Annotated in this window: 57 protein-coding genes and 1 pseudogene (2 of these 58 running past the window's edge); 36 read left to right on the top strand and 22 right to left on the bottom strand. The window is 69.8% G+C overall.

Translation table 11 applies throughout. The annotated features are described in order from the left end of the window. The 3 genes and pseudogenes from FHR38_RS15905 to FHR38_RS15915 all read right to left on the bottom strand — a co-directional run. Positions 1–327, bottom strand: a pseudogene (locus FHR38_RS15905) (ATP-binding protein); its annotated part reaches 2,611 nt to the left of the window's first position; the annotation flags it as partial. A 648-nt stretch (positions 328–975) separates the two neighbouring features. After that, the gene (locus FHR38_RS15910; protein ID WP_184535406.1) at positions 976–1,341 is read right to left on the bottom strand and encodes a hypothetical protein; all 366 of its coding nucleotides are present in this window, start codon (positions 1,339–1,341) and stop codon (positions 976–978) included. 14 nt (positions 1,342–1,355) lie between these two features. Beyond that, on the bottom strand, positions 1,356–1,670 hold the full coding sequence (locus tag FHR38_RS15915) for a hypothetical protein (RefSeq protein WP_184535407.1): 315 nt from the start codon (positions 1,668–1,670) through the stop codon (positions 1,356–1,358). Between the two features lie 367 nt (positions 1,671–2,037). Between FHR38_RS15915 and folP the strand changes: the two genes are divergently transcribed. The 7 genes from folP to FHR38_RS15950 all read left to right on the top strand — a co-directional run bounded on the left by folP (position 2,038) and on the right by FHR38_RS15950 (position 6,890). Further along, positions 2,038–2,910, top strand: coding sequence for a dihydropteroate synthase (folP, locus tag FHR38_RS15920; RefSeq protein WP_221449738.1), 873 nt, complete (start codon positions 2,038–2,040; stop codon positions 2,908–2,910). Continuing rightward, entirely contained in the window at positions 2,907–3,284 is a 378-nt protein-coding gene (folB, locus tag FHR38_RS15925; RefSeq protein ID WP_184535409.1) for a dihydroneopterin aldolase, read from the top strand. The genes folP and folB overlap by 4 nt, the downstream gene beginning before the upstream one ends. 4 nt (positions 3,285–3,288) lie before the next feature. Continuing rightward, the gene (gene folK, locus FHR38_RS15930; RefSeq protein ID WP_184535410.1) at positions 3,289–3,816 is read left to right on the top strand and encodes a 2-amino-4-hydroxy-6-hydroxymethyldihydropteridine diphosphokinase; all 528 of its coding nucleotides are present in this window, start codon (positions 3,289–3,291) and stop codon (positions 3,814–3,816) included. Between the two features lie 47 nt (positions 3,817–3,863). Next, entirely contained in the window at positions 3,864–4,331 is a 468-nt protein-coding gene (locus FHR38_RS15935) for a DUF3180 domain-containing protein (protein ID WP_184539737.1), read from the top strand. Between the two features lie 183 nt (positions 4,332–4,514). Next, complete coding sequence (locus tag FHR38_RS15940; protein WP_184535411.1) at positions 4,515–5,762, top strand: ABC transporter permease; 1,248 nt, start codon at positions 4,515–4,517, stop codon at positions 5,760–5,762. A 167-nt stretch (positions 5,763–5,929) separates the two neighbouring features. Further along, the gene (locus tag FHR38_RS15945) at positions 5,930–6,238 is read left to right on the top strand and encodes a hypothetical protein (protein ID WP_184535412.1); all 309 of its coding nucleotides are present in this window, start codon (positions 5,930–5,932) and stop codon (positions 6,236–6,238) included. 160 nt (positions 6,239–6,398) lie between these two features. After that, positions 6,399–6,890, top strand: coding sequence for a hypothetical protein (locus FHR38_RS15950; protein ID WP_184535413.1), 492 nt, complete (start codon positions 6,399–6,401; stop codon positions 6,888–6,890). A 188-nt stretch (positions 6,891–7,078) separates the two neighbouring features. Here the strand turns inward: FHR38_RS15950 and FHR38_RS15955 are convergent, their stop codons facing one another. Next, positions 7,079–8,107 (bottom strand): ABC transporter ATP-binding protein, encoded by a 1,029-nt coding sequence (locus FHR38_RS15955; RefSeq protein WP_184535414.1) that lies wholly within the window; start codon positions 8,105–8,107, stop codon positions 7,079–7,081. A gap of 2 nt (positions 8,108–8,109) precedes the next feature. On the opposite strand from FHR38_RS15955, the gene FHR38_RS15960 reads away from it, so the two are divergent. The 4 genes from FHR38_RS15960 to FHR38_RS15975 all read left to right on the top strand — a co-directional run bounded on the left by FHR38_RS15960 (position 8,110) and on the right by FHR38_RS15975 (position 12,243). Beyond that, the gene (locus FHR38_RS15960) at positions 8,110–8,802 is read left to right on the top strand and encodes an ABC transporter permease (protein ID WP_184535415.1); all 693 of its coding nucleotides are present in this window, start codon (positions 8,110–8,112) and stop codon (positions 8,800–8,802) included. Between the two features lie 182 nt (positions 8,803–8,984). Further along, positions 8,985–9,713 carry an ABC transporter permease gene (locus tag FHR38_RS15965; RefSeq protein WP_184535416.1) on the top strand — a complete coding sequence of 243 codons (729 nt, stop codon included), beginning with the start codon at positions 8,985–8,987 and terminating at the stop codon, positions 9,711–9,713. A 226-nt stretch (positions 9,714–9,939) separates the two neighbouring features. Beyond that, positions 9,940–10,944, top strand: coding sequence for a glycine betaine ABC transporter substrate-binding protein (locus FHR38_RS15970; protein WP_184535417.1), 1,005 nt, complete (start codon positions 9,940–9,942; stop codon positions 10,942–10,944). Positions 10,945–11,064: 120 nt separating this feature from the next. Then, positions 11,065–12,243 carry a hypothetical protein gene (locus tag FHR38_RS15975; RefSeq protein WP_184535418.1) on the top strand — a complete coding sequence of 393 codons (1,179 nt, stop codon included), beginning with the start codon at positions 11,065–11,067 and terminating at the stop codon, positions 12,241–12,243. A gap of 60 nt (positions 12,244–12,303) precedes the next feature. On the opposite strand, the gene FHR38_RS15980 is transcribed toward FHR38_RS15975, so the two are convergent. Together FHR38_RS15980 and FHR38_RS15985 are read right to left on the bottom strand one after the other, a co-directional pair. Next, positions 12,304–13,497, bottom strand: coding sequence for an NADH-quinone oxidoreductase subunit D (locus FHR38_RS15980; RefSeq protein ID WP_184535419.1), 1,194 nt, complete (start codon positions 13,495–13,497; stop codon positions 12,304–12,306). Further along, the gene (locus FHR38_RS15985) at positions 13,485–14,633 is read right to left on the bottom strand and encodes an SAM-dependent methyltransferase (protein WP_184535420.1); all 1,149 of its coding nucleotides are present in this window, start codon (positions 14,631–14,633) and stop codon (positions 13,485–13,487) included. The genes FHR38_RS15980 and FHR38_RS15985 overlap by 13 nt, the downstream gene beginning before the upstream one ends. Positions 14,634–14,793: 160 nt before the next feature. Between FHR38_RS15985 and FHR38_RS15990 the strand changes: the two genes are divergently transcribed. The 7 genes from FHR38_RS15990 (at position 14,794) to FHR38_RS16020 (ending at position 21,648) form a co-directional block, all read left to right on the top strand. Then, entirely contained in the window at positions 14,794–15,768 is a 975-nt protein-coding gene (locus FHR38_RS15990; RefSeq protein ID WP_376771409.1) for a Rossmann-like and DUF2520 domain-containing protein, read from the top strand. Positions 15,769–15,831: 63 nt separating this feature from the next. Next, positions 15,832–16,698 carry a pantoate--beta-alanine ligase gene (panC, locus tag FHR38_RS15995; protein ID WP_184539741.1) on the top strand — a complete coding sequence of 289 codons (867 nt, stop codon included), beginning with the start codon at positions 15,832–15,834 and terminating at the stop codon, positions 16,696–16,698. A gap of 19 nt (positions 16,699–16,717) precedes the next feature. Beyond that, positions 16,718–17,143, top strand: a complete 426-nt coding sequence (gene panD, locus FHR38_RS16000) for an aspartate 1-decarboxylase (RefSeq protein WP_184535421.1) — start codon at positions 16,718–16,720, stop codon at positions 17,141–17,143. A gap of 133 nt (positions 17,144–17,276) precedes the next feature. After that, the gene (locus tag FHR38_RS16005) at positions 17,277–18,167 is read left to right on the top strand and encodes a septum formation family protein (RefSeq protein ID WP_184535422.1); all 891 of its coding nucleotides are present in this window, start codon (positions 17,277–17,279) and stop codon (positions 18,165–18,167) included. A gap of 65 nt (positions 18,168–18,232) precedes the next feature. Beyond that, positions 18,233–19,963, top strand: coding sequence for an L-aspartate oxidase (locus FHR38_RS16010; RefSeq protein WP_184535423.1), 1,731 nt, complete (start codon positions 18,233–18,235; stop codon positions 19,961–19,963). Then, a complete protein-coding gene (nadC, locus tag FHR38_RS16015) occupies positions 19,960–20,883 on the top strand; it encodes a carboxylating nicotinate-nucleotide diphosphorylase (protein WP_184535424.1) in 924 nt (307 codons plus the stop codon). The genes FHR38_RS16010 and nadC overlap by 4 nt, the downstream gene beginning before the upstream one ends. A gap of 3 nt (positions 20,884–20,886) precedes the next feature. After that, positions 20,887–21,648: a type III pantothenate kinase gene (locus FHR38_RS16020; RefSeq protein ID WP_184535425.1), complete on the top strand. Its 762-nt coding sequence runs from the start codon at positions 20,887–20,889 to the stop codon at positions 21,646–21,648. A gap of 20 nt (positions 21,649–21,668) precedes the next feature. Here FHR38_RS16020 and FHR38_RS16025 read toward each other — a convergent pair whose 3' ends face one another. After that, complete coding sequence (locus FHR38_RS16025; RefSeq protein ID WP_184535426.1) at positions 21,669–22,307, bottom strand: methyltransferase domain-containing protein; 639 nt, start codon at positions 22,305–22,307, stop codon at positions 21,669–21,671. A gap of 91 nt (positions 22,308–22,398) precedes the next feature. Here FHR38_RS16025 and lysS point away from each other — a divergent pair, with 91 nt between their 5' ends. The 3 genes from lysS (at position 22,399) to FHR38_RS16040 (ending at position 27,436) form a co-directional block, all read left to right on the top strand. Then, positions 22,399–23,907 (top strand): lysine--tRNA ligase, encoded by a 1,509-nt coding sequence (gene lysS / locus FHR38_RS16030; RefSeq protein ID WP_184535427.1) that lies wholly within the window; start codon positions 22,399–22,401, stop codon positions 23,905–23,907. A 108-nt stretch (positions 23,908–24,015) separates the two neighbouring features. Beyond that, on the top strand, positions 24,016–24,366 hold the full coding sequence (locus FHR38_RS16035) for a histone-like nucleoid-structuring protein Lsr2 (RefSeq protein WP_184535428.1): 351 nt from the start codon (positions 24,016–24,018) through the stop codon (positions 24,364–24,366). A gap of 544 nt (positions 24,367–24,910) precedes the next feature. Continuing rightward, the gene (locus FHR38_RS16040; RefSeq protein ID WP_184535429.1) at positions 24,911–27,436 is read left to right on the top strand and encodes an ATP-dependent Clp protease ATP-binding subunit; all 2,526 of its coding nucleotides are present in this window, start codon (positions 24,911–24,913) and stop codon (positions 27,434–27,436) included. A gap of 165 nt (positions 27,437–27,601) precedes the next feature. Here the strand turns inward: FHR38_RS16040 and FHR38_RS16045 are convergent, their stop codons facing one another. Further along, positions 27,602–28,504 (bottom strand): HhH-GPD family protein, encoded by a 903-nt coding sequence (locus FHR38_RS16045; protein ID WP_246446569.1) that lies wholly within the window; start codon positions 28,502–28,504, stop codon positions 27,602–27,604. Positions 28,505–28,613: 109 nt separating this feature from the next. On the opposite strand from FHR38_RS16045, the gene FHR38_RS16050 reads away from it, so the two are divergent. The 3 genes from FHR38_RS16050 (at position 28,614) to FHR38_RS16060 (ending at position 30,464) form a co-directional block, all read left to right on the top strand. Then, positions 28,614–29,126, top strand: coding sequence for a glycine cleavage system transcriptional repressor (locus tag FHR38_RS16050; protein ID WP_184535431.1), 513 nt, complete (start codon positions 28,614–28,616; stop codon positions 29,124–29,126). Continuing rightward, entirely contained in the window at positions 29,123–29,686 is a 564-nt protein-coding gene (locus FHR38_RS16055; protein ID WP_184535432.1) for a peptide deformylase, read from the top strand. Before FHR38_RS16050 ends, FHR38_RS16055 begins: the two co-directional genes overlap by 4 nt. A 100-nt stretch (positions 29,687–29,786) precedes the next feature. Then, positions 29,787–30,464, top strand: coding sequence for a hypothetical protein (locus FHR38_RS16060; RefSeq protein ID WP_184535433.1), 678 nt, complete (start codon positions 29,787–29,789; stop codon positions 30,462–30,464). Between the two features lie 87 nt (positions 30,465–30,551). Here the strand turns inward: FHR38_RS16060 and disA are convergent, their stop codons facing one another. From disA to FHR38_RS16080, 4 genes are all read right to left on the bottom strand, one after another. Further along, positions 30,552–31,736, bottom strand: a complete 1,185-nt coding sequence (gene disA / locus FHR38_RS16065; RefSeq protein ID WP_184535434.1) for a DNA integrity scanning diadenylate cyclase DisA — start codon at positions 31,734–31,736, stop codon at positions 30,552–30,554. A gap of 216 nt (positions 31,737–31,952) precedes the next feature. Continuing rightward, a complete protein-coding gene (radA, locus tag FHR38_RS16070; RefSeq protein WP_184535435.1) occupies positions 31,953–33,395 on the bottom strand; it encodes a DNA repair protein RadA in 1,443 nt (480 codons plus the stop codon). A 95-nt stretch (positions 33,396–33,490) separates the two neighbouring features. Further along, the gene (locus tag FHR38_RS16075) at positions 33,491–34,186 is read right to left on the bottom strand and encodes a hypothetical protein (RefSeq protein WP_184535436.1); all 696 of its coding nucleotides are present in this window, start codon (positions 34,184–34,186) and stop codon (positions 33,491–33,493) included. Between the two features lie 134 nt (positions 34,187–34,320). Continuing rightward, positions 34,321–35,160, bottom strand: a complete 840-nt coding sequence (locus FHR38_RS16080; RefSeq protein WP_184535437.1) for a UbiA family prenyltransferase — start codon at positions 35,158–35,160, stop codon at positions 34,321–34,323. Between the two features lie 46 nt (positions 35,161–35,206). On the opposite strand from FHR38_RS16080, the gene FHR38_RS16085 reads away from it, so the two are divergent. The 4 genes from FHR38_RS16085 (at position 35,207) to FHR38_RS32265 (ending at position 39,137) form a co-directional block, all read left to right on the top strand. After that, the gene (locus FHR38_RS16085; RefSeq protein ID WP_184535438.1) at positions 35,207–35,980 is read left to right on the top strand and encodes a methyltransferase domain-containing protein; all 774 of its coding nucleotides are present in this window, start codon (positions 35,207–35,209) and stop codon (positions 35,978–35,980) included. A gap of 37 nt (positions 35,981–36,017) precedes the next feature. Continuing rightward, on the top strand, positions 36,018–37,187 hold the full coding sequence (locus FHR38_RS16090; RefSeq protein ID WP_184535439.1) for an acyl-CoA dehydrogenase family protein: 1,170 nt from the start codon (positions 36,018–36,020) through the stop codon (positions 37,185–37,187). A gap of 176 nt (positions 37,188–37,363) precedes the next feature. Beyond that, entirely contained in the window at positions 37,364–38,479 is a 1,116-nt protein-coding gene (locus FHR38_RS16095) for a type III polyketide synthase (protein ID WP_184535440.1), read from the top strand. A gap of 25 nt (positions 38,480–38,504) precedes the next feature. Then, positions 38,505–39,137 carry a DUF6023 family protein gene (locus tag FHR38_RS32265; protein ID WP_184535441.1) on the top strand — a complete coding sequence of 211 codons (633 nt, stop codon included), beginning with the start codon at positions 38,505–38,507 and terminating at the stop codon, positions 39,135–39,137. Here the strand turns inward: FHR38_RS32265 and FHR38_RS16105 are convergent. Next, positions 39,134–39,880 carry a hypothetical protein gene (locus FHR38_RS16105; protein ID WP_184535442.1) on the bottom strand — a complete coding sequence of 249 codons (747 nt, stop codon included), beginning with the start codon at positions 39,878–39,880 and terminating at the stop codon, positions 39,134–39,136. The two genes, FHR38_RS32265 and FHR38_RS16105, sit on opposite strands and share 4 nt — an antisense overlap. Before the next feature lie 326 nt (positions 39,881–40,206). Here FHR38_RS16105 and FHR38_RS16110 point away from each other — a divergent pair, with 326 nt between their 5' ends. The 4 genes from FHR38_RS16110 (at position 40,207) to FHR38_RS16125 (ending at position 43,010) form a co-directional block, all read left to right on the top strand. Continuing rightward, the gene (locus tag FHR38_RS16110; RefSeq protein WP_184535443.1) at positions 40,207–40,692 is read left to right on the top strand and encodes a CarD family transcriptional regulator; all 486 of its coding nucleotides are present in this window, start codon (positions 40,207–40,209) and stop codon (positions 40,690–40,692) included. A 68-nt stretch (positions 40,693–40,760) separates the two neighbouring features. Beyond that, entirely contained in the window at positions 40,761–41,471 is a 711-nt protein-coding gene (ispD, locus tag FHR38_RS16115; protein ID WP_184535444.1) for a 2-C-methyl-D-erythritol 4-phosphate cytidylyltransferase, read from the top strand. A 13-nt stretch (positions 41,472–41,484) separates the two neighbouring features. Beyond that, positions 41,485–41,970: a 2-C-methyl-D-erythritol 2,4-cyclodiphosphate synthase gene (gene ispF, locus FHR38_RS16120; protein ID WP_184535445.1), complete on the top strand. Its 486-nt coding sequence runs from the start codon at positions 41,485–41,487 to the stop codon at positions 41,968–41,970. Between the two features lie 8 nt (positions 41,971–41,978). Beyond that, on the top strand, positions 41,979–43,010 hold the full coding sequence (locus tag FHR38_RS16125; protein ID WP_184535446.1) for a tetratricopeptide repeat protein: 1,032 nt from the start codon (positions 41,979–41,981) through the stop codon (positions 43,008–43,010). 67 nt (positions 43,011–43,077) lie between these two features. Here FHR38_RS16125 and FHR38_RS16130 read toward each other — a convergent pair whose 3' ends face one another. Next, positions 43,078–44,250 (bottom strand): homogentisate 1,2-dioxygenase, encoded by a 1,173-nt coding sequence (locus tag FHR38_RS16130; protein ID WP_184535447.1) that lies wholly within the window; start codon positions 44,248–44,250, stop codon positions 43,078–43,080. A gap of 95 nt (positions 44,251–44,345) precedes the next feature. Between FHR38_RS16130 and FHR38_RS16135 the strand changes: the two genes are divergently transcribed. Together FHR38_RS16135 and fahA are read left to right on the top strand one after the other, a co-directional pair. Continuing rightward, complete coding sequence (locus tag FHR38_RS16135) at positions 44,346–45,203, top strand: hypothetical protein (protein ID WP_184535448.1); 858 nt, start codon at positions 44,346–44,348, stop codon at positions 45,201–45,203. Beyond that, complete coding sequence (fahA, locus tag FHR38_RS16140) at positions 45,200–46,423, top strand: fumarylacetoacetase (RefSeq protein ID WP_184535449.1); 1,224 nt, start codon at positions 45,200–45,202, stop codon at positions 46,421–46,423. Before FHR38_RS16135 ends, fahA begins: the two co-directional genes overlap by 4 nt. Positions 46,424–46,517: 94 nt before the next feature. On the opposite strand, the gene FHR38_RS16145 is transcribed toward fahA, so the two are convergent. Further along, positions 46,518–46,967, bottom strand: a complete 450-nt coding sequence (locus tag FHR38_RS16145) for a hypothetical protein (protein WP_184535450.1) — start codon at positions 46,965–46,967, stop codon at positions 46,518–46,520. 506 nt (positions 46,968–47,473) lie between these two features. On the opposite strand from FHR38_RS16145, the gene FHR38_RS16150 reads away from it, so the two are divergent. After that, positions 47,474–47,674 (top strand): DUF397 domain-containing protein, encoded by a 201-nt coding sequence (locus FHR38_RS16150; RefSeq protein WP_184535451.1) that lies wholly within the window; start codon positions 47,474–47,476, stop codon positions 47,672–47,674. A gap of 162 nt (positions 47,675–47,836) precedes the next feature. Beyond that, complete coding sequence (locus tag FHR38_RS16155) at positions 47,837–49,111, top strand: outer membrane protein assembly factor BamB family protein (protein WP_184535452.1); 1,275 nt, start codon at positions 47,837–47,839, stop codon at positions 49,109–49,111. A 51-nt stretch (positions 49,112–49,162) separates the two neighbouring features. Here the strand turns inward: FHR38_RS16155 and FHR38_RS16160 are convergent, their stop codons facing one another. The 7 genes from FHR38_RS16160 to hppD all read right to left on the bottom strand — a co-directional run. Beyond that, positions 49,163–49,717, bottom strand: a complete 555-nt coding sequence (locus FHR38_RS16160) for a COG1361 family protein (RefSeq protein ID WP_184535453.1) — start codon at positions 49,715–49,717, stop codon at positions 49,163–49,165. A 492-nt stretch (positions 49,718–50,209) separates the two neighbouring features. Continuing rightward, positions 50,210–50,701: a hypothetical protein gene (locus tag FHR38_RS16165; protein WP_246446572.1), complete on the bottom strand. Its 492-nt coding sequence runs from the start codon at positions 50,699–50,701 to the stop codon at positions 50,210–50,212. Between the two features lie 157 nt (positions 50,702–50,858). Beyond that, positions 50,859–51,401 (bottom strand): hypothetical protein, encoded by a 543-nt coding sequence (locus tag FHR38_RS16170; RefSeq protein ID WP_184535455.1) that lies wholly within the window; start codon positions 51,399–51,401, stop codon positions 50,859–50,861. Positions 51,402–51,497: 96 nt separating this feature from the next. Further along, on the bottom strand, positions 51,498–52,601 hold the full coding sequence (hisC, locus tag FHR38_RS16175) for a histidinol-phosphate transaminase (protein ID WP_184535456.1): 1,104 nt from the start codon (positions 52,599–52,601) through the stop codon (positions 51,498–51,500). Beyond that, positions 52,598–53,614 carry an RDD family protein gene (locus tag FHR38_RS16180; RefSeq protein WP_184535457.1) on the bottom strand — a complete coding sequence of 339 codons (1,017 nt, stop codon included), beginning with the start codon at positions 53,612–53,614 and terminating at the stop codon, positions 52,598–52,600. Before FHR38_RS16180 ends, hisC begins: the two co-directional genes overlap by 4 nt. A 36-nt stretch (positions 53,615–53,650) precedes the next feature. Continuing rightward, positions 53,651–54,313 (bottom strand): RDD family protein, encoded by a 663-nt coding sequence (locus tag FHR38_RS16185; RefSeq protein WP_312882190.1) that lies wholly within the window; start codon positions 54,311–54,313, stop codon positions 53,651–53,653. 10 nt (positions 54,314–54,323) lie between these two features. After that, positions 54,324–55,220: the 3' portion of a 4-hydroxyphenylpyruvate dioxygenase gene (hppD, locus tag FHR38_RS16190; protein ID WP_184535458.1), read on the bottom strand. Its footprint extends 309 nt past the window's final position; 897 of the gene's 1,206 nt are visible here — the last part of the coding sequence; its start codon lies off the right edge, out of view; its stop codon occupies positions 54,324–54,326.

A 55,220-nucleotide genomic window follows, 5' to 3' on the forward strand; every position in this document is an offset into this window, starting at 1 on the left:
TTCTTGCCCGCTGGTTCCGTTTTCCGCCCCGGTTCGGCGACGGGGACCGGATCGGCCACCGGAACCCGTTCGGCCGGCTGCTCGGCGCGGCGGCCGGTCAGCCATTCGTGAGGTGGTGCCGGCAGCGGCTCAGCGGTGGCCGGCGGGGATGCGTGCTGGCCCGGGGCCGGTCCACCCGCCGGGGAGAGTGGGATGGGGTCACCGGCCGGCTCCGCCCAGCGCGGGTCGGTGGTCTGGACGGATCTGCTCCACTGTGGCTGTGGCTGTGGCTCGCTGGGTTCGATCCACCGGTCGCGTACGTGCTGTGCTGGTGCGGGAGGGGCCACCGGCGTCACCGGGGTCACCGGTTCGGCGGGGGCCGGCTGCTCCGCCGCCCAGTTCGGCTGGGCGGTTCGGTCGTTCGGGTTGGTCGGTGCGGCGGGTGGTGATGTCCGTGCCGGTGTCGGAGCAGAGGGTGCGGTCGACTCGCTCGGGTTCTCGCCCCAACCCGCCCGACGGGGGGCCGGTGGGCTGGTCGCCGGCTGCTGCGTCACGGCACGCGGGGGCTGGCCCGGTCGGGCGCGCTGCCCGGCGAAGAGATCGAGGAAGGGCGAGTCGATGTCGGGATGTTCGGCGGGTGCCGGGCTTCGGGCATCGGTGGTGGTCGGTGACGCGGAGCGAGATCGGGATGGGGGTTGGGGTGCCTGGAATACGGCGACACCACCGTGTCCAGGGCTGGTGACCAGGGCGTTGTCGTCGTCGTGATCGACTGTGGGGTAGTTGATCGGTCGCACACCGTAACCATTGCGGTCGGCCGGTCTGCTGGCCGGGCTTGCTGGGCCCGGCGGAGTGGGGCGGGTCATGCCATCGCCTCGCTCAGCGGGGTGATTCGCTCTGCCCCCCGGGACAACATGGTCATTTGCCCGCCTCGCTTCGCTCCGTGCGGCCGTACGGGCCGCGCCACGCCGAGCCTGACGACTCGCCCACCGGGTTGCCTCATGCCAGCAGCTCCTCCCGGATCCGGATTCCGGTCGCGACCAGTCGAGGGTCGCGTTGCTCCGTGGCCGGCTCCCGGTTGCGTCGCCAGTCGGTCAGCGCGGTGCGGATGACCACGCGGGCCGGCCGGTCGGGGTCGACGTGGCGGAAGATGAAGGACGTCGTGACGATCGCCAGTGCGATCTCCCAGGCTGGGAACAGCTCGACGTTGAGCGTGAACAGCCAGTGGATGAACACGTAGAGCGGTACCAGCACGATGAACAGCCCGTACTGCGCGTAGGGCAGGTGGACTGGCAGCGTGTATCCGGGCGGGCCGAGGTAGACCAGACGGGCCCGATAGATGTCGTCGTCGGTGCGCAGCCGCATCTCGTGCCTCGCACCTATTCGAAGATCAGGTTGATGAGGTAGTCACCGACGAAGAACAGCGTGGCGGCGCCGGCGATGAACGCGAGACCGACGATCGCGATCGCTGAGCTGGTCAGTACCTTGGATATCTCGCCGCGGCTGGCCCGGCCGATGAAGATGACACCGAGTACGGCGAGCAGGATCGGGGCGACCTTGCTGGCGAAGAAGCTGACGATGTTCTCGGTGGCGATGCCCTTGGGGGCTGGCTCCGCTACAGGAACGAGCGCGAGCGTGTGGAGGGCGTGTGTGGCAGTCGTCCATGCCGTGTCCACGAACTCCATGGCGATCATTGCAACCTCCCCAAGGCGCGGCTGGCGTGGCCGCGGCACTGCAGTTGTCTGGCCCCTGACGGAAACGCTGGGTCGGAAGCAGCGTCATTTGACCCTGCGTCTTCCGTCCGCCACGAAAGGTGACGCTTTCTGGGCGTTTTCTCCCGCTTCGGCCCATCTCCTCAAGCTTCGCCAACTGGATGTCATGCAAGTGCAAAGCGTACGGGCCGCCCTTGGATCGAACAAGCTGCGAAGAGCGTCACCCGGTGGGGCCTTTCGGGCTGGCAATAGTACACCTGTTCTAGGCGGTACGGCTGGCGTGCGGCGAAGCGCCGGTAGGTAACGTCTAGCCGTGACTGATGTGCTGCGATCGGACACTCCGGTCGTGATGGGCGTTCTCAACGTCACGCCCGACTCGTTCTCCGACGGCGGGCGGTACACCGACCTCGACTCGGCGGTACGGCACGGCGTGCGGATGCACCAGGACGGTGCCGACCTGGTCGACGTGGGCGGCGAATCCACCCGGCCCGGAGCGGACCGGGTGGACGCGGAGACCGAGTGCGCCCGGGTGCTGCCGGTGATCCGGGAGTTGGCGACGGCGGGTGTGCCGATGAGCATCGACACCACCCGGGCGCGGGTGGCGGCGGCGGCGCTGGCGGCCGGGGCGACCGTCGTCAACGACGTCTCCGGCGGGCTGGCCGACCCGGAGATGGCCCGGGTGGTGGCGGACGCGGGCTGCCCGTGGGTGCTCATGCACTGGCGTGGGCATGCCAAACAGATGGGGAGCCTCGCCAACTACTCGGACGTGGTCGCGGACGTACGCGTCGAACTGGCCCAGCGGATCGAGGAAGCGCTCGCCGCCGGGGTCGCCGCCGATCGGATCGTGATCGACCCGGGGCTCGGCTTCGCGAAACGCCCGGCCGACAACTGGCAGCTCACCGCCCGGCTGCCGGAACTACTGACGCTCGGATACCCGCTGCTCTTCGCGGCCAGTCGCAAGTCCTATCTGGGGGCGCTGCTGGCCGGACCGGACGGTACCGCCCGGCCGACCGCCGAGCGGGCGGCGGCGACCATCGCCACCAGTGTGCTCGCGGTGGCCGCCGGGGCCTGGGGAGTACGCGTGCACGACGTGCGCGCCACCCGGGACGCGCTCGCGGTCTGGCAGGCCAGCGGGCGGCCCCGGCTGGTCGGGAACGAGACGGCAGAAGCGGTCGGGAGCGAGACGGCAGAAGCGGTCGGGAACGAAAGGGTGGCTCGATGACTGATCGGATCGTGCCCGCAGACCGCATCGTGCTTACCGGCCTGCGAGCGCGCGGCCGGCACGGCGTCTACGACTTCGAACGTGCCCAGGGGCAGGACTTCGTCATCGACGTGGCGCTCGACCTGGACCTCGGTCCGGCCGCCCGGTCGGACGACGTGACCGACACGGTCCACTACGGCGAACTCGCCGAGGAACTGGTCTCGATCGTGACCGGGGATCCGGTGAACCTGATCGAGACCCTGGCCGACCGGCTCGCCGCCGCCTGCCTGGCCGACCAGCGGGTCGCCGCGGCGACAGTGACCGTGCACAAGCCACAGGCGCCGATCCCGCACGAGTTCGCCGACGTGGCGGTGACCATGACCAGGCGGAGGTGAAGCGATGACCCGGGCGGTGCTCTCGCTCGGCAGCAATCTCGGTGACCGGATCGCCCACCTGCGCGACGCCGTGTCCGCGCTGCGGGACGTACTCCTGGTCTCCTCCGGGGTCTACGAGACACCGCCGTGGGGGGATGCCGACCAGCCGGCGTACCTGAACGCGGTGGTGCTGGTGGACGACCCAGTCGCCTCTCCCCCGGACTGGCTGGACCGGGCCCGGAGGATCGAGGAGACGGCCGGCCGGGTGCGTGATCCGGCCCGCCGATTCGGCCCGCGCAGCCTCGACGTCGACGTGATCGCGGTCTGGGACCCCGCCGGTGAGCCGGTGCTCAGTGACGACCCGGAACTGACCCTGCCGCACCCCCGGGCGCACCTACGGGCGTTCGTGCTACGCCCGTGGATCGACATCCAGCCCTATGGCGAACTGCCCGGTCACGGCTGGCTGACCGACCTGCTGAACGCCGAGCCGTTGGCGGCGGACGCGCTGGACCTGCGCCCCCGGCCGGATCTGCCGTTAGAGTCGACTGGATGAGCGAGCAACCCACCCCACCGCGTGGTCCGGCGCCGGAGCGTCCCCGGATGGGACCGACCCGGCCGGCGACCCTGGTGGTGTTCGGGCTGGGCGCGGCCGCCCTGGCCTGGTTGCTGATCAGTGTCTCCTATCGATACATCCCCGGGCTACCGTGGCTGCCGGCGGCGACGATCGGCGGGCTCGCCGCCCTGGAGGCGTACGCGGCGGCGAACACTCGCGCCCGCATCCACCGCCGGCCCGGTCGGGATCCGGTCGACCCGCTCACCGTGGCCAGGTTCGTGGTGCTGGCCAAGGCGTCGTCCCTGGCCGGTGCGATCTTCGCCGGCTTCTACGCTGGTCTCACCGGTTGGTTGGTCGTCGAGCCGACCCGAGCGGCTTCCAACGATGTACCCGCAGCCAGCGCGGGTCTGATCGCCTCCTTGGGCCTGGTCGCGGCGGCGCTCTGGCTGGAACGGTCGTGCCGGGTGCCTGAACCACCGGACGAGGAGAAGCAGCCGGACGACCGGCGCGCATAGCGCGGCTCGGAACCTTCCCGGGCGCGAGGGGTTACGCACAGACATAGACGCGAGTAGCGTGCCTGCGACCGGACCAATCCGAATCACCTCCGGATTGGACGCCGGGCGAGTTCGGCCGGGTCGGGTCCCGCACCACGCCGCGAGACCTCTTTGGTCGGCCGACCGACCATGGAGGCGTGCGGGATGGCATACGACGATCCGATCTACCGGCCGCAGGACCCTGACCAAACGGAACGGTTCGGCCCGGCGGCTCGGCACCGGGCAGCAGCGCAGGGCGACGTACCCGAAGACGGCGGGCCCACGACGGACGTTGCCGAACCGGCACTCGCTGGACCAGGTCGGGACCGGGTCGCCGTACACCTGGTCTGGGAGACCGTGCTGCTCGTCGCGGTGGTGGTGCTGGCCTACCTGCTCTACCGGGACCATCCGGCGGTGGTACGTGGCACCGCGTTGGATTCGCTGCTGGTTGCCGGGGCGGCTCTCGGTCTGCTCGTGCTCGCTGCCGGTCTGAGCCTTCGGGCCAGCGCCCCCAATCTCGCGGTGGGCCCGGTGGCGATCGCGTCAGCGCTGCACCTGGCGGAGAACGGTGATCGCGGTGTGCTGCCGGCGATGCTGCCTGCCGTGGTTGCGGTGATGGCGACCGGCCTGGTGGTGGCGATCCTGGTGGTGGTCCTGCATGTGCCGGGCTGGGCAGCCAGTCTCGCCGCCGGGCTGGGTGCCGTCGTCTTCATCCAGCAGCGGTCCGCACCGGTGGACGTACAGGGTGACTTCGATCCGACCGAGGCCTCCATCTATCTGTTCGGCGGGTTCGTGGCGCTGGCGGTGCTGGGCGGCGTCTTCGGCAGCATCGGGGCGGTCCGCCGCGCCGTCGGCCGATTTCGTCCAGTCGGTGACCCGGCCCGCCGGGCGGGTGGGCTTGCTGCGTTGTTCACCGGGACGGCGATCGTGGTGTCGATGCTCTTCGCGATGACCGCTGGCGCCCTGCTCGGTAGCGGTGGGGCCAGTCCGGTGGCACCGACGCCGGGAATCGAGTGGACCGGTCTGGCCATGGGCATTGCCCTGCTCAGCGGCACCAGCGCCTTTGGCCGCCGGGGCGGCGTCTTCGGCACGATTCTCGCGGTCGTGCTGTTCGCCCTGTTCGACACCTACGCCGATGAGCAGGGGTGGAACTTCTCCCCCTACGGGGTAGCAGCCGTCGCGCTGGCTGGCGGCCTGCTGGTGACCCGACTGGTGGAGTTCTACGGCCGTCCCCGGCCTGCTGTCACCGTTCCCGCTCCACCGGTGGCCGAGGTCGACGACCGGGACGACCGGGGGTGGGGGACCTATCCCACGGAACGGCCGGATTCCTGGTCTGCCGTGTTACCCGCACAACCGGTCGGGAGCCGGGACGAGCCGTGGCGTACCGACCGGTGGGACTCGACGGACCGTTGACCGGACATTCCGGATAGGGGCTCTCTGGTGCCCACCTTGCCGGTCCGGGGCTCTCTGGTGCCCGCCTTGCCGGTCCGGGGGCGCTGTCGGTCGGTGTGTGCCGTCGGTTCATGCGTACCGTCGCGGGCCGCCAGCGGATCCAATGGGCATGCCCTAGGCTCAGCGTCATGACCGAATCGTCAGCCGATCGTCCAGCCGGCGCCAGTTTCGCCGAGTTGGACTCGCTGCCCACTGAGGAGCTTCGGGAGCGGGCCTTCGAGCTGGCCCGGAGCCGCCGTGATGTGGGCTTCTTCTGGGAGTTGCTTCAGCATCTGCCCAACGCGGACGAGGCCGAGGCGTTGGATGGCGCACCCAATTCGGTCGGGCCGACCATCGACGAGGCGGTGGCGCTCTGGCGGGAACTCACCGGCCACGGGTACGAGGAGACCGAGCCCCTGTTGCGAGCTGCCTTCATCGACTATCTGATGAAGCACTGACGAGCTGATGAAGCACTGGTGAGTCGCTTTGCGGCTCGCTCACCGGACCGCATCGATGCAATCCGGTCGATCCAACTTCGTCGGACGGCGAATCGGGCATATGCTCCCGTGTCGATTGAACAGGTTTACCGAGTGAAGTCGGCCGGGCAATAGCTCAGACATGGCTCTCACCAACCGCTATCGAACAGCAACGGGTGCGGGCACCTTGGTCGCCCTCCTCCTAGTGCTGATCTTCGGTAGTCCCTGGTACAACGACTGGGCGCAGCGCAATGCTGACGCCGGCACGGCTGGTGGCTGGTTCCTGCGGTTGCTGGCCTGGCCCGCCTGGCGGTTCGACTCCGACGACTCGGTCCAGAACGTACTGGCCACCGATCTGAAGGCCATTCTGGTCGTCGTGCTGACCGCCCTCTTCCTCACCCTGCTTCCTGGTTCACAACTAGCCCGAGCGAGGGGCACGCTCAGCCAACTCTTCGCCGGCTGGGCCGCGTACGTCTTCGCCGGTGCCTTCGCGGCGCTACTCACCACCCTGATCCAGACCAACCCGTCGCTGTTGGGCGCGTTCCAGGCCGCCGGTGATGGTGCCGGGTACGGCTTGTTTGTTGGCTGGATCGTCGGCATCGCCACGTTGGGCGGCCGACGGGGAACCCACTAGACCTTCCTCCCCCGCCACGCGCGGCCGGACCTGTCCTCCCCGGGTCCGGCCGCGCGTTGCCATCTGTGGTCAGTCAGGTCGGGTTGGTGGGGTGGCTGGACCAGTCGGGTCGCGTAGGCGGGTGGTCGTGTAGGCGGGCTTTCGGGCTGACCGAATCGCGTCGGGCGGATCAATGGGCGGATCGTTGGTCAGCCGTTCGGATCGGCGGGGTAGTCGATGGTCAGGATGCGATGCCGGGTCAGCAACCCCAGGGGTCGGTCGCCCTCGACGACCCGGGCCTGGTCGGCGTTGGCGACGAGTAACCGGGCGAGTGCGTCGTACAGCGAGCTGCCCAGGGTCACGGTGGGTAGTTGCGCGTCGCCATCGACGACCGGTAGTGGATCCAACAGTTCCGCGGTGACCGGAGTGACGGCGAGCCGGCGGATGCCCCGGTCGGCCCCGACGAATTCGCGTACGAACGGCGTCGCAGGTTCGCCGAGCAGGGTGGGCGGTGCGGCGTACTGCTCCAGCCGCCCGCCCTGGGAGAGCACCGCGATCCGGTCACCGAGCCGTACCGCCTCGTCCAGGTCGTGGGTGACCAGGACGATGGTCTTGCGTACCTCCGCCTGTAAGCGGAGGAACTCCTCCTGGAGTCGGGTTCGGGCGATCGGGTCCACCGCCGAGAACGGCTCGTCCATCAGCAGCACGACCGGGTCAGCGGCCAGCGCCCGGGCCACCCCGACCCGCTGCCGCTGCCCGCCGGAGAGCTCGTGTGGATAGCGTGGGCCGTACCGGCTGGGGTCGAGACCCACCAGGTCGAGCAGTTCGTCCGAGCGGCCCTTGATCCGGGCTCGGGACCAGCCGAGCAGTCGAGGTACGGTGCCGACGTTCGCGCTGATCGTCTGATGTGGGAAGAGCCCGACGTTCTGGATCACGTAGCCGATGCGCCGGCGTAGCTGGACCGGGTCGACCCGGGTGACGTCCTCGCCGTCCAGCAGGATCCGGCCGGCGGTCGGCTCGACGAGCCGGTTGACCATTCGGAGCACCGTGGACTTGCCGCAGCCGGACGGGCCGATGAGCACTGCCAGTTCACCGGCCGCAATGTCCAGGCTCAGCTCGTCGACCGCCACCGTCCCGTCGGGATATTCCTTGCGGACTCCGGCCAGGCTGATCGCCGCGGCACTGGTCGGTAGCCCGCCGGATACGGCGGCGCTCTTGTTGCTACGGGTAACGTCCACGTATGTCCTTCCGCCTGGTCTACCGGGAAGACCCGGGAAACCCGTGGTTCTCCTGGCAATACCTGCGGGACAACTCGGAGACCATCATCGAAGCCTTGCAGGAGCACATCCTGCTCACCGCACAGGCGGTGGCGATCGCCGCAGTGGTGGCGATTCCGCTGGCCGTGCTGGCGTACTGGTTCCGGCCGCTCACCGGTCCGATTCTCGCACTATCCGGGGTGCTCTACACGATCCCGTCGCTGGCCCTGCTCGCCTTCGTCGCTCCGTACGTGGGCACCACCAATCCCGCGTCGGTGCTGATCGCGCTGGTGCTCTACGCGCTGCTGCTGATGATCCGTAACACCCTCGCGGGGCTGAACCAGGTGCCAGCGGAGGCCCGGGACGCGGCGCAGGGAATGGGATACGGCAGGTTCGGCCGGCTGCTGCGGATCGACCTTCCGCTCGCCCTACCCGGCATCATCACCGGTGTCCGCCTCGCCACCGTCTCCACCGTGGCGCTGGTCACGGTCGGCTCCCTGATCGGGTACGGCGGTCTGGGCGATCTGATCCTGACGGGCTTCCGGAACAACTTCTACAAGGCGGAGATCGTCACCGGGACGGTCCTCTCCGTGGGGCTGGCCTTGGTGCTCGACCTCGTACTGGCCGGGCTGGGGCGGCTGTTGACCCCATGGCTCTCCCGGCGGGCCGTCCGATGACCGCAGGCAGCTGGGCCATGATCACGGACATCGAGTGGGGCGACCAGACCCAGTCGGCCAGCCGTGAGCCCGAGGAGCGATCCGTGAGCCTGAGGAGCGAGTCGAGCCCGAGGAGCGATCCATGAGCCCGAGGAGCGAGTTGCGCCCGAGGAGTGAGCCGTGAGCCTGAGGAGCGAGCAGCGATGAATCCGATCGAGCAGGCGCTGGTGTGGCTCAACGATCCGTTGAACTGGACCAACCCGGGCGGCGTCCTCGACCGGCTCGGCGAGCACTTGGTCATCTCGGCGGTGGCGGTGGCGCTCGGTTGCCTGGTGGCCTGGCCGATCGGCCTGTGGCTCGGGCACATCGGTCGGGGCGGTGGCCTGGTGGTGCTGATCGCCAACCTGACCCTGGCCATTCCGACCATCGCACTGTTGACCATCCTTCCGTTGACCTTCCTCGGGTTCGGTCAGCCGCCGGTGATTATCGCGCTGGCGGTGTTCGCGGTGCCACCGTTGCTGGCGAACGCTTACACCGGGGTACGTCAGGTCGATCCCGAGACCCGGGACGCGGCCCGGGGGATGGGCCTGTCCGGTGGCCAGTTGCTGCGTCGGGTGGAACTGCCACTGGCGGTGCCCTTCCTCGCCGCTGGCTTCCGTACCGCTGCGGTGCAGGTGGTGGCGACCGCGGCGTTGGCCTCCTTCGTCAACGGCGGCGGCCTGGGGCAGATCATCAGCGCCGGGTTCGGGCTGGGCATCTCGGTCGGCGGCGGTCAGATCCTGGCTGGCGGGGTGCTGATAGCACTGCTGGCGCTCCTGGTCGAGCTACTTCTGGCGTTCGTCGAGCGGGTGGTCACCCCTCGCCCCCTACGCCGTACCCGGACCGCCGCCCGCGCCGACCAGCGGGCCGCGGATGCGGTGACTGGGCGCTGAGCGGAACAAACAGGCGTACCGGTCGATCCGCTTATCCGGCCAAGATTGCCCCGTTCGAGTAGGTGCGGCCGATTTTAGTGACGATCTGGTGACAACCTGGCGCTCCGCTGGCAACCTCGGTCGTGAGGATGTTTCGTGGAGGTCGCGGGCGTTTCTCACCTCAGCGCCCGTCGGACACGCGGCCGGCCCGGACTGGGTCGCGCCGGGACACGGAAGGCGGGCGGTCATGCGCGCGGGAACACGTTTGGTGATAGGTGCGGTGGGCGCGCTCGCCGCCGCGGGATTCCTTACCGGCTGTGGGGACGCCGGTTCCTCCGGTACCCAAGCTCCGGACACCGAGGCGGCCGGGGCCGGTTGTGCTCCGATTGCCGGCAGTCAACTCGTCGTCCTCACCGACGACAAGAAGCTCCAGAATGCCGACAACATCATCCCGGCGATCAACGCCAAGGCCGCCAACCCGGCGCTGATCGCGGCACTCGACAAGGTCTCGGCCACGCTCGACACCGAGAAAATGATCAAGCTCAACAAGGCGGTCGACATCGACCGTAAGACCCCGAAGGTCGCCGCCGAGGAGTTTGCCACCGCCAACGACCTGACCGCCGGCCTCGCCAAGGGGCCGGGCGGGTCGATCGTCGTCGGTGCGGCCAACTTCAAGGAGAGCCAGATCCTCGGTGACCTGTACCGGATCGTGCTCACCGCCGCCGGCTACCAGGTCGAGGTCCAGCAGATCGGTAACCGCGAGCTGTACGCCCAGGCGCTGGAGAAGGGCGAGATCCAGGTGGTGCCGGAGTACGCCGCCACGATGGCGGACTTCCTCAACGGGAAGCTCAACGGGGCCAACGCGCCGGCGGTCTCCGACCCAGACGTGGACAAGACCGTCACCGGCCTTCGGGCCTTGGGTGAGAAGAGCGGTCTCGTCTTCGGCGCCCCATCCGCCGCGCAGACCCAGAACGCCTTTGCGGTAACCCGGGAGTTCGCCGACAAGTACGGCGTACGAACGCTCTCGGAACTGGCTGCCAAGTGCTCCGGCAAGGCCACCGTGCTGGCCGGACCGCCGGAGTGTCCGCAGCGCCCCAAGTGCCAGGCCGGGCTGGTTCAGGTCTACGACTTCAAGGCCGGTTCGTTCAGCTCCCTCGACGCGGGCGGCCCGCAGACCCAGTCCGCCCTGAAGACCGGAAAGGCCAGCGTTGGCCTGGTCTTTTCCACCGATGGCACCCTCGCCACCAGCTGATTGACTCGTCGGCCGGTCGCCGAGGACCGGCCGACGACTGGGGCCGACGCGCGGCCGGTACCACCCGTGGTGCCGGCCGCGTTTCGCGTCATTCAGGAACTGTGGGTAGGCTCCATTTCCATGCCTTCCCCGGAAGCCATCGAAAAGTCGCGCCGTAAACCACTGCTCACCATGCTCTTCTGGGCCGGTGTCGGGCTGGCCCCGATCGCGGCGTTGTTGCTGCTGGTGGCGGATGGAAACGCGGTGCTGCGGATTGCCGCCGTGCTGGCCATCCTCACCGTCGTGCTGATCGGGTTGTCGATCGCGTTGCGCCCCTCGGCCGATGCGCTGCGTGACGAACTTGAGGAACTGGTCTTCGACGAGATCGAGGAACTGCGCGGGAGCCTCCGCAAGGACATCGAGACCGCGGCCCGCGCGACGCACAAGGCGTTCGGCGAGAAGCTGCAGGTCCTCTACCAGAGCGTCGAGGCGTCACGGGGCCCCCACGACCAGGTCCGGCCCGGTCGAGGAGAGCCGCTGGAGGCCCACGGAGCAGCCAAACCGGCCAGGGTCGGCCACCAGGCCGGGTCGGTAGCGGTCCCGACCCAGTACGGTTCGGCCGGTGCCCACAACGGGGCACCAGGAGCGGACGTACCGGGTGGGCTCGGCGGAGCGGTTGCCGGGCCGTCCCGGACAGGTCGGCGGGCCGCTGCCTCGACAGATGTCCCGCCAGCGAGGCAGCACGTGCCGTCGGCGGCGGTCCGGCCCGCCGAAGAGGCCTCGCCGGCCGCTCGGCAGGCCGCCGTCGGCCCGCACGAGCCCGACACCGGCAACGTCTACGGCGGTGGCAACACCTACGGCGGTAGCACCTACGGCGGCAGGGGGCAGCGCCACGGCACCGCCGACGACTGGTCCGAGTCGCCGTCTCGGGGCCGGCGCGCCGGCGGTCCGGACGAGGGCCCCTGGCCCGACCAGCGTGCCGAGGACCGACCGAGCGCGGCCGGCCCAGGAGCCGGTCGGTACGGCCGTGACGAGGACACACCCGAAGAGGATGGCTACTGGTCGAGCCTGCGCCCCGGCGGCCAACGGTCGGGTGGCCACCGGACCGTGGCCGAGCCGAGCGGGCCGGTCGGACCACGGCCGCCGACCTGGGACGGGCCGGATCGGGATCCGTTGCGTTCCCGCCGTGCCGGCGACGACGAAGCGTACGGCTATCCACCGCTGGACGACGTACCTCGGGCCGGGGGGGCCCGCCGGGTGGAGGGCGGTCCTGGCACCGACCGGAGCCAGGGGCCGCCAGACGACACCCGCTGGCGCTGACTACGGCGGCTCGGTTGGCGCTGACCAGCGCGGCTCACTGAGCCGGTCAGCGTAGGACAGCTACTTGTCGATGTCGCCCACGACGAAGAACATCGAACCGAGGATGGCAATCAGGTCCGGCACCAGGCAGCCCGGAAGCAGTGTGGCGAGCGCCTGCACGTTGGCGTACGACGCGGTGCGCAGCTTGAGCCGCCACGGGGTCTTCTCGCCCCGGGAGACGAGGTAGTAGCCGTTGATGCCGAGCGGATTCTCGGTCCACGCGTAGGTGTGCCCCTCCGGGGCCTTCACCACCTTCGGCAGGCGGACGTTCACCGGGCCGGTCAACTGGTCCACCCGGTCGAGGCACTGCTCGGCGAGGTCGAGCGAGACGTACACCTGGTCGAGCAGCACCTCGAACCGGGCATGACAGTCGCCGGTCGTACGGTTCACCAACGGCACGTCCAGCGACCCGTACGCCAGATAGGGATCGTCGCGGCGCAGGTCGAGGTCGAGACCGGAGGCGCGGCCGACCGGGCCGGAGGCCCCGAACGCGGCGGCCTGCTCGGCGGTGAGCACCCCCACCCCGACGGTACGGGCCAGGAAGATCTCGTTACGCCGGATCACGTTGTCCAGGTCCGGCATCCGCCGGCGGACCTCGCCGATCGCCTCTCGGGCCCGGCGGGTCCACCCGGCCGGAACCTCCTCCTTGAGCCCACCGATCCGGTTGAACATGTAGTGGATCCGGCCTCCGCTGGCCTCCTCCATCACCGCCTGGAGCGTCTCGCGCTCGCGGAACGCGTAGAACATCGGCGTGATCGCGCCGATCTCCATGGGGTAGGAGCCGAGGAACATCAGGTGGTTGAGCACCCGGTTCAGCTCGGCCAGCGCGGTACGTAGCCAGATCGCCCGCTCCGGCACCTCGATGCCCATCAGCCGTTCGACGGCGAGCACCACGCCCAGCTCGTTGGAGAAGGCGGAGAGCCAGTCGTGCCGGTTGGCCAGCACGAGGATCTGCCGGTAGTCGCGTACCTCGAAGAGCTTCTCCGCGCCCCGGTGCATGTAGCCGACGATGGGCTCGCAGGAGACCACCCGCTCGCCGTCCAGCACCAGTTTGAGCCGGAGTACCCCGTGCGTGGACGGGTGCTGTGGCCCGATGTTGAGCACCATGTCGGTGCCGAGCTGCTGCCGGTCGTCGGAGATACCGGCGACCAGACCCGCTCCGGTGCCGACGGTCAACTCGCGCAGCGCTCCGGTCTCGGTGGTCATGTCCGCCATCGTGCCATGAGCGTCGCCGGGTCCACACCGACCGGCTGGAGCAGCCACCAGTGGCCGCCGAGGCCGGCCGGGTCGGTCAGTTCGGCCACCGCCGAGGCGGCGGCCAGCGCTCGGACGTAGCCGGCGGGGTCGGTGCTGGCCAGCGCCAGCGGGGGGCGTCCGCCGTCGGCCCCGAGCGCCCGCATCGCCTCCCGCTGGGTGAGCAGCGTGTACGGCAGCCCGGCCGCCACTGAGCCGGCCGCCGCCGCCGAGTCGATGGCGACGTGCGCGGTGATGTCCCGGGACCCGTCCGGGATCGGTGGCACCTGCCGGCCGCCCAGGAAGCCGGTGAGGCTCCCGCCCGCCGGCCGGTTTCCGGCCAGGTGGCCGTAGTCGACGCAGAGCGCCAGCCCTCGGTGGATCCGGGCCACCGCCCCGGCCCAGGCGATGTCCCGGGACAGGCCCAGCTCGGCTCGCCCGCCCGGTGCCTCCGGCCACCAGGTGGCCAGCCACTCGGCCTCGGCCGGATCGACCGCCGGACCCGGCGACTCGACCCCGGACGTCGGATCGACCATGAGCCGTCGCCAGCCGGCGGTCTCGCCCACCGACTCGCTTACGGCCGACTCGCTTCTGGCCGGGTCGCTTACGGCTGACTCGTTTCCGGTCGGGTCGCCCGCCGCAGGTGGCCTACTCGCGGCTGGGTCGCTCGGCGTGGCCGATCCGGTCGTGACCGGTTGCCGCGGTACGGGTTCGACCACGTCGAGAGGTACGTTGTCCAGCCACTCGGTGGCGAGTAACAGACCGGTCACCCCGTCGGGCGGGACATCGCGCCACTCGATCTCCGCCGGCAGCGGCTCCGGTCGGGGAGCGAGTTCCACGGCGGTCAGCCGGAGCCGGCGGCGCAGCCCGGACGGGGCGTACCCGACCAGGGCGGTGAGCAACTCGCCCCGACCCGCGCCGACGTCGACCACATCCAGTCGGTCGGGCCGGCCGAGTGCCTCGTCCAACTGGTCGAGCACCCGGAGCATCGCCGTCGCGAACGCGGGAGAGGCGTGCACGCTGGTCCGGAAGTGTGCCGCCGGTCCGGCACCGCCGACGAAGAAGCCGTCCGGTCCGTACAGCGCGGTGGCCATCGCATTCCGCCAGGTGAGGGGCATCACCAGAGGCTACGGGCTGACCGGTGACGCCGGACGGTCCCAGGCCGGCGGCGGACCCGCAGCGGTGGTGAAGGTTTTCACACATCCTTGTCTGGCTTCCGCGCGGGCGGAGCATACTTGCGATCGACCGGTACCCACTCCCGAGGACTGGATCATCGCTATGAACGCACCGCTGCGTCCGCTTCCGGCTGGCTCCAGCGGGGCCACCATGTCGGCCGGTGCACCTTCGGTCGACCAGGACCGCCCCGGCCGCCATCTCACCACCGGCGTGATCGGTGCCGGTCGGGTGGGCGCGGTGCTCGCCGCCGCGCTGGGTCGTACCGGCCATCCGATCGTCGCAGCCTCGGGGCTCTCCACCGCCGCCCGGACCCGGATCGCCCAACTGCTACCCGGGACCGTCAATCTCCCCGCCGACGAGGTGGCCCGGGCCGCGACCGATCTGCTGGTGATCGCGGTACCGGACGATTCACTCGCCTCGGTGGTGACCGGACTGGCCGAGGTGGGGGCGCTGCGACCGGGGCAGGTCGTACTGCACACCTCCGGTGCCCACGGGCTGACCGTGCTGGAACCGGCGGTGCGGGTCGGGGCCCGGCCGCTGGCCGTACACCCGGCGATGACGTTCACCGGTACCGCCGACGACCTGGCCCGACTGCCCGGCATCTCGTACGGCGTGACCGCCCCCGCCGAGCTACGTCCGTTCGCCGCTCGCCTGGTCGCCGACCTGGGTGGCGTACCGGAGTGGGTGGCGGAACGGGACCGGGCGCTCTATCACGCGGCACTGGCCCACGGGGCGAACCACCTGGTCACCCTCGTCAACGAGGCGGCGGACCGGCTGCGTGACGCGGGGGTGGCGGACCCGGTGAAGGTGCTCGGCCCGCTGCTGGGGGCGGCCCTGGAGAACGCGTTGCGGCTCGGCGATGCGGCGCTGACCGGCCCGGTCTCGCGGGGTGACGCCGGCACCGTGGCACGGCACCTGGACCGACTCGCCGGCACCGCACCGGAGTCGGTTCCCGGCTACCTGGCGCTGGCCCGGCGGACCGCCGACCGGGCGATCGCCGCCGGGCGGCTCCGGCCCGCCGACGCCGAGTCGCTGCTGGAGGTACTGGCCAACCGGCACCGGGAAGCGGTGCCATGAGCGAGGCGGAACGGGGGCATCAGTGGACATGATGTGCGCGATGACGAGCGGACCCGGTGCGGCATGACCGAGGTCGTACGGACCCGGGCCGAACTGGCCGGCCGGCGGGCCGAGCTGACGGGCACCGTCGCGGTGGTGATGACCATGGGGGCCCTGCACACCGGTCACGAGTCGTTGCTGCGGGCGGCCAGGGAACGCGCCGACCACGTGCTGGCGACGATCTTCGTCAACCCGCTCCAGTTCGGTCCGAACGAGGACTTCGATCGGTATCCCCGTACCCTCGACACCGACCTGGAGGTCTGCCGCCGGGCCGGGGTCGACCTGGTCTTTGCACCGCCCCGGGCCGAGATGTACCCGTACGGCGAGCCCACCGTCCGGGTCGATCCGGGTGTCCCCGGCGGCGACCTGGAGGGGGGTAGCCGGCCAGGGTTCTTCGAGGGCGTCCTGACCGTGGTGCTGAAGCTGTTCCATCTGGTCCAGCCGGACCTGGCGTTCTTCGGTGAGAAGGACTACCAGCAGTTGACGCTGATCCGCCGGATGGTCCGGGACCTGGACGTGCCGGTGGAGATCGTCGGGGTGCCCACGGTCCGGGAGTCGGACGGGTTGGCGCTCTCCAGCCGCAACCGTTATCTCTCACCAGAGCAGCGGCGGGCGGCGTTGTTGCTCTCGGCGGCGTTGCAGGCTGGTGTGGCGGCGGCCGAGGCCGGCGCGGACGGCGAAGGCGTCCTCGCCGCCGGACACCGGGTCTTCGCCGACGCTCCGGCCGATGTCCGGCTGGACTATCTGGCCTTGACCAACCCAGATCTGGAGCCGGGGCCTGAGAACGGACCGGCGCGGTTACTGGTGGCGGCCTGGGTCGGCGACACCCGCCTGATCGACAACCTGGCCGTCGAACTCGGTCCGAACCCATTGTCCGCACTGAATGCCTGATCGACGAGAAGGAATGCTGATGTTCCGCACCATGTTGAAGTCGAAGATCCACCGGGCCACGGTGACCCAGGCGGATCTGCACTACGTCGGCTCGGTCACGGTGGACGCGGATCTGCTCGATGCCGCCGACCTGATTCCGGGCGAGCAGGTGGCCATCGTGGACATCACCAACGGTGCCCGGCTGGAGACGTACGTGATCCCGGGCGAACGGGGCAGCGGGGTGATCGGGATCAACGGTGCCGCCGCCCACCTGGTGCACCCCGGTGACCTGGTCATCCTGATCTCCTACGGGCAGATGGACGACGCCACCGCGCGGTCGTACCAGCCGAGGATCGTGCATGTCGACGCCGACAACCGGATCATCGACCTGGGCGCCGACCCCGCCGAGGCGGTGCCCGGCATGACGGGTGATCCGGTACGCAGCGACCTCGCCCTCACGAATTGAGGTTAGGAAGGGACCCTTCCTATCGTTTTCTGTATGGGAAGGGTCCTTCCTAAACTCATGGCACATCGGCCAGACTCGCATGGCTGTCGTAGGCTGCAAGAGGTTTGGACCGTGCCCTTGGGGGAGGAACACCATGCGTCGCTGGTTGACCACTGTGGCTCTGGCCGGTACGGCCGGTCTGCTGCTGACCGCCTGTGGGGCTCCCGGCGGGGCGGACGGTGACCTGGTCGACGACTGGGCCGCGCTGCCCGAGCTGACCTCCTTCACTCCGCCGGCCGAGGTCTGCCACGACGAGAGCAGCTTCGACGACACCCCGAGCGCCGCCGACTTCGCCCCGGTCGACTGCTCCGCCAAGCATCGCCAGGAGACCATCTACGTCGGCAAGTTCACCGGTGACTCCAGTTCTTCGCCCGAGGACGACTCGGCCGAGTTCCAGGCCGCCTACGCCGAGTGCGACGCCAAGGCGACCGAGTACGTCGGGGCCCAGTGGCGGGACGGCCGGCTCTGGCTCACGGTGGCCAAGCCGACGAGCCAGGCGTGGTCCGGTGGGGCCCGCTGGTTCCGGTGCGACCTGATCGAGGTGGCCGAGGTCGACGGTGACAAGGATCCGGAGAGTCGGACCGGCAGCCTGAAGGGGGCCCTGGCCAGCCCGTCCCCGCTCAGCCTCGGCTGCTATCAGAGCAAGACCGTCTCCGGACGCATCGACACGATGACCCCGACCGAGTGCACCCAGGCGCACAACACCGAGTACGTCGGTACCTGGCAGGCCCCGGAGATGTCGTACCCGACGAAGGACAGTGACTGGAGCCGGTTCTACGACGAGTGCCGCAAGGTGGTGGCCGAGTACGTCGACCTGCCGTCGGATGACAAACTGCGGTACCGCACCGGGGTGGTGGCGCTGGCCGGAGGCTCGACGGGATGGAAGATGGGCAACCGGGGCGTGCGCTGCTTCCTGTGGCTCAGCGACCGTACGCTGACCAAATCGCTCAAGGATGCCGGCTCTTCCGCACTGCCGATCCGGTAGCGCGCTGGCCCACTTTCTCTGCCCCCGCCCATCCGGCCACCGGGTGGGCGGGGTTCACTGTGGGGATGCACCTGCCGACCCTCGACCTACCCGCGTTGCCCACCCTGCTTGCGGCACCAGCACCCGGCTGGGTGGAGACCACCGACGTGGTCGTGATCGGATCGGGTATCGCCGGACTCACCGCCGCTCTGAACCTGCGCGAGGCGGGTCTGCACGTCACGGTCGTGACCAAGGTCAACATTGACGACGGCTCGACCCGCTGGGCGCAGGGTGGCATCGCGGCCGTACTGGATCCACTGGACACCCCGGCTGCGCACGCCCTGGACACGGAGATCGCTGGCGTCGGGCTCTGCGACCCGGCAGCGGTGCAGGTGCTGGTGGCCGAAGGGCCGACCAGGCTGCGCGAGTTGATGCGGGTCGGCGCGGAGTTCGACCGCCACCCGGACGGCTCGCTGATGCTGACCCGGGAGGGCGGACACCGGGCCAACCGGATCGTGCACGCCGGTGGTGACGCGACCGGTGCCGAGGTCCAACGTGCCCTGCACGCCGCGGTCGGGCGGGACCCCTGGATCCGGCTGTTCGAGCACGCCCTCGTCCTCGACCTGCTGCGCGCCCCCGGCGCCGGACCGGACCAGCCCGGTCGGGCCTGCGGCATCACCCTGCACGTGCTCGGCGAGGGCAGCGAGGACGGGGTGGGTGCGATCCTCGCCCGGGCGGTCGTACTGGCCACGGGCGGGATGGGGCAGGTCTTCGCGGCGACCACCAATCCGGCGGTCTCCACCGGTGACGGAGTGGCGCTGGCGATGCGCGCCGGTGCCGCCGTGACCGACGTGGAGTTCGTGCAGTTCCACCCGACGGCCCTGGTCCGGTCGGCTGCCGCGACCGGCGGGGCGGACGGGTCGGCTGCCGCGAGTAGCTTGCCGAACGGGCCGGACGCGGCGCAGCAGCCCCTGGTGTCGGAGGCGCTACGGGGTGAGGGCGCGTATCTGGTCGACGGGGACGGTAAGCGGTTCATGGTCGGCCAGCACGAGTTGGCCGAGTTGGCTCCCCGGGACATCGTGGCGAAGGGCATCCACCGGGTGATGCTGGCCGACAACGTCGATCACGTCTATCTGGATGCACGGCACCTGGGCGGGGAGTTCCTCGACCAGCGATTCCCCACGATCGTCGCCTCCTGTCGGGCCATCGGGGTCGACCCGGCCGCCGACCTGATCCCGGTCGCGCCGGCCGCGCACTACGCCTCCGGTGGGGTCCGTACCGACCTGGTTGGCCGCACCTCGATCCCCGGGCTGTACGCCTGCGGTGAGGTCGCGTGCACGGGCGTACACGGGGCGAACCGGCTGGCCAGCAACTCGCTGCTGGAAGGGTTGGTCTTCGCCCGGCGGATCGCCCAGGACATCGCCCGGGACCTGCCGCCGCAGGTCGACCCGGCCCCGGGCGGGGCCTGGCAGGGCGGCTCGGGTTCGGTGGTGGACCCGGCGATCCGTCCCGGGCTGGCCCGCGCCATGACCCGGGGCGCGGGGGTGCTCCGGTCCGCCGACTCGTTGCGCATGACGGCCGCCGAGCTGATCGCCCTCGGGCAGCGGCGGGGACGGCCGAAGACCGCGAGCTGGGAGGCGACCAACCTGCTCACCGTGGCCTCGGCGTTGGTGGCTGCCGCGTACGCCCGGCAGGAGACCCGGGGCTGCCACTGGCGGGAGGACTTCCAGGCGGCGGACGACGGGTGGCTTGGTCATCTGGTGGGTTCGATCGGAGCGGACGGCATGTTGGGGCAGGATTGGGAGGCGGCGCGGTGAAGAAGTCCACGGTGGAGGCATTGCAGGCCGGAGGGCTCGTCCCGGCGGACGTCGAGGCGATCGTGCGCGGGGCGCTGGCCGAGGACCTCGGTCCGGATCTGGTCGACGTGACCAGCCTTGCGACGATCCCGATGGACCAGGTCGACATGGCTGAGGTGGTGGCGCGGGCCGACGGGGTGGTGGCCGGGCTGGCCGTGGCGGCGGCGGTGTTCGAGCTGGCGCACGAGCTGACCTCGACGGCGGCATTCGAGCTGCCGGCGACCGACCGTACCGTCGAGGTGGTGGTCGAGGCCCGCGACGGCGCGCGGGTGGCGCGCGGCGACGTGCTGGCCACGGTGACCGGCCCGACCCGGTCGTTGCTGACCGCCGAGCGGACGGCGCTCAACCTGCTCAGCCGGATGTCCGGCGTGGCGACCCACACCCGGGCCTGGGCCGACGAGCTGGCCGGTACCAAGGCGATGGTGCTGGACACCCGCAAGACCACCCCGGGTCTACGGACCCTGGAGAAGTACGCGGTACGGGCCGGCGGCGGCACCAACAAGCGGATGGGCCTCTACGACGTCGCGATGATCAAGGACAACCACAAACTCGCGGCTGGTGGCATCGCACCCGCCTACCATCGGGTGCGTCAGATGTTCCCCCAGGTGCCGATCCAGGTGGAGGTCACCACTACGGCGGAGGCGGTCGAGGCGGTAGAGGCGGGGGCGAACTTCCTGCTCTGCGACAACATGGACCCGGCCCAGCTCCGCGAGGTGGTGGCGGCGGTGGGTGACCGGGCCGAGCTGGAGGCCACCGGCGGGTTGACCCTGGACCGGGCGGCCGAGTACGCCGCGACCGGCGTGGACTACCTGTCCGTCGGGGCGCTGACCCATTCGTCGCCTATCTTGGACATCGCTTTGGACCTCAGGCCCCGGGACTGACGCATGCTGCTGTGTATCGACATCGGTAACACCAATACCGTCCTGGCGACCTTCGACGGTGACAAGCTCGTCCACTCCTGGCGGATCAAGACCGACGCCCGGTCGACCGCCGACGAGCTGGGTCTCAAGTTGCGTGGGTTACTCGCCAGTGACGCGGTGGAGATCACCGGGGTGGCGGCCTGTTCCACCGTCCCGGCGGCGTTGCGCTCGCTGCGCAGCATGCTCGCCCGCTACTACGGCGACCTGCCCAACGTGATCGTCGAGCCGGGGGTGAAGACCGGTGTGCAGTTGGCCATCGACAACCCCAAGGAGGTCGGTGCCGACCGGGTGGTGAACACCCTGGCCGCGCACACTCTCTTCGGTGGCCCGTCGATCGTGGTCGACTTCGGCACGACCACCAACTTCGACGTGATCAGCGCCCGGGGTGAGTTCCTCGGTGGTGCGTTCGCACCCGGTATCGAAATCTCCTTCGACGCGCTCGCCGCCCGGGCCGCCCAGCTGCGCAAGGTGGAGGCGACCAAGCCTCGGTCGGTAATCGGCAAGAACACGGTGGAGTGTCTCCAGGCCGGTCTGTACTTCGGCTTTGCCGGTCAGGTCGACCGGATCGTGGAGCGGATGATCGAGGAACTCGGTGGTGGGGTGCGGGCGGTGATCGCCACCGGCGGTCTGGCCTCGCTGGTGGCCGGCGAGTGCCGCACGATCACCCACCACGAGCCGATGATCACCTTGATCGGGCTGCGGATGGTCTACGAGCGCAACACCTGACCACGCGTGCCACGGCACTCCTAGCGCCGACGGGCCCGGAAGCAGGTGGTCCGGTACGGCAGTTCGAACGTCTCCCGTCCGGCCAGGTCCGGGTGGCTCGTGGCGAGGTCCCGGACCGCCTGCTCGACCTGTTGTCGTCGCTGGGGCGTGGCGGTGAGGTAGTACGAGCGGGTGGTGATCATTCCGACCAGGCTCTCCACCGTGTGGGTGGTGCAGTGGCGGAACTCGGCCCGCTCGACCGGGCCGAACCGGTCACTGAAGGAGTGGATCGTCGGGGCATCGTCCCGGATACCCCGCTCGGCGGCTGTGTCTCGCTCGGCCTCTGCGTCCCGATCGGCCTCTGCGTCCCGATCGGCCCTTGTATCCGGTTCGAGCCGGTCGAAGACCGCGGTGAGAGCGGCCACCCACGGTACGGTTTCGTCGCGACTGTTCCAGATAGTGCCAAACGTTCCGCCTGTCCGGATCAGCCGTGCGGCCTCGGCGTGTGCTCGCTCCCGGTCGAACCAGTGGTACGCCTGCCCGGCGACGATCGCGTCGACCGTCCCGTCGGCGACCGGTATCGCCTCCGCCGCCCCAGGAAGCGCTGTCGTGCCCGGGGTGGCGAGGTCGTAGGCGGCCGCCGCGCCGCCGAAGGACATTGCCGCCGCTTGATCGATCATGGGCGCGAGGTTATCCCGATGACCGCCGCCAAGGCATTTGAGTACGCTCGGACCCTGACCCCACCGAATTCTTCTGCCAAGGAAGCGTGCCGTGACCGAGCGAACCGCCGTGCCAGTCGACCCCGCCGATGATCTCCCTGAGCAGATGCGGATCCGCCGGGAGAAGCGGGACCGCCTGCTCGCTGACGGCGTCGAGGCGTACCCGGTGGGCTATCCGCGTACTGCCACGCTGGCCGAGATCCGGGCCCGGTACGCCGACCTACCGACCGACACCGCCACCGGGGACGTGGTCTCCCTCACCGGCCGGGTGATCTTTCAGCGCAACACCGGCAAGCTGTGCTTCGCGACCCTGCGGGACGGCGACGGCACAGAGCTGCAGGCGATGTTCTCGCTGGACAAGGTCGGTGCCGAGCGGCTGGAGGAGTGGAAGCGTCAGGTGGATCTCGGCGATCACGTCGGGGTCACCGGCGAGGTGATCAGTAGCCGACGCGGCGAGTTGTCCGTACTTGCCAACTCCTGGGCGATTACCGCGAAGGCGTTGCGGCCATTGCCGGTGGCGCACAAGCCGCTCAGCGAGGAGGCCCGGGTCCGGCAGCGGTACGTCGACTTGATCGTTCGCCCGCAGGCGCGAGAGATGGTGCGGACCCGGGCGACGACCGTACGCAGCCTCCGTGACTCGCTGCATGCCCGGAGTTTCATGGAAGTTGAAACCCCGATGCTCCAGCTGGTCCATGGTGGGGCCGCCGCCCGACCATTCGTGACGCACAGCAATGCGCTCGACACCGATCTGTATCTCCGAATCGCCCCCGAGCTTTTCCTCAAGCGGGCGGTGGTCGGTGGCATCGACCGGGTCTTCGAGATCAACCGCAACTTCCGTAATGAAGGGGTCGACTCTTCACACTCTCCCGAGTTCGCGATGCTCGAGGTGTACGAGGCATACGGTGACTACGACACCATGGCCGCCCTGACCCGGGAACTCGTGCAGGAAGCCGCCCTCGCGGTCGCCGGGTCGCATGTCGTGACGCACGCCGACGGCACCGAACTGGACCTGGGTGGCCAGTGGCGATCGGTGACCCTCTACGGCGTGCTCTCCGAGGCGCTCGGTGAAGAGGTGACAGTGCGGACCGACCGAGCCCGCCTCGTGCAGTACGCCGAAAAGGTGGGGCTCTCGGTCGACCCGAAGTGGGGACCGGGCAAGCTCGCCGAGGAGCTTTTCGAGGAACTGGTCGTACCGGGGTTGCGGGAGCCCACGTTCGTGCGGGACTACCCGGAGGAGACCAGCCCGCTCACCCGCGGCCACCGCGACCAGCCCGGGCTAACTGAGAAATGGGATCTGTACGTCCTTGGATTTGAGTTGGGAACGGCCTACTCGGAGCTTGTCGACCCCGTCGTGCAGCGGCAACGGCTGGTGGCCCAAGCCCAGCTCGCGGCGCGGGGCGACGATGAGGCGATGCGCCTGGACGAGGACTTTCTGCGGGCGATGGAGTACGGAATGCCGCCGTCCGGCGGCATGGGAATGGGAATCGACCGACTTCTGATGGCCCTGACCGGGCTCGGAATTCGGGAAACGATCCTCTTCCCGTTGGTCCGCGCGGAGTAGTCACCCCGTTCTTGTTGCGTAGTTTCCGGGTCCTATTGACTTGCTGCGCATCTAAAGCGCTATTGTGCTCTTGTTTGCGGGAGAACCTGCTCGAAAGGAACGTGGCACGTGGCCAAGCAGATCATTCACAAGCTGGTCGATGACCTGGACGGCGGAGACGCGGACGAGACCGTCAAGTTCTCGCTCGACGGCGTTCAGTATGAGATCGACCTCTCGGACAAGAACGCCGAGAAATTGCGGGAGCTATTTGCCCCGTACGTGACAGCCGGCTCGAAGGTGGGCCGCGGTGGTGTGGTCATCGGTGGCCGGGCTGCCCGGGGCCGCGGCGGGGCCACTGCCGACCGGGAGCAGAACAAGGCGATCCGGGCGTGGGCCAAGAAAGAAGGGCGGGAGATCTCCGACCGTGGGCGAATCCCGCAGGAGATCGTCGACGAGTACCACGCCAAGGCCGGCCGCTGAGTCGAATACGACCGACCGGGGCTACGCCGGATCCGGAACGCGGGTGAGCCGCACCGGGTCCGGCGTTGGTTTTTTCATATCCGTCCGGCGGCATCCACTGGTCCGGGCGACCGCCCGGCCAGCCTTGGCCCCGGGCAAACCGGGCCTGACCCGGCCATGACCCAGCCTTGATCCACTCGGCCTGCCGTGCCCCGGGCCCGATCCGGTCGCGCCCACGGGGACGGGAAGGATCCCGGCCAGTCCGGCGTTATCCACAACCAGTGGAGAGTTCATCCACAGCCTGTGGACGAGGGTCGGCGGCGCTGGCGAGCGTTCGTACCGCAGGTCGAATTTCGCTCTGCGCGTACAGCCGGGGGTCGAGGAACACCCGCTGAGCGCGGACAGTTGGCTAAAACATCGTCGTACAAGGCTCGATCGGGCGCGCAGGGCATCGGACGAGTCGGTCCACGGCGATAGAGTAAGGGAGCGCGGGCGTCCGTCCTGGACGCCTGGGCACTGGCCCCGCCAAGAACACTGGCGCACGGCACGTGAGGAGCACGAGGGCATGTTCGAGCGGTTCACCGACCGAGCGCGACGGGTTGTCGTCCTGGCCCAGGAAGAGGCCCGGATGCTCAACCACAACTACATCGGTACGGAACACATCCTGTTGGGTCTCATCCACGAGGGTGAGGGCGTGGCGGCCAAGGCTCTGGAGAGCCTGGGCATCTCCCTGGAGGGCGTCCGCCAGCAGGTGGAAGAGATCATCGGTCAGGGCCAGCAGGCACCGAGTGGGCACATCCCGTTCACGCCCCGGGCCAAGAAGGTGCTGGAGCTGTCGCTGCGCGAGGCGCTACAGCTCGGCCACAACTACATCGGTACGGAGCACATCCTGCTCGGTCTGATCCGGGAGGGCGAGGGCGTCGCGGCCCAGGTGCTGGTGAAGCTCGGTGCCGACCTGAACCGGGTGCGTCAGCAGGTGATCCAGCTGCTCTCGGGCTACCAGGGCAAGGAGCCCGCAGCCGCCGGTACGGCATCGGGTGAGGCCGCGCCGTCGACGTCGCTGGTGCTCGACCAGTTCGGTCGTAACCTGACCCAGGCTGCCCGGGAGGGCAAGCTCGACCCGGTGATCGGGCGGGAGAAGGAGATCGAGCGGGTCATGCAGGTGCTGTCCCGCCGCACCAAGAACAACCCCGTGTTGATCGGTGAGCCCGGCGTGGGTAAGACCGCCGTGGTGGAGGGCCTGTCCCAGAAGATCATCAAGGGCGAGGTGCCGGAGACGCTGAAGGACAAGCAGCTCTACACCCTGGACCTGGGTGCCCTGGTGGCCGGTTCGCGCTACCGGGGTGACTTCGAGGAGCGCCTCAAGAAGGTGCTCAAGGAGATCCGTACCCGGGGCGACATCATCCTCTTCATCGACGAGATTCACACGTTGGTCGGGGCGGGTGCCGCGGAGGGCGCGATCGACGCGGCGAGCATCCTCAAGCCGATGCTGGCCCGCGGTGAGCTGCAGACCATCGGTGCGACGACCCTCGACGAATACCGTAAGCACCTGGAGAAGGACGCCGCGCTGGAGCGCCGGTTCCAGCCGATCCAGGTGGGTGAGCCGTCCCTGGCGCACACCATCGAGATCCTCAAGGGGCTGCGGGACCGTTACGAGGCCCACCACCGGGTCTCCATCACCGACGCTGCCCTCGTGGCGGCGGCGACCCTGGCCGACCGGTACATCTCCGACCGGTTCCTGCCGGACAAGGCGATCGACCTGATCGACGAGGCCGGTGCCCGGATGCGGATCCGCCGGATGACCGCTCCGCCAGACCTGCGGGACTTCGACGAGCGCATCGCCCAGGTGCGCCGTGACAAGGAGTCGGCGATCGACGCGCAGGACTTCGAGCGGGCCGCGCAGCTGCGGGACAAGGAGAAGCAGCTGCTGGGTCAGAAGGCGCAGCGGGAGAAGGAGTGGAAGGCCGGCGACCTGGACGTGGTGTCCGAGGTCGACGACGAGCAGATCGCCGAGGTCCTGGCCAACTGGACCGGCATCCCGGTCTACAAGCTGACCGAGGAGGAGACCGCTCGACTGCTGCGCATGGAGGACGAGCTGCACAAGCGGGTCGTCGGCCAGCTGGACGCGGTGAAGGCGGTGTCGAAGGCGATCCGGCGTACCCGTGCCGGTCTGAAGGACCCGAAGCGGCCGTCCGGCTCGTTCATCTTCGCCGGCCCGTCCGGGGTCGGTAAGACCGAGCTGTCCAAGGCCCTGGCCGAGTTCCTGTTCGGTTCCGAGGACGCGCTGATCCAGCTCGACATGTCCGAGTTCCACGACCGCTACACCGTGTCTCGGCTGGTGGGTGCACCTCCCGGCTACGTCGGCTACGACGAGGGTGGCCAGCTGACCGAGAAGGTGCGGCGTCGGCCGTTCTCGGTGGTCCTGTTCGACGAGATCGAAAAGGCCCACCCCGACGTGTTCAACACCCTGCTCCAGATTCTCGAAGACGGTCGGCTCACCGACGGTCAGGGTCGCATCGTGGACTTCAAGAACACGGTGATCATCCTGACCACCAACCTGGGCACCCGCGACGTTGCCAAGGCTGTGTCGCTGGGCTTCCAGGCATCGGAGGACCAGGAGTCCAACTACGAGCGGATGAAGCAGAAGGTCAACGACGAGCTGAAGCAGCACTTCCGGCCGGAGTTCCTCAACCGGATCGACGACACGATCGTGTTCCACCAGCTCAACCAGGACGAGATCCTGTCGATCGTGGACATCATGATCCAGCGGATCGAGACCCAGCTCCGTAACAAGGACATGGGTCTGGAGTTGACCGACAACGCCAAGAAGTACCTGGCGAAGAAGGGCTTCGATCCGGTGCTGGGTGCCCGGCCGCTGCGCCGGACGATCCAGCGGGACATCGAGGACAACCTCTCCGAGCGGATCCTGTTCAACGAGTTGACCCCGGGGCAGATCGTGGTCGTCGACTGCGAGGGTGACCCCGAGGACATCGACAAGTCCAAGCTCGTGTTCCGAGGTGCGGACAAGCCGATCGACGTCCCGGACGCGGTGCCCGCCGATCTCGGTGCCACTGCTGGGGCCGACGAGTAGTCGACAGTCCCACGACTAGTCGACAGTCCCACGAGTAGTCAGCAGGACGACGACTAGTCGACAGGACAGCGTTACAGAAGGTCCCCGTGACCGGAGCCCGTGCACACCGCGCGGCTCCCGGCCACGGGGACCTTCACGTCTGGGGGCCTTCACGTCTGGGGGCCTTCACGTCTGGGGCGTTGCCGTCCCGGTCATCTCCCCGGCCAGCGCGAACCGGTCGTCGATCCGTTCCACCAGACCATCGTCGATCAGGCTGGCCAGTGCCCGGGCGCGCTGCGTCGCATCCGCCCAGACGAGGTCCAACCGGTCCCGGGCCACCGGGCCGGTCGTCTCGCGCAACACCGCCAGCAGCAGGCCCCGTACCTGCCGGTCGGTGCCGGCGTACCGCTGGGGGCGACGGGTCGGCCCCAGCGGTACGGTACGCCCGGACGCCCGCCAGGCACAGCGTTCGACCAGTGGACAGTCGATGCATCGGGGAGCCTGGGCGGTGCAGACCAGGGCGCCCAGCTCCATGAACGCGGCACTGGCCTTGGCTGCCTCGGCTGGCTCGACGGGTAACAGCGCGGCGGTGGCGACCAGATCGGCCGGACGGGTCGCGGGTCCCGCGTCGGGCTCGCCAGCCACCGCCCTGGCCACCACCCGACGGACATTGGTGTCCACGACCGGGTGGCGTTGCCCGAAGGCGAACGCCGCCACCGCCCGTGCCGTGTAGGTGCCCACCCCGGGCAGGGCCAACAACGCGTCCAGGTCGGTCGGCACCGCACCACCGTGCCGCTCCACGATCGCGACCGCGCATTCCCACAGTCGCAGTGCCCGCCGGGGGTAGCCGAGCCGACCCCACATTCGGATCGCCTCGGCCGAGGTGTCGGCGGCCAACGCGGCCGGAGTCGGCCAGCGGTCCAGCCACGCCCGCCAGGCGGGCAGCACCCGTACCACCGGGGTCTGTTGCAGCATGACCTCGCTGACCAGGATCGCCCAGGCACCCACGTCGGGCGCCCGCCACGGCAGGTCGCGGGCATTCTTCTCGTACCACCGGATGGTCGCGGCGGCGAACGTCTCCTCAGGCATCGCGTCGCCGATCATGCCACGTCGCCGGGTCGGGTGCCGCGTCCCGTACCGTGGACCGGTCGGGCAGGTCGACAGACGGGCGACCTCGTCTATCGGGCAGACTGCCGGGATGAACGAGCTCGCGATCACCGTGATCGGCCAGGACCGACCCGGCATCGTGGCCGATGTCGCGGAGGTGCTCGCCCGGGTGGGCGCGAACCTCACCGACTCGACCATGACCCGGCTGCGGGGCCACTTCGCCATGACCCTCGTGTGTACCGGCCCGACCGCCGCCGAGGCCGAGGCCGCGTTGGCCCCACTCGCCGAGGACGGGCCGCTGTTGACCACGGTACGGGTGGTCGGCGGTGAATCGGCCAGTACGGCGACTGGCGAGCCCTACCTGATGGCGGTGCACGGGGCCGACCGGCTGGGCATCGTGGCTGCGGTGACCCGGGTGCTGGCCGAGGCCGGGGGAAACGTGACCGACCTGACCACGCGTCTCACTGGGCCGCTCTACGTTCTCGTGGCCGAGGTGGACCTGCCACCTGGGACGGCCGACGACCTGTCCCGGCGACTCACCGAGGTCGCCACCGGGCTCGGCGTGGTGGTGACCCTGCGCCGCGCGGATTCGGATCTGCTGTGACCGGCGGCGAATACACCGGTCTGGGTGACTGGACACCGGAGGCGTTGGGTGAGCCGGGGCAGGTACGGCCGGTCGTCACCGCCCCGAGTCAGGTGCTGGGGCAGGCTGGAGCCGAGGTGGACCCGACGGACCGGGAGGTGGTCCGGCTCGCCGCCGACCTGATCGCCACCATGCGCGTCTCGCCCGGCTGCGTGGGGTTGGCCGCGCCGCAGGTCGGGGTCGGTGCACAGGTCTTCGCGGTCGACGTGACCGGGCACCCGAAGGCGGTCACCGTGCACGGGACGTTCGTGCTGTGCAACGCGACGATCGTCGAGGCCAGCCGGACGCGACCCGGTCGGGAAGGGTGCATGTCCGTGCCCGACCTGACCGGTGACGTCAAGCGGGCGAGCCGGCTGGTGGTGGCCGGTTTCCTACCCGGTACCGGGGCTCCGGTACGACTGGTGACGGACGGCTTCGAGGCCCGCGCCCTGCAGCACGAGATCGACCACTGTTCCGGTCTGCTCTTCCTCGACCGGGTCGCCGGAGCGCACGCCGTCTATCAACGCAAGGTCTACCAGTGATGGGGAATCGCCTGTCGTACCAAGGGATTCCACGCCGGTGGCCGGCCGCCCGGCGCGCCTGCGGGGCCAACCTGGTTCGCCCCGATACGGTGTGGGCATTATGCGTCTGACGGTTGGCCCCCTGCCACCCGCTGTCTATTGGCGGCGTCGAGCCGTCGTGCTTGGAGCGGGGATTCTCTTCCTGATCGTGCTGCTCTACTCGTGCGGGGGCCCGGGTGATTCCAAGCCGGCCGCCAAGGAGAGTCCGTCCGCCGGCCCGGCGGTTGGGTCGAAGCCGACTGCGGCACTCACGCCGGAGACCGGCGCGCCACCCGGCGACGACGTGCAGCCGACGTCCGCCGGTGACCCGACACCATCGGCGGGGGCTCCCGACCCGGGCGGGGTCACCTGCACCGACGCCGAGGTATCGGTGGTTCCGGCGGCCTCGAACGCGACCGTGCAGCGCGGCGTGACGATCGTCTTCAAGATCAAAATCAAGAACGTCTCCAGCCGGAGCTGTACGCTGGATGTCGGCGCCGACATTCAGGAGATCTACCTGAAGCTCGGCGCGGAGACCGTCTGGTCCTCCGACACCTGCGGTACCGCCAAAGGCAACAACGTCAAGACGTTCCCGCCCGCGCACGAGGAGACCTTCGAGGTGCCCTGGAACGGCAAGGCCAGCAACAAGTGCACCAACGGCTTCGCGGACGGAGAAGTGGTCCGCGCGGGTGAGTACCAGTTGTTCGGCCGGCTCGGCACCAAGCACAGCGAGCCCATGAAGCTCGTCGTCACCAGCTAGCCGTCCTGCCCCGGGCGGGAGCCAACCGCCCGGCGGAGGGCCCAACCCGGGCCGGCAGTCGGGCGGGACGTACGGCACCAGAACGGGTCAGACGTACCGCTCCAGAATGGACGCCTCGGCGAGCCGGGACAGGCCCTCGCGAACCCCACGGGCGCGGGCGTCGCCGACCCCGTCGACCGCCTGTAGGTCCTCGACCGTCGCCCCGAGTAGCCGTTGCAGGCTGCCGAAGTGGCTGACGAGCCGATCCACCACCGTGACCGGCAGCCGGGGAACCTTGGCGAGCAGGCGGTAGCCCCGAGGGCTGACCGCACCGTCAAGCGCGTCCGACGCCCCGGCATACCCGATCGCCTTCGCCACCGCGACCAGGTCGATCATCTCGATCGCGCTGAGCAGGTCGAGTTCGACCAGCGCCTCGTCGAGGGTGCGGGCCTTGCGCCCGGTGGGCAGGTAGTCGCGGATCACCAACGTACGGTCGGCGTCGACCCCGGCCATCAGCTCGTCGAGTTGGAGTGCGAGCAGCCGGCCATCGGTGCCGAGCTCGACGACGTAACCCGCGATCTCGTCGGCGATCCGGCGGACCATCTCCAGCCGCTGGACGACCACGACAGCATCGCGGACCGTGACCAGATCTTCGATCTCCAGTGCGGAGAGCGTGCCGGAGACCTCGTCCAGCCGTAGCTTGTATCGCTCCAGCGTGGCGAGGGCCTGGTTGGCCCGGGACAGGATCGCCGCCGAATCGTCGAGCACGTGACGCTGGCCGCTGACGTAGAGGCTGATGATCCGCATCGACTGGCTGACCGAGATGACCGGGTAGCCGGTCTGCCGGGCCACCCGCTCCGCGGTGCGGTGCCGGGTGCCGGACTCCTCGGTCGGGATGGTCGGGTCGGGCATCAGGTGCACCGCGGCGCGGACGATCCGGGTGCCGTCGCTGGAGAGCACGACCGCGCCGTCCATCTTGCACAGTTCGCGCACCCGGGTGGCAGAGAACTCGACATCGAGGGGGAAACCGCCGGTGCAGAGCGTCTCGACGATCTTGTCGTAGCCGAGCACGATCAACGCACCGGTACGACCCCGGAGAATCCGTTCCAAGCCGTCCCGGAGTGCGGTGCCCGGAGCCATCAGCGCAAGGTTGGCGCGCAGCGGATCTCCGGTTACGCCGGAGCCACTCATGGTCATGCCGGCGCTGACGGTGCGGGCTGTCGAGTTGACGGCAACGGCCCGGACATGGGTACTCCCATCCGTGGCTCGGTGAGCATCGCGGTCGACTGGCACCCGGACAGTCTACGGACTGGCATGCGTTCGGTGCTGTCGTGGTTACTGTGATGTGCCACTGTGTCCGTTCCCTTCGCCGTTGCGATCGCCGCCGCCGACGCCGACCCCCTCACCAATCACCCGTCAACCGGGCTGTTTCGGACATCGGGGCGGCGGTGCCGATGCGATGAACAGCGTAGGGAAGCGGCGCATCCGGTAGACCGGTGACGCATCCGGTCATTCCGCAGATGCCCGGGCAGCGCACTGAAGAGCCGAACGCACGTCGGTGACCTCCATCACCCGCATGCCCTCGGGGGTGACCCCGGTCGACTCCGGTCCGCAGCCCTGCGGCACCAGAGCGACCCGGAAACCGAGCCGCGCCGCCTCGGCCAACCGGCGGGGCACCGCGCCCACCCGACGCACCTCCCCGGTCAGCCCGACCTCACCGATCGCCACCAGGTGCGGCGCGAGGGCGAGGTTGAGGCCACCGGAGGCGACGGCGAGGGCCACCGCCAGGTCGGCGGCGGGCTCGACCACCCGGATGCCGCCGACGGTGGCGGCGAACACCTCCCGGTCGTGCAGGGTGAGCCGTTCGGTGCGGCGTTGCAGGACCGCCAGGACCATGGCCAGCCGCGCGCCGTCGAGGCCGGACACGGTACGCCGGGGCGACCCGGCGACGGTGGCCCCGATCAACGCCTGTACCTCGGTGACCAACGCGCGGCGGCCCTCCATCGAGACCGTGATGCAGGTCCCCGGCACCGGCTCGGAGTAGCGGGTGAGGAAGAGCCCGGAGGGATCGGCCAGGCTGCTGATGCCCCCCTCGTGCATCTCGAAACAACCGACCTCGTCGGCGGCACCGAACCGGTTCTTCACCCCCCGCACCATGCGGAGCGAGGAGTGCTTGTCACCCTCGAAATGCAGCACCACGTCGACCAGGTGCTCCAGCACCCGGGGTCCGGCGACCTGGCCGTCCTTGGTGACGTGCCCGACCAGCACGGTGGCGATGCCCCGCTCCTTGGCGACCGCCACCAGCGCGGCGGTTACCGCTCGGACCTGGGTCACTCCGCCTGGTACGCCCTCGGCACCGGGCATGGAGATGGTCTGCACCGAGTCGAGCACCAGTAGCCCCGGCTTCACCGCGTCGAGGTGGCCGAGGACCGCCCCGAGGTCACTCTCGGCGGCGAGGTAGAGCTGCTCGTGCAGGGTGCCCATCCGTTCCGCGCGCAGTCGTACCTGGCTGACCGACTCCTCGCCGCTTACTACGAGCGACGGGCTGCCGGCCCCGACTGCCCACTGCTGGGCCACGTCGAGCAGCAGGGTGGACTTTCCGACCCCCGGCTCACCGGCCAGCAGCACCACCGCACCGGGCACCAGGCCACCACCGAGCACCCGGTCGAGCTCGGGCACTCCGGTCGGCCGGGCCTTGGCCGGCGCGGCGCTGATGGTGGCGATCGGTCGGGCGGGCTCGGCGGGTGCCCGGGAGCTGACCACCCGGCCGGAGACGGTCGGGCCGGTGACGGTCGACTCGACGACCGATCCCCACTCGCCGCACTCCGGGCAGCGGCCAACCCACTTGGGTGGCTGGTGCCCGCAGGCGTCGCACTCGTAGGCGGGCCGGGCTTCGCGGGTCGCGGGGCGGGCGCGGGTGGCGGCGCCCCGGGGGGTGGCTCGGGAGGTCACCCCCTGGACGCTAGCCAACTCCTACGACGAAACCGGGCCGGCGTGGTCTGCGCCACGCCGGCCCGGTGCCGACTGTCCGTGTCGTACGGCTGCGCTCAGCCGTGCCCGTTGCCCTCGTCGTGCTGCAGCGGGGTCGCTTCTGGATTCGGGGTGAGCGGCACCGCGATTGAGGCCGGGGTACGCAGTTCCTTGCCGTCCACGCTGAAGACCAGGTTGATCGACTGACCCGCGGTCAGTGCCGACTTCAGGCCCTTGATCTGGAGGTGGCGACCGGTGGTCCGGTTGAGGACGGCGTAGCTGTTCGCCGCGATCTCGATCGTGGCCGGCTCGTCAGCGGGGGCGGCCGGTGGCGTGGTGGCCTCGGGCGGAGTCACGGTCGCCGACGCACCCGGTACGGCGGATCCGTCCGGTGCCGCAGTTCCGGTAGCCGTGGGCTCGACCGGGGTCACCGACGGGCTCGCCGATGCCGCGCCGTCCGCCAGCACCACGACGTTGCCACTGTCGGAGGTGACCTTTACGGTCACCGTCTTCGGCGAGTCGTTGTAGAGCACCACCTGGATCGGCGCGTCACCGCCGGCCGGGTATCCCTTCGGGTCCTGGTAGCTGACCAACAGGTTGCGGACCTTGAAGGCACCATCCGCCGTCTGGGCGTTGATCCCGTCGATGCTGGGCGCCTTGTTGGCGGTCTCGGCGATCTGGCCTGCCCCACAGCCGGACATCAGCAGGGCGGTCGCCGCCGTACCGGCCAGCAGCACCGCGGCCCGCCGGGCCCCCCTGATCGAGCGCGTCACGTCGGTCCTCCTCGTTACGATCCCGGCCGGCCACCCGAGGCGGTGGCCATACCGCGCAGACCGGGCTCCAGGGTAATGGGGGTGATCTGCGCCCGTACGCCGACCCGGGCATTAGTCGCCGATACGCGAGTCGGTTACACCACCCGACCGCTGACCACGAGCAGGACGACGTCGATGACCGCCACGAGCATCACCGCCCGGAACACCGCCACCGGGCGATCACCTCGGCCGGCCGCCGCGCGGGAGACGTACCAGCCGGCAGGTAGGACCACGGCGGCGACCGCGATCGCCGCGAGCCCGGACCACGACGGCGGCCCGGGGGGCCCGAGGACCAGCATGGCGGTCGCGGCGAGCAGCAGTCCGGCTGCGGCCACCCGCGACCCCGCCGCACCGATCCGGTGCGGTAGCCCGTGCACCCCGGTCCGGGCGTCGTCGGCCAGATCGGGCAACACGTTGGCGAAGTGCGCGCCGGCCCCGAGCAGCGCCCCCGCCGCCACCAGCCAGGCCGGCGGGGCGGGCGCACCCGGCAGGGCGAGTACGACGAAGGCCGGCAGCGCCCCGAAGGAGAGCGCGTACGGCAGCACACTGGCCGGAGTGGACTTCAGCGGCCAGTTGTAGAGCAGGGCGGAGACCAGGGCGACGGTGACCCAGAACGCGGCGGTCGGGTTCGAGGTCAGCGCCAGCGGTGGCGTGGCCAGGGCGGCCAGCAGACCGGCGAGCCCTACCGTCCGCCGACTGACCGTGCCTGCGGCGACCGGTTTGTCGGCCCGGCCGACCGAGGCGTCCCGGTCGGCGTCGAGCCAGTCGTTGAGCCAACCGACCGCGAGTTGGCTGGACAGCACCGCCGCCGCCACGATCGCCACGCCGAGCGGGCGATGCCCGACACCCCAGGCGAGTAGCGCCGACACGCCGGTCACCGCCGCCGCCGGTTCCGGATGACTCGCCCGAATCAGGCCTGACACCAATCCCGACATACCTGGAAGTCTGGCCCTGACCGGTGGATCGTGCCAGGCTCAGTCCATGCGGGACGGGCTGTCGAGGGCGACTCGGGTCCAGGTCAGGGAACTGCCGCGCAACGATCTCCGGCAGTACGACGACCTGGCTGGTGAGTGGTGGCGGCCCGAGGGGGCCTTCGCGATGCTGCACTGGCTGGCCGAGGCCCGGGCCCGGTTGATCCCCCCGGCACGTCGTGCCGGGGCGATACTCGCCGACGTCGGTTGTGGAGCGGGGCTGCTCACGCCGTACCTGGTCGGCAAGGGCTATCGACATGTCGGCGTGGATCTGGTCCGGTCCGCGTTGGAGCAGGCCGCCGCACACGGCGTGACCACGGTGAATGGTGATGCCACGGCGATCCCGCTGGCGGACGGCTGTGCGGACGTGGTCTCCGCAGGTGAGCTGCTGGAACACGTACCGGACTGGCCTGCGGCGGTGGCCGAGGTGTGCCGGGTGCTTCGACCGGGCGGGACGCTTGTGCTGGACACCCTGAACGACACCGCGCTGAGTCGCCTGCTGGCGGTCCGGGTGGCCGAGCGGCTGGTGGGGGTGCCTCGGGGCATCCACGATCCTGATCTCTTCGTCGACGTACGGGAGCTGACCGCGCAGTGCGCCCGGCATGGCGTACGGCTGCGGGTCCGGGGCGTACGCCCGACGGCGTGGCCGGTGACCCGGTGGCTGCTCGGGCGGGCGGTGCCCGCGCTCGGCCGGAACGGCCTCGGGGGTCCCGGCGTCCCCCGGATCGTGCCGACCTGGTCGACGGCGGTGCTCTACCAGGGGCTGGGGGTGAAGGCCGGGTAGGGCGGGCGGTTCGGCAGACGACAGAAGGGGGCACGGTATGGCGGTGGAGGCGGTCGAGGCTGCGCGCCGGTTGGCGCCACGGCTGGCGGCACGGGCGGCCCGACACGACCGGGACGGCACCTTCCCGACCGAGGACTTCGCGGATCTGCGGGAGGCGGGGCTCTTCGGCCTGATGGTTCCGTCGGAGCTGGGCGGCTCGGGGGCGCGGTTCGCGGAATACACGGCGGTCGCCGGCGAGCTGGCCCGGGGCAACGGGGCGACGGCGCTGGTGTTCAACATGCACGCCTCGGTTACCGGTGCCCTCGGTGCGGTCACCGAGGAGCTGGCCGACGCGCTCGGCGTGTCGGACGAGGCGCTGGTCGCCCGGGACCGGCTGCTCGCCGAGGCAGCGGCCGGATCGTGGTACGCCGTGGCCATGAGTGAGCGGGGTGCGGGTGCCCGCCTGTCGCAGCTCACCACCGTCTACCACCGGGTGGATGGCGGCTACCACATCAAGGGTGCCAAGACGTTTTGTTCCGGGGCGGGGCACGCGGACGCGTATCTGGTGGCCGCCCGGAGTGCGGCGGACCAGTCGGTGGTGTCGCAGTTCCTGGTGCCAGCCTCGCCGGACGGGTTGCGTGTCGAGCCGACGTGGGACTCGTTGGGTATGCGTGCCACGGCTTCACATGATCTACACCTGGATGTCACCGTGCCGGCGGATCGGCTGCTCGGTGGGGTGGAGGGGCTTGCCCTCGTGATCGCGCAGCTGATGCCGCACTGGCTGGTGGCCAGCTACGCGGCGGTCTACGTCGGAGTGGCCCGGGCGGCGGTGGACGCCGCCGTCGAGCATCTGACGGCCCGGGGGCTCACCAGCCTGCCGGCGGTACGGGCGCGGATCGGTCGGGCCGATGCGGCGGTTGCCGCCGCACAGTTGGCGGTCGCCGAGGCGGCCCGTCGGGTGGACGAGGCACCGGGCGACGCCGAGACCAACCGATGGGTGTGGCGGGCCAAGTTGCTGGCCGGTACGACCGCTGCGGAGGTCGCCGCCTCGATGCTGGAGGCGGCCGGTACCTCCGCGACCCGTCGGGGGCATCCGCTGGAACGTCTCTACCGGGACGCCCGGTGCGGATCGTTGCATCCGGCCACCTCGGACGTCTGCGCAGACTGGCTCGGTGTCGCCGCGTTGGGTGGCGACCCAGACCGCGACGGATCGACCCCCCGCTGGTGAGCGCCCTGGTGAGCGCGAGGAGTGAGCTTGTGAGCCTCGCAGTCGCGAACGGGAGGCGAGCACAGTGAGCGCGAGGAGTGAGCTTGTGAGCCTCGCAGTCGCGAACGGGAGGCGAGCACAGTGAGCGCGAGGAGTGAGCTTGCGAGCCCCGCAGTCGCGAACGGAAGGCGGACATGATGGGCGCTTTGCACGGGCGGCATGACGCGCACGGGCGGCATGCCGCGCCGGTGATCACGGGCCTGGGCCTCGCGCTGCCGCCCCGGGCTACCCAGACCGAGCTGTGGGAGGGCTTCTTCGCCAAGCACTTCTCCGGCACCACCCGGGAACTGGCCCAGCGGATCTTCGCCAACTCCGGGGTCACCACCCGCCAGGCAGCGGTCAATCCGCTTCTGGAGGACGTGTCCGACTGGCCGACCGAGCGGCGGATGCGTCGCTATCTCGTTGAGGCGCTGCCGTTGGGCAAGGAGGCGGTGGGTCGGGCGCTGACCGCTGCCGGTCTCGCCGCCGACGACATCGGGCTCTTCGCGGTCTGTTCCTGCACCGGCTACGCCACGCCCGGCCTGGACATCCTGCTGGCCCGCGACCTGGGCATGGCCGCCGACACGCAGCGGGTGTTCGTCGGCCACATGGGCTGCTACGCGGCGCTGCCCGGGCTCGGTGCGGCGAGCGACTTCGTCGCCGCCCGGGGTCGCCCGGCGCTCCTGCTCTGCGCCGAACTACCCGGTCTGCACCTACAGCCCTCCTCGGCCCGGGTGGACACGCAGCAGATCGTCGCGCATGCGCTCTTCTCCGATGCTGCCGTCGCCGTTGTGGTCGCTCCGGAGAGCACCACCCCGGGGTACGCGGTCCGCGAGGTTGCCGCGGTGACGGATACCTCGACGGCGGACTACATGACCTGGGACGTGACCGACACCGGGTTCCGGATGGGGCTGTCGCCCAAGGTTCCGCAGGTGCTGGCGTCGCACGTACGCGATCTCGTGGATTCGCTGTTGGCCCGGCACGACCTGCGGCGGACCGATGTCGATGGCTGGGCGGTGCATCCGGGTGGTCCTCGGATTCTCAACGTGGTGGAACGAGAGTTGAGCCTCCCGCCGGAGGCGTTGGCGGCGTCCCGAGGGGTGCTCGCCGATTGTGGAAACTGCTCGTCACCGACCGTCTTGTTGATCCTGGACCGGCTGACCCAGGGGCCTCGTCCACCCGATTGGATCGTGATGCTCGCCTTCGGGCCGGGGTTGACGCTCTACGCGACGCTGCTCCAGCGGTCACCGGGCGGGGTGAGCATATCGGCATAGGTGACTGCGGCAGTAGGATCGCCGGGTGGACGCGGGACGGGAAGGTTGGCTACGGGGTCTGCTGCTGGCCGCGCTGGCACTGGGTGTACTGGCGGTGGGGGGCCGATGGTGGGTGGTCTCCGCTCCCGAAGTGATCCCACTGTCCGCCCCACGAGCGACCCCCTCGCCCACTTCCGAGCCGTCCTATCGCGCCTCCGCGCGGGTCCTGGTGGGGGTGGAGCCTACGACCGGCCGGACGATGACCAAGTATTTTCTGGCCGAGCCGGACTCCCGCACCCTGCGGACGCCAGCCCATTCGGGCGGCTTGGAGAGCGTCGACAGCATGCTGCCGCGTCTGCCTGACCGGGTGCGGCGGGATGTGACGATCCTGCCGGGCGGCGGGAAACTCGACTGGGGCCTCACCGTCGATGCCGGGCGCTACCACCTGCAATACCTCTGTGTCGGCCCGGGTGAGCTGATCATCCAGGTGGCGGTGGGGCAGGCCGAACCGCCAGCCGGCTCTGTGCCTTGTGACGGCCCGGGGGCGAGCATGGTGTTCTCCGTCGACCGCGCCAAGCAGGTGCGTATCTTGGTGCTGCGACCGGGGAGTCAGTCGGTCGCTGTCGGGATACAACTGGCCCCGGCGGACGACTTGGTTCTACCCTTCCCGCCCGGCTAACGGTCGCCCAGGTGGGCCAACTCGGCGGGATGGTCGGCGAGGTCACCCACGGCGGGCAGGACCCGTACGACCGTTCCGGATCGGGCGGCGAGCAGCACCGGTACGGAGGCTGGGGCGGGGGACAACCGTAGGAACGTACGCAGCCCGGTGGCGGGGTCGGTGAGGAAGCGGGTGCCGGCGGCGGGTGATTGGGGCGGCCGCTCGGGTTGGGCTGACCGGTCGCTGGTCAGTGCTACCACCGTCACGCCGGGCGGCACGATCCGGGACACCAGGTTCAGTTCCGTCGTACAGACGCAGTCGTCGGTGAAGACGATCAGAGCGGGCAGCAGGCCCCGGAGTGGCACCGGTGCACCCTCCTCGCCGATCAGGTCCAGCGCCGGCAGTTGCCGCCCGGGATTCCCACTGTCGCCAGCCGGGGCGGCTTCGGAATCTTGCCGACTCGGCCGGATGGCGGCGATGAAGCTGGTCAGCGTGACCAGTACCGCGACTGAGATGATCAGCAGCGCGAGCCGGACCGGCCGGGGGTTGCCGCTGTCCGGCCCCGTGGCCAGCCCGAGCCGTCGTCGCCAGGCGGTACGACGAGCCTGCCTGCGTAGCTCGGTGCGTAGGCGGGCGGCGTCGGTGGCCAGAGCGGAGGCGTCGTCGGGGACGATGATCGTTCCCCATTCGGGTGGCAGACCGGGTAGTCCCCCGGGCGGGCCATCGTTGTCTGAGCGTGCGTCACCGTTTCCTGCCGTGCCCATCGTGCCCCCTGCCGGTCGACCTAACAGTGGATCGGGCTCTGCCCTCAGGGTCCCGCACCGGCGTCTGTCTCGCCAGTGGTGGGCGTACCCCTAGGGGGAGAGTTACGATTGAACGACCGCAACGTCCGACTTCCGATTTGCCGGCCTGCCCGGCTGGCCGGTGATCCCTAGTTAACGTACCGTAGCGGAACCATCGGTTTGACCGGCTGTCAAGCTGAAGAAAGACCTCTCACAAGGCCTCTGAGCTGCGCTAACGGTCAGGAACGCGGTGAGACATCGGTGCCTGAGCGTGTTACCCTAGACACAGCGAAAGGGGTTTCGAACCTATGGTTTTCAGTGTCGGCGAGACCGTTGTTTACCCCCACCACGGGGCCGCACTCATCGAGGCAATCGAGACTCGGGTCGTCAAGGGCGAGGAGAAGCAGTACCTCGTTCTCAGGGTCGCTCAGGGTGACCTGACGGTGCGGGTGCCCGCCGAGAATGCCGAGATCGTCGGTGTACGCGAGGTGGTCGGCGAAGAGGGCCTGGGCAAGGTCTTCGACGTCCTCCGTGCCCCGCACACCGAGGAGCCGACCAACTGGTCGCGGCGTTACAAGGCGAATCTGGAAAAGCTGGCTTCTGGTAACCCTCTCAAGGTGGCGGAGGTCGTTCGTGACCTTTGGCGTCGGGAGCGGGAGCGGGGCCTGTCGGCGGGCGAGAAGCGGATGCTCGCCAAGGCACGGGACATCCTCGTCGGTGAGGTTGCTCTCGCCGAAAAGAGCACCAAGGACGAGGCGGAAACCCTTCTCGACAAGGTGCTGACCGAGGCATAGAGAGCGGTTCCGGACGCTCCACTCGTTTTTCGCCCATTCTCACTACTAATGAATTCGAGGACCGCGACGTGACCGCGCAGCTCAATCCGCGCGGTGACGTCGCGGTCCTCGTTCCGGCTGCTGGTGCGGGAGTTCGGCTCGGACCGGGTCGCCCCAAGGCGTTGCGGTTCCTTGCTGGTGAGCCTCTGCTGGCGCACGCCGTACGGCGGGTGGCTGCCGCCCCGTCCGTGCACTCGATCGTCGTGGCGGCACCGGTTGCCGAGGCTGCTGCCGTCGCCGAGCTGCTCGCCCCGATCGCCCCGGTGACCGTGGTTGTCGGCGGGGCCACCCGGCAGGAGTCGGTCGCCGCCGCGTTGGCAGCCGTACCGGCCGGGCCCGAGATCATCCTGGTCCACGACGCGGCCCGGGCGCTCACCCCGTCCACCCTGGTCGAGTCGGTTGCCGCCGCTGTCCGGGCCGGTGACGACGCGGTCATTCCGGTGCTGCCGGTTGTCGACACGATCAAGGAAGTCGCCGCCGACGAGCTGGTGTTGGGCACCGTCGACCGGTCGGCTTTGCGGGCCGTGCAGACACCGCAGGGTTTCCGCCGGGTGGTGCTGGCCGCCGCGCACGCTGCCGCCGTCGACCCGCTCACCGACGACGCCGGGCTGGTGGAGAAGCAGGGCGGATCGGTGCGGTGCGTGCCGGGTTCCGAGTACGCCTTGAAGATCACTCGTCCGTTCGATCTGGCGCTGGCTGAGCATCTGCTCCTCACCGGAGCGGCGACCGACACCCCCTGATCGGTACGCTTCGGTGATGATCGTTCCCCGGGTCGGCATCGGCACCGACGTACACGCGTTCGAGGCTGGACGGGCCTGCTGGGTGGCGGGCCTGCACTGGCCGGGCGTGGACGGCCTGGCCGGGCACTCCGACGGGGACGTGGCCGCGCACGCGGCCTGCGACGCGCTGCTCTCCGCCGCCGGGCTCGGGGATCTCGGCAGCAACTTCGGGGTGGCCGAACCGGAGTGGGCCGGTGCGGCCGGCGTGACCCTGCTGGCCGAGACGGCCCGTCGGGTGAGGGGTGCCGGGTTCGAGATCGGCAACGTCTCGATCCAGGTCGTCGGGGTACGCCCCAAGATCGGTCCTCGTCGGGCCGAGGCGCAGCAGGCGCTCAGCGACGCGGTTGGTGCTCCGGTCACGGTCTCCGGCACCACCACCGACGGGCTGGGACTGACTGGCCGAGCCGAAGGGCTGGCCGGCATCGCCACCGCCCTGATCCACCCGGTCTTGACCACCTAGGCCCGGCTGTGTCCAGCGAACCCGGGTTCGGACCTGACGACCACTCCGACGGTTACCTGCAACGGGCCGTGCTCCTTGCCGACCTCGGTCGCTACGACGAGGCCGCCACCGAACTCGGCTACGCGATCGCCCTCAAACCCGGTGACCCGCAGGCGTTGACCATGCTTGCCCGCGTACACCTGGCGGCGGATCGTCCCGCCGAGGCGTTGGCGGCGGTCGAGGCGGCGGTGGCCGCCGTACCCGATGCGGTACCCCCGCTGGTGATCCGGGCGTTCGCCCTGGCCGACCTGCGGCGTTTCCCGGAGGCGGCCCAGACCGCCGACCAGATTCTCGCGTTCGGGCCGACCGACGCGTACGCCCAGCGCAGCGCGGCGGCGATCCTGGCCGAGTCGCGTAACGGGCAACCGGCCCTCGATGCTGCCTGGCGGGCGGTCGAGTTGGCCCCGGCAGCAGCACCCGCCCATCTGGTGCTCGGACTGGTGGCAGCCCGGTTGGGGCTGTACGACCTGGCCGAGCGGGCCTATCGCGAGGCGCTGCGGCTCGATCCGGCGTTGGCCGAGGCGCATCAGGAGGTCGGGGTGGTCCGCCTGGAGGAACGTCGCTACAGCGTGGCCCTGGCCCAGGTCACCGAGACGATCGTGCCCGCACCGGCCCGGCTCGGCTCGGCCCCCCGGTCGATCGGGGAGGGGCTGCGCAACCTGCTGCTGTATGGCGCGGGCTATGCGATCGTCGCGGTGGTGCTGGTGGCGTTCTCGGCGGCCAACAACGAGGCGCTGTCCCGGATCATGGCGCTGGTCCTGGCGGTCGGCGGAGCTGCGGTGATGTGGCTGCTCGCCGTTCGGGTGCCCGGCCTGTTCGGGCGGGTGCTGCCCGCCCTGCTTCGGCAGGACCGGGCGCTGGGCATCGCCGGGTACGCCGTACCCGCGGCGCCCTGCCTGATCCTGCTCTACGCCCTGGTCGGTACGCCGTGGCCGCTGGTGCTGGCGATCTGTGCGACCGTGGTCGCCGAGATCGTGGTGTTCCGGCGGTCGTTTCGCTGACCGTGATTGCGGGGTCGAGTGGCGGTTCGCATGTGAGCCACCACTCGATTCCGGCAACCGGGCCGGGTCAGGGTGTGCCGGGGCGGGACCAGGTCCAGGCGTAGCCGGTGTCCTCGCAGGCCAACGCCGGCTCGCACAGGTCGAGCGGGCGGAAGGTGTCGACCATGACCGCCAACTCGTCGAAGAACTCGGCCCCGATGGAGCGTTCCACCGCCCCTGGCTGCGGTCCGTGGGTGAAGCCGGAGGGGTGCAGTGAGATGGAGCCCTGCCCGATGCCGGAGCCGCGTCGGGCCTCGTAGTTGCCACCGGTGTAGAAGAGCATCTCGTCGGAGTCGACGTTGTGGTGGTTGTACGGCACCGGGATGGCCAACGGGTGGTAGTCGACCTTCCGGGGTACGAACGAGCAGATCACGAAGTTCGGCCCCTGGAAGGTCTGGTGGGCCGGTGGGGGCTGGTGCACCCGGCCGGTGATCGGCTCGAAGTCGTGGATGGAGAAGGCCCACGGGTAGAGGTGCCCGTCCCAGCCGACCACGTCGAAGGGGTGGTTGGCGTAGACGTGCCGGGTCCAGCCCTGGCGGTGCCGGACGTACACCTCGACGTCGGTGCCGTCGACGAGCAGCGGCTCGGCCGGGCCGCGTACGTCCCGTTCACAGTAGGGGGAGTGTTCGAGGAACTGGCCGCGTACCGAGAGGTAGCGCTTGGGCGGCCCGACGTGTCCGTTGGCCTCGATGGCCAGCAGCCGGACGGGGGCGTCACCGGTCGGCACGATCCGGTGCACCACCGAGGTCGGGATGATCACGTAATCACCGGTGACGGCGTCGAGCACCCCGAAGGTCGACTCGATCCGCGCGGTGCCGGCCTCCAGGTAGAGGCATTCGTCGCCGATGGTGTTGCGGTAGAGCACCGACGGCTGGTCGGCGACGACGTACGCGATCCGGACGTCGTCGTTGGCGAGCAGGTACTGCCGGCCGAGGACCGGGTCGGCTGTCCCGCCGTCGAGCTTGTGGGTGCGCAGGTGCCGGGGCTTCAACGGCAGGTTCGGCACCCGGGACCAGGCCGGTGGGGTGAACTCCTCGGCGGCCACGATCGCGGTCGGTAGGTGGCGGTGGTAGAGCAGCGAGGAGTCGGAGGAGAACCCCTCCTGGCCCATCAGCTCCTCGGCGTAGAGGCTGCCGTCGGGCTGACGGAACTGGGTGTGGCGTTTGCGCGGCACCTCGCCGACGCTGCGGTAGTACGGCATGACCATCTCCCGATTTGTCCCAGTCACCGGCCGATGGCGTCCGATAATCGGACGCTGTTGTCCGTTAGTCGTAGCGTCCCGTAGATTCTGTGTTCGTGTCAACGCAGGTGCCCCGGCTCCTTGCCGGTCTCGTCGACGACGCCGCCGTCTTCCCACCCGGAAGCGCCGCGCTGCCCGACGCGCTCGCCGCACATCGCGAGCACCGGGCGGCGTGGTACGCCGACCTGGTCGGGCCGCTGCTCGTCCCCGCCTCGGCGCTGCCGGCGTTGACCGAACTGCTCGGTCCTGACGAGCGGATCGAGGTCGGCGTGATCGGTGACGTCACGCCGCTGAGCCGGTTGACCGAACTCCGGGACAGTCTCGACCCCCGGATCGTCGTACGTCAGGTCGAGGCGGCGGTGGCCAAGCGCGGTGAGGACCCGCAACCCGGGCTCGCTGAGCTGACCCGGCTGCCCGACCGTCTCGACGTGGACGTCTACACCGAGATCCCGCTGACCTGGGGACTGCTGCGGGCGTTGGACACGGTCGCCCAGGCGCGGGTCGACGGCGCCCGGATCGCGGCGAAGTTCCGTAGCGGCGGGCTGGCGGCGGAACTCTTCCCGACCCCGGTCGAGCTGGCCGCGGTGATCTGCGCCTGCCGGGACCGGGACCTGCCGTTCAAGCTCACCGCCGGCCTGCACCACGCCATTCGGAACACCGACCCGGAGACCGGGTTCACCCACCACGGCTTCGTCAACGTACTCGTCGCGGCGGCAGTGGCAGCCGACGGTGCCGAGGTGTCCGACATCGCCGACCTGCTCGCCACCACCGACCCGCTGCGCCTGGTCGAGCCGGCCCGAATCCGCCGGGACCGGGACCGTCCGTTGTGGATCGGGTTCGGCTCGTGCAGCATCGTGGAACCACTGACCGACCTGATCCGGATGAACATGGTGAACGGGGGATTCGAGCTATGACCTGGGTCGAAGGCGCGGCGGGCTCGCCGTACGGGGTGCACAACCTGCCGTACGGGGTGTTCCGTCACGGTGACCGGGCACCGCGCATCGGCGTACGGGTGGCGGACTTCGTCCTCGACCTCGACGGTGCCGAGGCAGCCGAGCTGATCCTGGCCGGTGGTGCCCTACGCCGACCGGTGCTCAACGAGTTCATGGCCCTCGGCCCCGGCCAGTGGAGTGCGGTTCGGGCCCGGATCGTCGAGTTACTGGTCGATGAGGAGCACCGGGCCGATGTCGAGCCGCTGCTGGTGCCGCTGGCCGAGGTCGAGCTGCTCCTGCCGTTCGAGGTCGCCGACTACGTCGACTTCTACTCCTCCGAGCACCACGCGGCCAACGTGGGGCAGATCTTCCGTCCGGGCCAGCCGCCGTTGCTGCCGAACTGGAAGCACCTGCCGATCGGCTACCACGGTCGGGCCGGTACGGTCGTCGTCTCCGACACACCGGTGGTCCGTCCGTGCGGGCAGCGTCCGACGTCGGACGGCCCGGTCTTCGGCCCGTCACAGCGGCTGGACATCGAGGCCGAGGTCGGCTTCGTGGTGGGCGTACCGTCGGCGCTGGGCGACCGGGTGCCGGTCGACGACTTCGCCAAGTACGTCTTCGGGGTGGTGCTGGTCAACGACTGGTCCGCCCGGGACATCCAGGCGTGGGAATACCAGCCGCTCGGCCCGTTCCTCGGTAAGTCCTTCGCCACCTCCGTCTCGCCCTGGGTGACGCCACTGGCGGCGCTGGCCGATGCCTGGGTGCCCGCGCCCGACCAGGAGCCGGCGGTGCTGGACTACCTGCGCGACGTACCGCATCTCGGGCTGGACCTGCGGTTGGCGGTGGACTGGAACGGTGAGCGGGTCACCGAGCCGCCGTTCGCGACGATGTACTGGACCCCGGCCCAGCAACTCGCCCACCTGACGGTCAACGGGGCGTCGCTGCGTACCGGCGACCTCTACGCCTCCGGCACGGTCTCCGGGCCGGACCGCCGCCAGGTCGGCTCGTTCCTGGAGCTGACCTGGGGTGGCACCGAGCCGGTGTCGGTGGGAGAAGACCCGGGCCGGACCTTCCTGGCCGACGGGGACACGGTCACCATCACCGCGACCGCTCCCGGACCGGATGGCACCACCGTTGCCCTCGGTGAGGTGACCGGCACCATCCTGCCGGCTCGGTCGGTCTCACCGGTCGCCGTCGCCTGACGTCAGATAACCAGAGAGCGGTGGGGCTGGCCTCGGAGTCCGGTCGGCATCGTCACGCCGACCGGGACGCTGGCGAGGGCCAGCCCCGAATCCCTCACTGTCCGCCGGATGCGTAGGCCAGCCAGTGCAGTTGGGGTTCCTGTTCAGCCCCGGCGACCACCCGACCGATCCGGCGGCGGATGAGATCGCGTCGCCGGTCCAGGGAGAGATCCACCCAGGCGGCCCGCAGGCTCCGTAACCAGGGCGGGGTACGCCGGGGCGATCGTCGCCGGCTCTCGTCGAGCACGGCGCGGAACACCTTGCCCTCCAAGGTGCCGGCGGGCACCGGTGGTCGACCACAACCCGCGTCGCAGCGGTAGAAGCGTTCGGTGGTGGTGGCGTCGGTACACCGATCCAGCGGCACCATCGTGGTGCCGCACCGGCACCAGATCAGACCCCACAGTAGGTATGGGGTGGGCCGACCAGGATTGTCCCACCAGGAGTTTGCTCGGACCTTGACGTCTTGCAGCTCGGCTGGGCCGCTGCTGCCCCCGTGATGTCGCATCCGACGTGCCGCCTTCCCGTTCCGAATGGCCTTTCCGTGAGGTGCACTGGGGCGGGACCGGGCCTCTCAGGGAGGATTCCCGCCCGGTTGGATTTGAGTGTGTCTCTTCGCGGTAAGCGACACAACGCTTACAGAAAGATGCGACAGAGATAGGTACGAATGACCGACGTCGACCATCGGGTGAACGAACCCCGTCGAACGGGCTAAGCGTCGTCGGGTGAACGCTGTGTCCGCCCTGTCGTCCGGGCTGTCGTCACTGTCCGTCATGGGGAGAGTGGTCCGGGGGCGGGGCGCACCGAGGCGCTCGGCCTGCCCGACGAACTCGGCGACGCGACGACGGCCGCCGGAGATCACTTTCTCGCACCCGTTGTGCGACTCGGGCCATCACCCAATCGGGCGTTGAAGCGTTGACTAACCGGTGTCGACCCAGGGCAACCTGGTACAGATACCGAGAAATATTACATACCCGGATTAGGGTATTAGCTCAATTCTTCAAGGGGTATCCAGTGATTGACCTTTCCCGTGCCCGCTGGCGCAAAAGCAGCCGCTCCAACGACCAGGGTCTCTGCATCGAGGTCGCCGACAACCTGGCCGGCGTCGTCGGGCTCAGGGACTCCAAGGACCAGGAGGGGCCGGTGCTGACATTTGCCCCGGCTGGCTGGGCCGCCTTCGTCGACGCGACCAAGGCAGGCGCGTTCGGGCGCTGACCACGACGCGGGTTACATGTCCGCCGGCGGTGGTTCGGCTCCCGATCAGGAGCACCGGGCCACCGCCGGCGGCTTTTTCGATAGCGAGTCGTATCGTCTGTTCGGCTGACCTGCCAGGGAGCACGCCGGTTCTGCTCGATAGGGTGCCGGCGGAGGTGCGGTATGGAGACCCCGAGTGGGGCGCGGCGCTGGCCGAAGAAGACGATCGCCGTACTGGCGGTGGTCCTGGCCGTCGTGGCAGCCGGCGCGATCGCGTACCGCGTACTCGCCCCGGCCGAGGAACTCACCCCCGCCCGGCTCGGCTATCCCTCCCCGGTGACCGCCCAGCCGGGGGTACTCGGCACTCTCGCCACCGCACCCTTGATCGTCGACAACCGACTCCGGATCCACGCCGCCCCTCGACAGATCGTCGCAGACCAGCCGGTGGACGCGCGGACCCGTCGTACGCCGTACTGGTCCTTCCGGCGGTGGCCGGCCCAACTCGTCGGGGTCGTGGCGGCCGGAACGACGGTGGTCAGCCAGTGGTCGGACGGCGAGTTGGTCGCGCTGGATGCCCGTACCGGCCGGATCGCCTGGCGGGCCGAGGGGCCGGAAACGGATCTGGAGTACGCCGGGCGGCGCACCGGGGCGGCCACCGTGTACGCCCCGCCCGGCCTACGCACCGCGGTCACCGGGGACGACCAGGTCGTCCTGACCGTCATCGGCCGAGCCGAACTGCGCGGGCTCGACCTGGCGACCGGTCGGGAGATGTGGCGGGCCGAGCACGATCCGTCCTGTGTGGCGAGTGGCATGACCACCACTGGCGGCCAGTTCGTGAGCGTGGACACCTGTGCCGTCCCCCAGGTTGTCGAGTTCCGTGACGTGTCGACCGGCGCGTCGGTCGCCCGCTGGCGGCCGGCGGATACCGGACCCGAGCTGACCATCACTCCGCTCGGCTGCGTGATCGCCCAGTCGTCCTGCGCCGCGCTGCGGGCCGGCACCAGCGACGCCGCCGGTCGGGGCTGGCTTGTCACCGATCCGATCGGGTCGACCGGGCCGACCACCGCCCCGGCCTTGGACGCCGCAGGGGCCGTACTCGCCGGGGAGCTGGCGGTGACGGTCGGGACGAGTGGTGTGGTGGCCCGTTCGGTGGCGGACGGTACCGAGGTGTGGCGGCGGGACGACCCCGGCACCAGCCGGATCCTCGCAGTTCAGCCCGGTCGGATACACCTGCGCAACGAAGCCGGGGAGCTGGTCGACCTGGATCCGGCCACCGGTCGGGAAGTGTCCCGGTTTCCGTTGACTCAGGAGAAACAGTCCCTCGACTGGGAGCCCGGCCGCACGTACGCCGCCGCCGGCTTCCTGGCGGTGGAACGCCTGGCTGGGCCGGTCGATCCGGACGCGGACGACGACCGGTACTACCTGACCATCGAGCCGGTCCTCTTCGCCGGCAGCTGAGGCGTCCGTGCCCGACGCGGGACTACGGATGCCAGGATGGGCACCCGCTGGTCATCGCCGATGCCGGGCGGCGTCGGAACGTCGACGTTGATAGGTGTAACCGCCGAACAACGCGACCGCCAGGACGGTGACCGTGGCGGTGCCCGCGAGCAGTGAGAACGGCCGGAAGGCGGCCTGGCGTACGGTCGGTTCGCCGATGGTCACGGTGCCGGTCGCCGTGCGTTCGGTGCGCCCGCTGGCCAGGGACAGTCGGGCCGTCCACCGACCGTCCGGAATCCGGGGGTCGAGTGAAACCCGCAGGGTCGTCGTAGCCCCGATGCCAAGGGTGTCGAGCTTGGCGTCCACCGATCCGGCGGAGAGCCCGGCCGGTCCGTCCGACAGGGACAGGGTGCCGCCCAGGTCGAGCGCGCGGGCTCCGGTGTTGCGGACCCGGGCAGTCACCACCGGCGTACCGTCTGGCGTTCGTTCCCCGGCGAACTGGTCGATCTCAAAGTCCGATGCTGGTTCGCCACCCGGCCCGACCGAGAGGTAGATCCGAATGCCGACCCGACCGATGTTACGGACGTTGGCGGAGGGGTCCGGCGCGCTGGCGGTCTGCGCCCACACCACCGCGTACCGCTCACCGGCTGATGCGGTCTTGGGTACGTCGATGGTGGCCCATGTCGGACGTGCTGGCCGGCGTCGAGGTCGAGCATGTCGTGTTCCAGCCGGATCCAGTCGGTGAGTTCGTTGCGAGTGCGGTCCGGTGCGAAGGTGAAGCCGGTGGGTGCCACGGTCGCGGCGGCTGGGTAGAGCTCGATGTCCCGGGCCACCGTCGAGGAGTTGGTCACCTCGACGCGGCGGCCGATGGTCTCGCCCGGCTTCACGTGGTCCACGATGTATTGGTGGGCGCGAGTGTCGTCGCGACGGCTGACCGGGGCGTCGACCAGCCGGATCCCGACGCTGGCGGCGGGATCCGGCTGGTCAGGTGGTGTGGGTGCGGTCGCCCCGGCCAGCCCGGCGGCTGTCATGCCGGTCGTGGTGGCCCCGGCCGGGCTGGTGGGCATCGGAGCGGTGCCGGCGAGCGCCAGGGCGGCCAGGACGACCGCGAGCCGACTCTCACACCACCGAATGGGTCACCGTCCCGCTGTAGAGGCCGCCCACGGCGGTGGCGGGGACGCTGATCTCGAGCGTCGGGTTCCAGCTCACTGTGTTGTCACCCGAGCCGGTGGTCTTGGAGAAGGCGGTGCGCGGTACGTCCAGGCTGACCGCGTCCGCCGCCGTGGGTTGATCCGGCAAGAGGGTGCCGGTGCCGGTGCTGGCTGTTTGCATACCGGACCAGTAGTCGACGTTCTGGTTGGAGATGGTCTCGGCCGGGGTGCCGCTGCCGGTGGTGAAGGCGGTCGAGGTCACCGAGGCGATCCAGGTGGCGGCCAGCGCGGCTCGCGAGTCGACCACCTGGACGGTGCCGAGTTGTCCGCTGATGGTCGAGCCGGGGAAACCGGAGCCGAGGTTGACGGAGGCCGGAACGTGGATGACCAGGTTGGAGGTGGCCACGGTGAACGTGACGACGGTGTCACCAGATGGTTGCGCCGTCGCAGGGGACGACATGGCAACGACCAACGCTGCTGCTGCGGCAGCGACGCCGGATAATAAGTATGTCTTTCGCATGACCCTAACTATAAATCCGACAAGTCCGAGTTTGCGGTGTTTCAGTGGCTTAAGAATGGTTAGTGGTTACTTCGCTTGTCGGCGTATTCCTGCCCGATCAGGCCACAGAGTGGGTGATCGTCCCGACGTAGAGGCCGGCAGTGATACCGGTCGGTACGGCCACCACAAGGGTTGGGTTCCAGCTCACCCGGTTGTTGCCGTTGCCGGAGGTCTTGCGGAACGCGATGCGTGGTACCCCCAGGGACTGCGCCTGGGCGGGGGTCAACTGGCCTGGGATGAGGGTGCCTCCGCCGGTGCTTTTTGTCTCCGGTCCAGACCAGTAGGAGAGTTGGGTGTTCGGAATCGTCCGACCGGTCCCGCCGGCACCGGTTTGGAAACTCGTCGCGGAGACGGTGGCCGTCCAGGTGTTCGGGTTGACCAGCCGCTGGTCGTCGATGGTTACCGTGCCGAGTCGGCCACCCAGTGTGGTGCCGGTGCGTGCCGCACCGAGGCTCACCGCGCTGGGGACGATGATCGACAGGTTGTGGTCCTGTCTCGCGAGCACGACGAGTCGACCCGGGACCGCCGCTCGTGTGATCGTGGGAGGCGCGACGATGCCGACGGACATCGCTATCCCGACAAGCGTCGATAGTGCGCGCATAGCGCAACTATAAGCACTTATCGCCGCTTTTGGCCCTTTTCCCCTCTTTGGGCTGGCGTTGGGCGGTTCAGGTAAGAAGAAGCCCCTTCCAACCCGTCAGAGGGCCGATTCGGCAACGGCCAGGAAAGCGTCGTTCTCGGCCGGCGTACCCACGGTGACCCGTACGCCGTCACCGGCGAAGGGACGGACGATGACACCCCGCGCCTCGCAGGCCTTGGCGAACTCGACGGCCCGGTCGCCCAGCGGCAGCCAGACGAAGTTGGCCTGACTCTCCGGCACCTCCGGCACGAGCTTGCGCAGCGCGTCGGTGAGCCGGGACCGCTCGTCGACCACCAGTGCGCAGCGGCGGCGTACCTCCTCCTCCTGGTTGAGGGCGGCCAGCGCGCCGGCCTGGGCGGCGATGCTGGCGGAGAACGGGGTCACCACCTTGCGTACCGTGCCGGCCACCTCCGGCTGGCCGACCAGGAAGCCGATCCGCAGCCCGGCCAGCCCCCACGCCTTGGACAGGGTGCGCAGCACCACGACGTTGGGGCGGTCACCGTAGACCGCCAGCCCGTCCGGCACCTCCGGGTCGGTGACGAACTCCCGGTACGCCTCGTCGAGCACCACCAGTACGTCCTCGGGCACCGCATCGAGGAACCGGTCCAACTCGGTTCGCCGCAGACTCGTACCGGTCGGGTTGTTGGGGTTGCATACCAGGACCAGCCGGGTGCGGTCGGTGATCGCGTCGGCCATCGCCGCCAGGTCGTGCCCGTGCGCGGCGGTGTTCGGCACCCGCACGCTGGTCACACCGCTGGTCGCCGCGATGATCGGGTACGCCTCGAAGGACCGCCAGGAGTAGACGATCTCGTCGCCGGGCAGGCAGGTGGCCCGGACCAGGTGTTCGCAGAGCGCCACCGAGCCACAGCCGGTAGCGATTCGGTCGGCGGATACGCCGTAGCGTTCGGCGAGCGCCTCGCGCAGGGCCAGAACGCCCATGTCGGGATAACGGTGCGCTCCGGCGACGGCTTCGGTGACCGCCTCCACGACTCCGGGCAGCGGGCCGTAGGGCACCTCGTTGCTGGCCAGCTTGATCGCTTCGGTCAGACCCAGCTCCCGAGCCAGGTCGGCCGGGCTACGCCCCGGTACGTAGTTGGGCAACGCCGCCAGGTCGGCCCGGGTCAACCGTGGGAGCTGGGGACGGGGTTCGTCGCCGGTCATGCAGTACCTCCAGGGGTGTCGGTGCGATCGTCGGATCGCTCCTCGGCCGGGCCGATTGGTTGCTTGGGGGCCTGTACGACCACCGTCGCCGCGCGCTTGTCGTGCAGCGCCTGGCGCAGCGGCTGGTCGAAGAGCACGAAGGCGCAGTCGATCAGCTGCATCACGAAGCCGATGCCACAGCAGTACCAGGCCAGGGTCGGCAGGCCCAGCGGCATGCTCCAGCGGCGCAGTGAGCGGCCGAAGCCGAGTTGCGGGTCCTCGGCCAGCGAGACCACCCTGATCTGCATCAGCCGTTTGCCCACCGTCTGCCCGCCGTTGGCCACCGCCGGCACCTCGTAGGCGAACCAGAGTGCGGTGGCGATGAGCAGGATGACGAGCGGGAGGTTGGCGGCCTGGTCGCTGAGCTGCGGTAGTCCCTCGGTCGACGGGTCGTTGGCCAGTGACCGCCGGAAGACCTCGCGATAGAGCGGGGCCACCTCCTGGACGTAGCGCCAGACGAACCAGCCGTTGACCACGACGTTCAGCAGGAACACGATGCCGATGTCGATCAGCCGGGCGACCAGCCGGGCCCCCAGCGACGCCAGCGGGTGGCCGTGTGGGCGGGGCGGCGGCATCCGGTAGTAGTGCGGGTGGGGCCAGCCGGGTGGCACCGCGTGGGGTGGGAACGGCCCGGGTACGCCATTGGCGGGCGGTGGTACCGGCCCGGGAACCCCCGGTGGTGGGAACGGTGAGCCGGGCATCCCCGGCGGTGGGTAATCAGCTCCGGGAGTCGCCGGCGGTGGGTATCCAGCTTCGGGTGTCCCCGGTGACACCGGGCCGGCGGGTGTACCGGTCGGCCCGCCTACCGGGCTGGCCGCTGGCGACTGCGGCACCGGTTCGGGCTCGACCGGTGGTGGGCCCGAGGGTGGGGTCGCGTCGGCGGGCAGTGGTGCGCCGATCCAGCCTTCGCCGTCCCAGTAGCGCTGGGTGGTGGGTTCGGCGGGATCGGTGTACCAACCTGGCTGTACCGTCATGACGCCGACCTCATTCGCTTGCCCCGGAGCCTTTGTTCACCCTGGAACCTTAACGACCACCGTACGGGCGAACTTGTCGTGGAGGCACTGCTGGTAGGGCTTGTCCCACAGTTGCCAGAGCCCGTCCAGGTAGCTGAGCCCGGGCACCAACCCCGCTGCGACGTTCTGCACCAGGAACCTCCGGAAGGCGCCACCCCGGTCCAGCGTGGCCGCCGGGTCCAGGGGTACCACCTTGATCTTCATGACCTTCTTGCCGGTGGTCTGGCCGGTGCGGAACATCATCTCGACGTAGTAGACGTAGGCCACCGCCCAGGCGATCACGAAGATGGCGGCATACATCAGCAGCATCGGCAGTAGGAAGTCGCCGAAGATGTCCGGCTCGACGAGGGTGCCGTCGGGCGCGATCTCGGAGGAGTCCGGGATGATCATGATGAAGAAGACGATCATGACGGGGATCGCGAGCACCGCGCCGATCCCGGCCATGATGGCGGAGTCGATCAGGAGCGCCAGCAGGCGGTCACCGAAGCTGGCCAGCGGTTGACCCGCCGGACTGACCGGCGGTGGGGGCGGCATCGGCGGCCCGAAGCCCGGATGCCCGCCGTACCCCGCCGGGGGATGACCCGGCGGGGGCGGCGGAGCTCCCGGACCGGGGTACGCCCCGGCGGGCGGAACTGCGGGGTACGAGGGAGGCTGCGTCACGCCGACAGTGTTACAGGTTGCCGCGACGTTCCTGTTCCCGCTCGATGGCCTCGAAGAGCGCCTTGAAGTTGCCCTTGCCGAAGCCGAGCGAACCGTGCCGTTCGATCAGCTCGAAGAAGACGGTGGGCCGATCCTGCACCGGCTTGGTGAAGATCTGGAGCAGGTAGCCGTCCTCGTCCCGGTCGACCAGGATCTTGCGGGCCTTCAGCTCTTCGATCGGCACCCGGACCTGGCCGATGCGTTCCCGCAGTTCGGGGTCGTCATAGTACGAGTCCGGGGTGTCCAGGAACTCCACCCCGGCGACCCGCATCGCGTCCACGCTGGCCAGAATGTCGTTGGTGGCCAGGGCGATGTGCTGCGCCCCCGGCCCCTGGTAGAACTCCAGGTACTCGTCGATCTGCGACTTCTTCCGGGCGATCGCCGGCTCGTTGAGCGGGAACTTCACCTTGCGGGTGCCGTTGGCCACCACCTTGCTCATCAGCGCCGAGTAGTCGGTGGCGATGTCGTCGCCGATGAACTCGGCCATGTTGGTGAAGCCCATGACCCGCTTGTAGAACTCCACCCAGTCGTCCATCTTGCCCAGTTCGACGTTGCCGACGATGTGGTCGACGGCCTGGAAGAAGCGCTTCGGCTGGAGGCCGGCGTCGATGGCCGGCTGCCGGTCGACGATCGGTCCACGGGCGACGAAGCCGGGCAGGAACGGGCCGGTGTAGCGCGACCGGTCGATCAGCGTGTGCCGCGTGTCGCCGTACGTGTCGATGGCGGCGAACCGTACCGTGCCGTGCGCGTCGGTGAGCTCGGTGGGTTCCGTCCGTCCGGTGGCCCCCTGGGCGAGGGCGTGCGCGTACGCGGCGTCGACGTCCGGCACCTCCAGGGCGATGTCGACGACTCCGTCGCTGTGCTTGGT

Source organism: Micromonospora polyrhachis (assembly GCF_014203835.1).
GTDB lineage: Bacteria > Actinomycetota > Actinomycetes > Mycobacteriales > Micromonosporaceae > Micromonospora_H > Micromonospora_H polyrhachis.

Excerpts from the sequence above, each read along its gene's own strand:
- FHR38_RS15910 (WP_184535406.1), bottom strand. The coding sequence starts at position 1,341 with ATGCGGCTGCGCACCGACGACGACATCTATCGGGCCCGTCTGGTCTAC.
- FHR38_RS15915 (WP_184535407.1), bottom strand. The coding sequence starts at position 1,670 with ATGATCGCCATGGAGTTCGTGGACACGGCATGGACGACTGCCACACAC.
- folP (WP_221449738.1), top strand. The coding sequence starts at position 2,038 with ATGGGCGTTCTCAACGTCACGCCCGACTCGTTCTCCGACGGCGGGCGG.
- folB (WP_184535409.1), top strand. The coding sequence starts at position 2,907 with ATGACTGATCGGATCGTGCCCGCAGACCGCATCGTGCTTACCGGCCTG.
- folK (WP_184535410.1), top strand. The coding sequence starts at position 3,289 with ATGACCCGGGCGGTGCTCTCGCTCGGCAGCAATCTCGGTGACCGGATC.
- FHR38_RS15935 (WP_184539737.1), top strand. The coding sequence starts at position 3,864 with ATGGGACCGACCCGGCCGGCGACCCTGGTGGTGTTCGGGCTGGGCGCG.
- FHR38_RS15940 (WP_184535411.1), top strand. The coding sequence starts at position 4,515 with ATGGCATACGACGATCCGATCTACCGGCCGCAGGACCCTGACCAAACG.
- FHR38_RS15945 (WP_184535412.1), top strand. The coding sequence starts at position 5,930 with ATGACCGAATCGTCAGCCGATCGTCCAGCCGGCGCCAGTTTCGCCGAG.
- FHR38_RS15950 (WP_184535413.1), top strand. The coding sequence starts at position 6,399 with ATGGCTCTCACCAACCGCTATCGAACAGCAACGGGTGCGGGCACCTTG.
- FHR38_RS15960 (WP_184535415.1), top strand. The coding sequence starts at position 8,110 with ATGTCCTTCCGCCTGGTCTACCGGGAAGACCCGGGAAACCCGTGGTTC.
- FHR38_RS15965 (WP_184535416.1), top strand. The coding sequence starts at position 8,985 with ATGAATCCGATCGAGCAGGCGCTGGTGTGGCTCAACGATCCGTTGAAC.
- FHR38_RS15970 (WP_184535417.1), top strand. The coding sequence starts at position 9,940 with ATGCGCGCGGGAACACGTTTGGTGATAGGTGCGGTGGGCGCGCTCGCC.
- FHR38_RS15975 (WP_184535418.1), top strand. The coding sequence starts at position 11,065 with ATGCCTTCCCCGGAAGCCATCGAAAAGTCGCGCCGTAAACCACTGCTC.
- FHR38_RS15980 (WP_184535419.1), bottom strand. The coding sequence starts at position 13,497 with ATGGCGGACATGACCACCGAGACCGGAGCGCTGCGCGAGTTGACCGTC.
- FHR38_RS15985 (WP_184535420.1), bottom strand. The coding sequence starts at position 14,633 with ATGCCCCTCACCTGGCGGAATGCGATGGCCACCGCGCTGTACGGACCG.
- FHR38_RS15990 (WP_376771409.1), top strand. The coding sequence starts at position 14,794 with ATGAACGCACCGCTGCGTCCGCTTCCGGCTGGCTCCAGCGGGGCCACC.
- panC (WP_184539741.1), top strand. The coding sequence starts at position 15,832 with ATGACCGAGGTCGTACGGACCCGGGCCGAACTGGCCGGCCGGCGGGCC.
- panD (WP_184535421.1), top strand. The coding sequence starts at position 16,718 with ATGTTCCGCACCATGTTGAAGTCGAAGATCCACCGGGCCACGGTGACC.
- FHR38_RS16005 (WP_184535422.1), top strand. The coding sequence starts at position 17,277 with ATGCGTCGCTGGTTGACCACTGTGGCTCTGGCCGGTACGGCCGGTCTG.
- FHR38_RS16010 (WP_184535423.1), top strand. The coding sequence starts at position 18,233 with ATGCACCTGCCGACCCTCGACCTACCCGCGTTGCCCACCCTGCTTGCG.
- FHR38_RS16020 (WP_184535425.1), top strand. The coding sequence starts at position 20,887 with ATGCTGCTGTGTATCGACATCGGTAACACCAATACCGTCCTGGCGACC.
- FHR38_RS16025 (WP_184535426.1), bottom strand. The coding sequence starts at position 22,307 with ATGATCGATCAAGCGGCGGCAATGTCCTTCGGCGGCGCGGCGGCCGCC.
- FHR38_RS16040 (WP_184535429.1), top strand. The coding sequence starts at position 24,911 with ATGTTCGAGCGGTTCACCGACCGAGCGCGACGGGTTGTCGTCCTGGCC.
- FHR38_RS16045 (WP_246446569.1), bottom strand. The coding sequence starts at position 28,504 with ATGCCTGAGGAGACGTTCGCCGCCGCGACCATCCGGTGGTACGAGAAG.
- FHR38_RS16050 (WP_184535431.1), top strand. The coding sequence starts at position 28,614 with ATGAACGAGCTCGCGATCACCGTGATCGGCCAGGACCGACCCGGCATC.
- FHR38_RS16060 (WP_184535433.1), top strand. The coding sequence starts at position 29,787 with ATGCGTCTGACGGTTGGCCCCCTGCCACCCGCTGTCTATTGGCGGCGT.
- FHR38_RS16080 (WP_184535437.1), bottom strand. The coding sequence starts at position 35,160 with ATGTCGGGATTGGTGTCAGGCCTGATTCGGGCGAGTCATCCGGAACCG.
- FHR38_RS16085 (WP_184535438.1), top strand. The coding sequence starts at position 35,207 with ATGCGGGACGGGCTGTCGAGGGCGACTCGGGTCCAGGTCAGGGAACTG.
- FHR38_RS16090 (WP_184535439.1), top strand. The coding sequence starts at position 36,018 with ATGGCGGTGGAGGCGGTCGAGGCTGCGCGCCGGTTGGCGCCACGGCTG.
- FHR38_RS16095 (WP_184535440.1), top strand. The coding sequence starts at position 37,364 with ATGGGCGCTTTGCACGGGCGGCATGACGCGCACGGGCGGCATGCCGCG.
- FHR38_RS16105 (WP_184535442.1), bottom strand. The coding sequence starts at position 39,880 with ATGGGCACGGCAGGAAACGGTGACGCACGCTCAGACAACGATGGCCCG.
- FHR38_RS16110 (WP_184535443.1), top strand. The coding sequence starts at position 40,207 with ATGGTTTTCAGTGTCGGCGAGACCGTTGTTTACCCCCACCACGGGGCC.
- FHR38_RS16130 (WP_184535447.1), bottom strand. The coding sequence starts at position 44,250 with ATGCCGTACTACCGCAGCGTCGGCGAGGTGCCGCGCAAACGCCACACC.
- fahA (WP_184535449.1), top strand. The coding sequence starts at position 45,200 with ATGACCTGGGTCGAAGGCGCGGCGGGCTCGCCGTACGGGGTGCACAAC.
- FHR38_RS16145 (WP_184535450.1), bottom strand. The coding sequence starts at position 46,967 with ATGCGACATCACGGGGGCAGCAGCGGCCCAGCCGAGCTGCAAGACGTC.
- FHR38_RS16155 (WP_184535452.1), top strand. The coding sequence starts at position 47,837 with ATGGAGACCCCGAGTGGGGCGCGGCGCTGGCCGAAGAAGACGATCGCC.
- FHR38_RS16165 (WP_246446572.1), bottom strand. The coding sequence starts at position 50,701 with ATGTCGTCCCCTGCGACGGCGCAACCATCTGGTGACACCGTCGTCACG.
- FHR38_RS16170 (WP_184535455.1), bottom strand. The coding sequence starts at position 51,401 with ATGCGCGCACTATCGACGCTTGTCGGGATAGCGATGTCCGTCGGCATC.
- hisC (WP_184535456.1), bottom strand. The coding sequence starts at position 52,601 with ATGACCGGCGACGAACCCCGTCCCCAGCTCCCACGGTTGACCCGGGCC.
- FHR38_RS16180 (WP_184535457.1), bottom strand. The coding sequence starts at position 53,614 with ATGACGGTACAGCCAGGTTGGTACACCGATCCCGCCGAACCCACCACC.